Source organism: Amycolatopsis sp. NPDC001319, assembly GCF_042896185.1.
GTDB lineage: Bacteria > Actinomycetota > Actinomycetes > Mycobacteriales > Pseudonocardiaceae > Amycolatopsis.
This window is the reverse complement of sequence record NZ_JBIAWY010000007.1, coordinates 222,736-278,265: the sequence shown is the minus strand read 5'-3', so window position 1 is coordinate 278,265 and position 55,530 is coordinate 222,736. Positions and strand designations below refer to the sequence as shown.

Annotated in this window: 53 protein-coding genes and 2 pseudogenes (2 of these 55 cut by a window edge); 24 read left to right on the top strand and 31 right to left on the bottom strand. The window is 70.6% G+C overall.

The annotated features are described in order from the left end of the window. The 7 genes and pseudogenes from ACFY1H_RS27710 to ACFY1H_RS27680 form a co-directional block, all read right to left on the bottom strand. On the bottom strand, nucleotides 1-305 hold the beginning of the coding sequence (locus tag ACFY1H_RS27710; protein WP_386950977.1) for an alpha-ketoglutarate-dependent dioxygenase AlkB family protein. The gene continues 316 nt to the left of window position 1, outside the view; only the first 305 of its 621 coding nucleotides appear in the window; its start codon is at nucleotides 303-305; its stop codon lies beyond the left edge, outside the window. Between the two features lie 198 nt (nucleotides 306-503). After that, the gene (locus tag ACFY1H_RS27705) at nucleotides 504-1,574 is read right to left on the bottom strand and encodes an alcohol dehydrogenase catalytic domain-containing protein (protein ID WP_386950974.1); all 1,071 of its coding nucleotides are present in this window, start codon (nucleotides 1,572-1,574) and stop codon (nucleotides 504-506) included. 1,038 nt (nucleotides 1,575-2,612) lie between these two features. Next, a complete protein-coding gene (locus tag ACFY1H_RS27700) occupies nucleotides 2,613-2,942 on the bottom strand; it encodes a transcriptional regulator (RefSeq protein WP_354874815.1) in 330 nt (109 codons plus the stop codon). 74 nt (nucleotides 2,943-3,016) lie between these two features. Next, nucleotides 3,017-3,838 (bottom strand): LLM class flavin-dependent oxidoreductase, encoded by an 822-nt coding sequence (locus tag ACFY1H_RS27695; RefSeq protein ID WP_386950970.1) that lies wholly within the window; start codon nucleotides 3,836-3,838, stop codon nucleotides 3,017-3,019. 69 nt (nucleotides 3,839-3,907) lie between these two features. Further along, nucleotides 3,908-3,967, bottom strand: a pseudogene (locus tag ACFY1H_RS27690) (pentapeptide repeat-containing protein); the annotation flags it as partial. A gap of 255 nt (nucleotides 3,968-4,222) precedes the next feature. Further along, on the bottom strand, nucleotides 4,223-4,906 hold the full coding sequence (locus ACFY1H_RS27685; RefSeq protein ID WP_366584269.1) for a metal-dependent transcriptional regulator: 684 nt from the start codon (nucleotides 4,904-4,906) through the stop codon (nucleotides 4,223-4,225). Between the two features lie 111 nt (nucleotides 4,907-5,017). Next, entirely contained in the window at nucleotides 5,018-5,458 is a 441-nt protein-coding gene (locus tag ACFY1H_RS27680) for a GNAT family N-acetyltransferase (RefSeq protein WP_386950966.1), read from the bottom strand. Between the two features lie 55 nt (nucleotides 5,459-5,513). Between ACFY1H_RS27680 and ACFY1H_RS27675 the strand changes: the two genes are divergently transcribed. Continuing rightward, entirely contained in the window at nucleotides 5,514-5,843 is a 330-nt protein-coding gene (locus ACFY1H_RS27675; protein WP_366584267.1) for a hypothetical protein, read from the top strand. A gap of 1 nt (nucleotide 5,844) precedes the next feature. Here ACFY1H_RS27675 and ACFY1H_RS27670 read toward each other — a convergent pair whose 3' ends face one another. Further along, a complete protein-coding gene (locus ACFY1H_RS27670) occupies nucleotides 5,845-7,437 on the bottom strand; it encodes an amidohydrolase (protein ID WP_386950962.1) in 1,593 nt (530 codons plus the stop codon). Between the two features lie 47 nt (nucleotides 7,438-7,484). Between ACFY1H_RS27670 and ACFY1H_RS27665 the strand changes: the two genes are divergently transcribed. Genes ACFY1H_RS27665 through ACFY1H_RS27650 form a run of 4 tightly spaced genes read left to right on the top strand, consistent with a single transcriptional unit; the run spans nucleotide 7,485 to nucleotide 10,771 of the window. Continuing rightward, on the top strand, nucleotides 7,485-8,228 hold the full coding sequence (locus ACFY1H_RS27665) for an enoyl-CoA hydratase/isomerase family protein (RefSeq protein WP_386950959.1): 744 nt from the start codon (nucleotides 7,485-7,487) through the stop codon (nucleotides 8,226-8,228). Next, entirely contained in the window at nucleotides 8,225-9,757 is a 1,533-nt protein-coding gene (locus ACFY1H_RS27660) for an ATP-dependent acyl-CoA ligase (RefSeq protein WP_386950956.1), read from the top strand. Before ACFY1H_RS27665 ends, ACFY1H_RS27660 begins: the two co-directional genes overlap by 4 nt. Next, entirely contained in the window at nucleotides 9,754-10,401 is a 648-nt protein-coding gene (locus ACFY1H_RS27655; protein WP_366584354.1) for a TetR/AcrR family transcriptional regulator, read from the top strand. Before ACFY1H_RS27660 ends, ACFY1H_RS27655 begins: the two co-directional genes overlap by 4 nt. Nucleotides 10,402-10,447: 46 nt before the next feature. Next, nucleotides 10,448-10,771: a hypothetical protein gene (locus tag ACFY1H_RS27650; protein ID WP_220244539.1), complete on the top strand. Its 324-nt coding sequence runs from the start codon at nucleotides 10,448-10,450 to the stop codon at nucleotides 10,769-10,771. 100 nt (nucleotides 10,772-10,871) lie between these two features. On the opposite strand, the gene ACFY1H_RS27645 is transcribed toward ACFY1H_RS27650, so the two are convergent. Continuing rightward, nucleotides 10,872-12,041 (bottom strand): acyl-CoA dehydrogenase family protein, encoded by a 1,170-nt coding sequence (locus tag ACFY1H_RS27645; protein ID WP_366584263.1) that lies wholly within the window; start codon nucleotides 12,039-12,041, stop codon nucleotides 10,872-10,874. Nucleotides 12,042-12,188: 147 nt separating this feature from the next. Here ACFY1H_RS27645 and ACFY1H_RS27640 point away from each other — a divergent pair, with 147 nt between their 5' ends. Continuing rightward, on the top strand, nucleotides 12,189-12,878 hold the full coding sequence (locus tag ACFY1H_RS27640) for a 4'-phosphopantetheinyl transferase superfamily protein (protein ID WP_366584262.1): 690 nt from the start codon (nucleotides 12,189-12,191) through the stop codon (nucleotides 12,876-12,878). A 51-nt stretch (nucleotides 12,879-12,929) separates the two neighbouring features. Here the strand turns inward: ACFY1H_RS27640 and ACFY1H_RS27635 are convergent, their stop codons facing one another. Both ACFY1H_RS27635 and mihF read right to left on the bottom strand, forming a co-directional pair. After that, nucleotides 12,930-14,084, bottom strand: a complete 1,155-nt coding sequence (locus ACFY1H_RS27635; RefSeq protein ID WP_386950951.1) for an isochorismate synthase MenF — start codon at nucleotides 14,082-14,084, stop codon at nucleotides 12,930-12,932. Between the two features lie 92 nt (nucleotides 14,085-14,176). Continuing rightward, nucleotides 14,177-14,488: an integration host factor, actinobacterial type gene (gene mihF / locus ACFY1H_RS27630; RefSeq protein WP_204093133.1), complete on the bottom strand. Its 312-nt coding sequence runs from the start codon at nucleotides 14,486-14,488 to the stop codon at nucleotides 14,177-14,179. Between the two features lie 464 nt (nucleotides 14,489-14,952). On the opposite strand from mihF, the gene ACFY1H_RS27625 reads away from it, so the two are divergent. The 7 genes and pseudogenes from ACFY1H_RS27625 to ACFY1H_RS27595 all read left to right on the top strand — a co-directional run bounded on the left by ACFY1H_RS27625 (nucleotide 14,953) and on the right by ACFY1H_RS27595 (nucleotide 22,681). Then, a complete protein-coding gene (locus tag ACFY1H_RS27625) occupies nucleotides 14,953-16,581 on the top strand; it encodes a long-chain fatty acid--CoA ligase (protein WP_366584260.1) in 1,629 nt (542 codons plus the stop codon). 100 nt (nucleotides 16,582-16,681) lie between these two features. Continuing rightward, nucleotides 16,682-17,986, top strand: coding sequence for an ABC transporter substrate-binding protein (locus tag ACFY1H_RS27620; protein ID WP_386950947.1), 1,305 nt, complete (start codon nucleotides 16,682-16,684; stop codon nucleotides 17,984-17,986). Continuing rightward, nucleotides 17,983-18,897, top strand: coding sequence for a sugar ABC transporter permease (locus tag ACFY1H_RS27615; RefSeq protein ID WP_366584258.1), 915 nt, complete (start codon nucleotides 17,983-17,985; stop codon nucleotides 18,895-18,897). Before ACFY1H_RS27620 ends, ACFY1H_RS27615 begins: the two co-directional genes overlap by 4 nt. 44 nt (nucleotides 18,898-18,941) lie before the next feature. Continuing rightward, on the top strand, nucleotides 18,942-19,724 hold the full coding sequence (locus tag ACFY1H_RS27610; protein WP_366584353.1) for a carbohydrate ABC transporter permease: 783 nt from the start codon (nucleotides 18,942-18,944) through the stop codon (nucleotides 19,722-19,724). Nucleotides 19,725-19,864: 140 nt separating this feature from the next. Beyond that, nucleotides 19,865-20,365, top strand: coding sequence for a DUF4190 domain-containing protein (locus tag ACFY1H_RS27605; RefSeq protein ID WP_386950944.1), 501 nt, complete (start codon nucleotides 19,865-19,867; stop codon nucleotides 20,363-20,365). 150 nt (nucleotides 20,366-20,515) lie between these two features. Next, nucleotides 20,516-22,245: pseudogene (locus ACFY1H_RS27600) on the top strand (TIGR03767 family metallophosphoesterase). Between the two features lie 52 nt (nucleotides 22,246-22,297). Beyond that, nucleotides 22,298-22,681 (top strand): PaaI family thioesterase, encoded by a 384-nt coding sequence (locus ACFY1H_RS27595; protein ID WP_386950941.1) that lies wholly within the window; start codon nucleotides 22,298-22,300, stop codon nucleotides 22,679-22,681. Here ACFY1H_RS27595 and ACFY1H_RS27590 read toward each other — a convergent pair. After that, on the bottom strand, nucleotides 22,678-23,466 hold the full coding sequence (locus ACFY1H_RS27590) for a hypothetical protein (RefSeq protein WP_386950939.1): 789 nt from the start codon (nucleotides 23,464-23,466) through the stop codon (nucleotides 22,678-22,680). The genes ACFY1H_RS27595 and ACFY1H_RS27590 overlap by 4 nt on opposite strands. Nucleotides 23,467-23,588: 122 nt before the next feature. Here ACFY1H_RS27590 and ACFY1H_RS27585 point away from each other — a divergent pair, with 122 nt between their 5' ends. Beyond that, complete coding sequence (locus ACFY1H_RS27585; RefSeq protein WP_366584253.1) at nucleotides 23,589-24,851, top strand: peptidase C39 family protein; 1,263 nt, start codon at nucleotides 23,589-23,591, stop codon at nucleotides 24,849-24,851. 52 nt (nucleotides 24,852-24,903) lie between these two features. Here the strand turns inward: ACFY1H_RS27585 and ACFY1H_RS27580 are convergent, their stop codons facing one another. From ACFY1H_RS27580 to ACFY1H_RS27570, 3 genes are all read right to left on the bottom strand, one after another. After that, nucleotides 24,904-25,518 carry a gamma-glutamylcyclotransferase gene (locus ACFY1H_RS27580; protein ID WP_366584352.1) on the bottom strand — a complete coding sequence of 205 codons (615 nt, stop codon included), beginning with the start codon at nucleotides 25,516-25,518 and terminating at the stop codon, nucleotides 24,904-24,906. Between the two features lie 8 nt (nucleotides 25,519-25,526). Then, complete coding sequence (locus ACFY1H_RS27575) at nucleotides 25,527-26,624, bottom strand: S-(hydroxymethyl)mycothiol dehydrogenase (protein WP_386950936.1); 1,098 nt, start codon at nucleotides 26,622-26,624, stop codon at nucleotides 25,527-25,529. 289 nt (nucleotides 26,625-26,913) lie between these two features. Next, nucleotides 26,914-28,524 carry an FAD-binding oxidoreductase gene (locus ACFY1H_RS27570; RefSeq protein ID WP_366584252.1) on the bottom strand — a complete coding sequence of 537 codons (1,611 nt, stop codon included), beginning with the start codon at nucleotides 28,522-28,524 and terminating at the stop codon, nucleotides 26,914-26,916. Between the two features lie 16 nt (nucleotides 28,525-28,540). Between ACFY1H_RS27570 and ACFY1H_RS27565 the strand changes: the two genes are divergently transcribed. The 5 genes from ACFY1H_RS27565 (at nucleotide 28,541) to ACFY1H_RS27545 (ending at nucleotide 34,144) form a co-directional block, all read left to right on the top strand. Further along, on the top strand, nucleotides 28,541-29,185 hold the full coding sequence (locus ACFY1H_RS27565) for a TetR/AcrR family transcriptional regulator (protein WP_366584251.1): 645 nt from the start codon (nucleotides 28,541-28,543) through the stop codon (nucleotides 29,183-29,185). Then, entirely contained in the window at nucleotides 29,182-30,717 is a 1,536-nt protein-coding gene (locus ACFY1H_RS27560) for a glycerol-3-phosphate dehydrogenase/oxidase (RefSeq protein ID WP_366584250.1), read from the top strand. The genes ACFY1H_RS27565 and ACFY1H_RS27560 overlap by 4 nt, the downstream gene beginning before the upstream one ends. 87 nt (nucleotides 30,718-30,804) lie before the next feature. Then, a complete protein-coding gene (locus ACFY1H_RS27555) occupies nucleotides 30,805-31,716 on the top strand; it encodes an ATP-binding cassette domain-containing protein (protein WP_366584249.1) in 912 nt (303 codons plus the stop codon). Next, on the top strand, nucleotides 31,713-32,906 hold the full coding sequence (locus ACFY1H_RS27550; protein ID WP_386950932.1) for an ABC transporter permease: 1,194 nt from the start codon (nucleotides 31,713-31,715) through the stop codon (nucleotides 32,904-32,906). The genes ACFY1H_RS27555 and ACFY1H_RS27550 overlap by 4 nt, the downstream gene beginning before the upstream one ends. A gap of 68 nt (nucleotides 32,907-32,974) precedes the next feature. Next, the gene (locus ACFY1H_RS27545) at nucleotides 32,975-34,144 is read left to right on the top strand and encodes a serine hydrolase domain-containing protein (protein ID WP_366584247.1); all 1,170 of its coding nucleotides are present in this window, start codon (nucleotides 32,975-32,977) and stop codon (nucleotides 34,142-34,144) included. Between the two features lie 40 nt (nucleotides 34,145-34,184). Here ACFY1H_RS27545 and ACFY1H_RS27540 read toward each other — a convergent pair whose 3' ends face one another. The 4 genes from ACFY1H_RS27540 to ACFY1H_RS27525 all read right to left on the bottom strand — a co-directional run bounded on the left by ACFY1H_RS27540 (nucleotide 34,185) and on the right by ACFY1H_RS27525 (nucleotide 38,674). Continuing rightward, nucleotides 34,185-35,525 carry a deoxyribodipyrimidine photo-lyase gene (locus tag ACFY1H_RS27540; protein ID WP_366584246.1) on the bottom strand — a complete coding sequence of 447 codons (1,341 nt, stop codon included), beginning with the start codon at nucleotides 35,523-35,525 and terminating at the stop codon, nucleotides 34,185-34,187. 70 nt (nucleotides 35,526-35,595) lie between these two features. Next, nucleotides 35,596-36,912, bottom strand: coding sequence for a citrate synthase (locus tag ACFY1H_RS27535; protein ID WP_364180397.1), 1,317 nt, complete (start codon nucleotides 36,910-36,912; stop codon nucleotides 35,596-35,598). Between the two features lie 191 nt (nucleotides 36,913-37,103). Next, the gene (locus tag ACFY1H_RS27530) at nucleotides 37,104-38,045 is read right to left on the bottom strand and encodes a carbohydrate kinase (RefSeq protein ID WP_366584245.1); all 942 of its coding nucleotides are present in this window, start codon (nucleotides 38,043-38,045) and stop codon (nucleotides 37,104-37,106) included. A gap of 41 nt (nucleotides 38,046-38,086) precedes the next feature. After that, nucleotides 38,087-38,674: a TetR/AcrR family transcriptional regulator gene (locus ACFY1H_RS27525; protein ID WP_366584244.1), complete on the bottom strand. Its 588-nt coding sequence runs from the start codon at nucleotides 38,672-38,674 to the stop codon at nucleotides 38,087-38,089. A 126-nt stretch (nucleotides 38,675-38,800) separates the two neighbouring features. On the opposite strand from ACFY1H_RS27525, the gene ACFY1H_RS27520 reads away from it, so the two are divergent. Continuing rightward, nucleotides 38,801-39,946, top strand: coding sequence for an acyl-CoA dehydrogenase family protein (locus ACFY1H_RS27520; RefSeq protein WP_366584243.1), 1,146 nt, complete (start codon nucleotides 38,801-38,803; stop codon nucleotides 39,944-39,946). A 51-nt stretch (nucleotides 39,947-39,997) separates the two neighbouring features. Here ACFY1H_RS27520 and ACFY1H_RS27515 read toward each other — a convergent pair whose 3' ends face one another. From ACFY1H_RS27515 to ACFY1H_RS27505, 3 genes are read right to left on the bottom strand one after another with little or no spacing between them, the layout of a single operon-like run. After that, nucleotides 39,998-41,218: an amidohydrolase gene (locus ACFY1H_RS27515; RefSeq protein WP_366584242.1), complete on the bottom strand. Its 1,221-nt coding sequence runs from the start codon at nucleotides 41,216-41,218 to the stop codon at nucleotides 39,998-40,000. Between the two features lie 11 nt (nucleotides 41,219-41,229). Beyond that, nucleotides 41,230-41,748 carry a GNAT family N-acetyltransferase gene (locus tag ACFY1H_RS27510; RefSeq protein WP_386950925.1) on the bottom strand — a complete coding sequence of 173 codons (519 nt, stop codon included), beginning with the start codon at nucleotides 41,746-41,748 and terminating at the stop codon, nucleotides 41,230-41,232. Beyond that, the gene (locus tag ACFY1H_RS27505) at nucleotides 41,715-42,620 is read right to left on the bottom strand and encodes an aldose 1-epimerase family protein (protein WP_366584240.1); all 906 of its coding nucleotides are present in this window, start codon (nucleotides 42,618-42,620) and stop codon (nucleotides 41,715-41,717) included. Before ACFY1H_RS27505 ends, ACFY1H_RS27510 begins: the two co-directional genes overlap by 34 nt. Before the next feature lie 88 nt (nucleotides 42,621-42,708). Between ACFY1H_RS27505 and ACFY1H_RS27500 the strand changes: the two genes are divergently transcribed. The 3 genes from ACFY1H_RS27500 to ACFY1H_RS27490 are packed head-to-tail and all read left to right on the top strand — an operon-like array spanning nucleotide 42,709 to nucleotide 44,521. Then, entirely contained in the window at nucleotides 42,709-43,287 is a 579-nt protein-coding gene (locus ACFY1H_RS27500) for a TetR family transcriptional regulator (protein ID WP_366584239.1), read from the top strand. Beyond that, nucleotides 43,287-44,096 (top strand): MBL fold metallo-hydrolase, encoded by an 810-nt coding sequence (locus tag ACFY1H_RS27495; RefSeq protein WP_366584238.1) that lies wholly within the window; start codon nucleotides 43,287-43,289, stop codon nucleotides 44,094-44,096. The genes ACFY1H_RS27500 and ACFY1H_RS27495 overlap by 1 nt, the downstream gene beginning before the upstream one ends. Then, nucleotides 44,093-44,521, top strand: coding sequence for a DUF5958 family protein (locus tag ACFY1H_RS27490; protein ID WP_366584237.1), 429 nt, complete (start codon nucleotides 44,093-44,095; stop codon nucleotides 44,519-44,521). The genes ACFY1H_RS27495 and ACFY1H_RS27490 overlap by 4 nt, the downstream gene beginning before the upstream one ends. On the opposite strand, the gene ACFY1H_RS27485 is transcribed toward ACFY1H_RS27490, so the two are convergent. The 4 genes from ACFY1H_RS27485 to pdxH all read right to left on the bottom strand — a co-directional run bounded on the left by ACFY1H_RS27485 (nucleotide 44,481) and on the right by pdxH (nucleotide 48,738). Beyond that, entirely contained in the window at nucleotides 44,481-45,842 is a 1,362-nt protein-coding gene (locus ACFY1H_RS27485) for an APC family permease (protein ID WP_366584236.1), read from the bottom strand. The genes ACFY1H_RS27490 and ACFY1H_RS27485 overlap by 41 nt on opposite strands. Nucleotides 45,843-45,880: 38 nt before the next feature. Further along, nucleotides 45,881-46,411, bottom strand: a complete 531-nt coding sequence (locus ACFY1H_RS27480; protein WP_366584235.1) for a hypothetical protein — start codon at nucleotides 46,409-46,411, stop codon at nucleotides 45,881-45,883. A 24-nt stretch (nucleotides 46,412-46,435) separates the two neighbouring features. Continuing rightward, on the bottom strand, nucleotides 46,436-47,776 hold the full coding sequence (locus ACFY1H_RS27475; protein ID WP_366584234.1) for an MFS transporter: 1,341 nt from the start codon (nucleotides 47,774-47,776) through the stop codon (nucleotides 46,436-46,438). 278 nt (nucleotides 47,777-48,054) lie between these two features. After that, complete coding sequence (gene pdxH / locus ACFY1H_RS27470; protein WP_366584233.1) at nucleotides 48,055-48,738, bottom strand: pyridoxamine 5'-phosphate oxidase; 684 nt, start codon at nucleotides 48,736-48,738, stop codon at nucleotides 48,055-48,057. 232 nt (nucleotides 48,739-48,970) lie between these two features. Between pdxH and ACFY1H_RS27465 the strand changes: the two genes are divergently transcribed. Continuing rightward, nucleotides 48,971-50,647: a hypothetical protein gene (locus ACFY1H_RS27465; RefSeq protein ID WP_366584232.1), complete on the top strand. Its 1,677-nt coding sequence runs from the start codon at nucleotides 48,971-48,973 to the stop codon at nucleotides 50,645-50,647. Nucleotides 50,648-50,668: 21 nt separating this feature from the next. Here ACFY1H_RS27465 and ACFY1H_RS27460 read toward each other — a convergent pair whose 3' ends face one another. The 5 genes from ACFY1H_RS27460 to ACFY1H_RS27440 form a co-directional block, all read right to left on the bottom strand. After that, entirely contained in the window at nucleotides 50,669-51,286 is a 618-nt protein-coding gene (locus ACFY1H_RS27460) for a TetR/AcrR family transcriptional regulator (RefSeq protein WP_366584231.1), read from the bottom strand. Between the two features lie 497 nt (nucleotides 51,287-51,783). Beyond that, a complete protein-coding gene (locus ACFY1H_RS27455; protein WP_366584351.1) occupies nucleotides 51,784-52,482 on the bottom strand; it encodes an urease accessory protein UreD in 699 nt (232 codons plus the stop codon). Further along, a complete protein-coding gene (ureG, locus tag ACFY1H_RS27450) occupies nucleotides 52,479-53,198 on the bottom strand; it encodes an urease accessory protein UreG (RefSeq protein WP_366584230.1) in 720 nt (239 codons plus the stop codon). Before ureG ends, ACFY1H_RS27455 begins: the two co-directional genes overlap by 4 nt. After that, on the bottom strand, nucleotides 53,188-53,874 hold the full coding sequence (locus ACFY1H_RS27445; RefSeq protein ID WP_366584229.1) for an urease accessory UreF family protein: 687 nt from the start codon (nucleotides 53,872-53,874) through the stop codon (nucleotides 53,188-53,190). Before ACFY1H_RS27445 ends, ureG begins: the two co-directional genes overlap by 11 nt. Beyond that, nucleotides 53,874-55,530, bottom strand: partial view of an urease subunit alpha gene (locus ACFY1H_RS27440; RefSeq protein ID WP_366584228.1) — the 3' portion only. It continues 65 nt past the right edge of the window; 1,657 of the gene's 1,722 nt are visible here — the last part of the coding sequence; the start codon falls outside the window, past its right edge; it ends in the stop codon at nucleotides 53,874-53,876. The genes ACFY1H_RS27445 and ACFY1H_RS27440 overlap by 1 nt, the downstream gene beginning before the upstream one ends.

Below are 55,530 nucleotides of genomic sequence, written 5' to 3'. Positions count from 1 at the left end.
TAACCGGTGCCGTCGCCGTACGCCTCGGCCACCGCACGCCGGCCGAGTTCGCCGAGCCACGCCGGGAACGGTTCCACCGGCGAGCCGTCCTCGCGGGTGCGGGAGTAGCGGTACGGGAGCCAGTGCCAGCCGAGGCAGACCATGCGCACCGACATCACGCCGCCGCTGGGCAGGCGGGTCTGGCGGTAGCCGCGCCAGCCGCGGCAGGCCTCGACGAGCGAGCGCTGTTCGTCGAGGCCGAGCCAGTCGGGGACGTGGACCGCGCCAGGCGCGAGTTCGACACGGGTACGTGGCAGAAGTTCCATCGCAGGCGATTGTCGCACCGCACCGGTGGGGTTCGGCAGACCGCAGGACCACCCGAAGGGTCTGGCCGGGTGCTCCTGCGGCGGTACCCCTCGCCGTGACCGCCGTCTTGACACTCCCACACTCGAGTGTCACAGACCAGGTGTCGATCAGCTACAAGATGGACACATGACACGACGGCCGAGGCTCATCACGCTGCGTCACCCGAGCTCGACCTCGTTGATCTCGACCACGGTGACCCCGGCCCGCGCGGGCACAGGGTCGTTCATCGCGGCCAGGGCGGCCGGCACGTCGTCGAGGCCGATCCGCGTGCCGATCAGGCCCGCCAGGTCGATGCCCGACCGCTCGACCACGCTCAGCAGCTCCGGGTACTCGTGGGCCTGCAGGCCGTGGATGCCCACGATCTCCAGCTCGCCGCCGATCACGCGGTGCATCGGGATCGGCGCGACGCCCTGCGCGGGCGGCATCAGGCCCGCCTGCACGTGGCGGCCGCGTTTGCGCAGGCTGCCGACCGACGCGGCGCACGTGGCCGGCGAGCCCAGGCAGTCGAGCGACACGTGGGTGCCGCCGCCGGTCAGCGACCGGACGTGCTCCGCGACCGCTTCCGGCCCGTCGAACGCACCCGCGTCCACGCTCAGCACCGCGCCCGACCGCTCGGCGAGCGCGCGCGCGGCCGGCGAGACGTCCACCGCCACGACCTTCGCGCCCGCCGCCGCGGCCAGCAGCACCGCGGAGATCCCGACGCCGCCGCAGCCGTAGACCGAAACCCACTGGCCGGCACGCACGCCGCCCTGCCGCAGGACCGCGCGGAACGCCGTGCCGAAGCGGCAGCCGAGCGCCGCGGCCTCCGCCGCCGACATCGCGTCCGGCAGCGCCACGAGGTTGGCCTGCGCGTGCTCGATCGCCACGAGCTCCGCGAACGACCCCCAATGGGTGGCGCCCGGCTGGAACTCGTCGTCGCAGATCTGCTGGTCACCGCGCGCACACTGCGCACAACGCCCGCACGCGCACACGAACGGCACGGTCACCCGCGCGCCGACCTCCCAGCCGCGCACACCCGCCCCGACCGCCGCGATCCGCCCCGCCAGCTCATGGCCGGCCACGTGCGGCAGCTTCACCGCGTCGTCGTGGCCCTGCCACGTGTGCCAATCACTGCGGCACACCCCCGTGGCCTCCACCGCGATCACCACCCCACCGGGCAGCACCACCGGATCGGGCACCTCGACCACCTGGGGAACTACCCCGAACTCCTCGATCACCACGGCACGCATGGGACCGATCGTAGAGATCGGCGCCGCACACACTCACGGCGTTCCGGCTCGCCCCTCGGCCCGGGTCGGCTACACGCTCGCGCCTTGCCCACGCTGCTCGACCCGGGTGGGTAGCGCTTTCCCGCCCTGCCCGAGGCAAACAACATGGCCAAGCCGCGCACTCGCGCCCCGCTCAAGTCACTCGACCCGGATCGGCTACGAGCTCGCGCTCTGCCCAAGCTGTTCGAACCCAGGTGGGCCGCGCTTTCCCGCCCTGCCCGAGGCAAACAACATGGCCAAGCCGCGCACTCGCGCCCCGCTCAAGTCACTCAACCCGATCGGTTACGCGCTCGCGCCCTGCCCAAGCTGTTCGAACCCAGGTGGACCGCGCTTTCCCGCCCTGCCCGATGCAGACAACTTTGGCCAGACCGCACACTCGCAGCGTCCCGGCTCGCCCCTCGACCCGGATCGGCTACGCACTCGCACACTGCCCAGCCGCTCAACCCAGGTGGACCGCGGTTTTCCCGCCCTGCCCGAGACAAACAACCCGGCGAAGCCACACACTCGCGCCCCGCTCAGGCCACTCAACCCGGATCGGCCACGCACTCGCACACTGCCCAGCCGCTCAGCCCAGGTGGACCGCGCTTTCCCGCCCTGCCCGAGACAATCAACTTGGCCAAGCCGCGCACTCGCGGCGTTCCGGCTCGCCCCTCGACCCGGATCCGCTACCCACCCGCGCCTTGCCCAAGCAGCTCAACCAGGTGGACAGCGCTTTCCCGCCCTGCCCGAGGCAACCAACCTGGCCAAGCCGCGCACTCGCGCGCCGCCCAAGTCGCTCAACCCCGATCGGCTACGCGCTCGCGCCCTGCTCGGTAGCTCCAGCCGCGCGATTCCGCCCTGCCCAAGCCAGCAAAACCCAGCCCCGACGCGAGATCGCGCCGGTTTCCGGAGGGGGCGGCGCGATCGGCTGCCAGGCCGATCCGGCCGTTCGATCCAGGAGCCTGCTCCCAAAAGCGATCTCGCACGCCTCGGCGGAGCCGAGGCAAACAACACAGCGCGTTATCGGTGCTGAGCGCGTGAGCGCGAAGGACCGAGAAGGCGCCGCAAGGAATTCGGCGGGACACCCAAGATGTCTTCCAAATTCCTTAGGGCCTGCAACGATTCCGGCCGCTCCGGGCGGCACCTCCCCGACTGCCAGTGGCTCAATGTCGCGAGACTCAGGGAAGTTCCCCTGCCACGCAAGCGATATCTGATCCTGTCCAGTCCTAGCCCCCTCGCCCTGATTGCCGCCCGCAGGGCGTCCGCGAACGGGCCGGCCTCGAGCAAACGCCCGAGATCCCGTTCCGCCGTTTCCGCCCTGTCCATCGTCGACGTTCGCTGACCGGTCATCGCACACGCTCCGAACCATGTCGCTTCCCGAAACCTCGGAGCGTAGGCCGGAGTCCGCATGATCGGAAGGGCACTCACCCGCCTGCGGGGAGAGAACGAGCGATCTCCGCAAGGGTTTCCGCGTAGCCCGAATTGACGGTGACGTAGGAAATCCCCCACCGTTCGCGCCACCGGAGAAGAGTTTCCTGTGCTGCAGCCGGGTTTTCCGGCAGAACCGTGACTGCGCCGGCGGCGGCGAGGTCGGGAACATCCACACCGGTGTACTTCGCGATCTGCGGTGCCGGCGCATTTCCGACGGCAATCAAGTTCACGGAAAGTTCGATGTCGGCGAATCGCGTGCCCGCCATTTCGCGGAGGTTGTCCACAATAGAGTCGGCTTCGGATTCCGTCGTCCGGGGTGCCCACGACAGAGTGATCACATCCGCCTCGCGCGCGGCGAGCGCGAGCATCTTCGGGCCGCCGCCGGCGAGCAGCAGGCGCGGCCGCTCGGGCGTCTCCTTGAGGAACGCGATGGTGTCGGCCAGGCGCGCGATGCGCTCACCCGGCGCCGCGAACTCCCGGCCCAGGCGCCGGGCGAACGCATCGGCGCCGGGCCGGCCGACGCCCAGGCCGAGCTCGAAACGGCCGCCCGTCACGCGGTGCAACGTGGACACCTGCCAGCCGAGCTGGCGGACGTCGCGGAACGGGTCGGCGAGCACGAAGGTGCCCAGCGTGAGGCGGCTGGTGACGGCGGCGGCCGCGGGCACGAGAGTGAGCGGGTCGGCGTCGCCGACGGGGTCGGTGGCGAGCAGGGTGTCGAGGCCGAGCTCCTCGACCCGGCGGGCCTGGTCGGTCCAGGCCTTGAGGTCGGGGGCGTACCCGGCGACGATCCCGAAGCGGAACGGTTTGGTGGTCATGGCGCCCATCGTCGGCTCCGACGGGCGTAGCCCACATCCGCCGAGGAGCGACACCGCCACATACGCCCATCAGCGCACGGTCGCTCGGCGCAGGTCCGCACCGCGCAGGCTCGCACGGCGCAAGTTCGCTCAGCGCCGGATCGCACGGCGCTGGTTCGCACGGCGCAGGTTCGCTCAGCGCGGAAACGGCAATCCCAGTTGCCTGTGGACAACTCAGGTGAGCACCGGGTTTTGTCGGTGCACGCCGGTAGAATGGATCTTGGGCGGCCCCCTGGGAGGGTGGGCCCTGCCCTCGGCCCGGCGCTCGGCTCGGCTCGGCTCGGCTCGGCTCGGCTCGGCTCGGCTCGGCTCGGCTCGGCTCGGCTCGGCTCGGCTCGGAACAGCTCAGCGCACAGCGACAGACAGCGCTTGCGCGATCTCCTTGCCGATCGCGTGCGTCGCGGCGTCCGGTGGCTGGCCCACCTTCACGACCATGGGGCCGCCGAACGGCTGGCGCTCCACGACCTCGATGCGCTCGCCCAGGCCGATGGCGTGTTCGGTGAGGTAGCGCAGCAGCTCCGGGTCCGTGTCCCACACCCGCACGATCTCGCCGACGGCGCCGGGCGGCAGGTCGTCCAGAATGCGCATCGGCACCTCTTCGACGCTGCCGTCGGGGGCCGGGATGGGGTCGCCGTGCGGGTCGCGCAGGGGGTTGCCGAGCTTCGCGGCGATGCGCTCGACCAGCCGGTCGGACACGGCGTGCTCCAGTGCGTCGGCCTCCGAGTGGACCTCGTCCCAGGTGTAGCCCAGCTCGGAGACGAGGTAGGTCTCGATCAGCCGGTGCCGGCGCAGCACCGAGCGCGCCAGCAGCCGCCCCTCGGCGGTCAGCTCGATGCCCCGGTAGGGCACGTGGGCGACCAGCCCGAGCTGCGAAAGCTTCGTGACCATGCCCGACGCCGACGAAGGGCTCACCTCGAGCCGTCCCGCCAGAGTCGCGTTGGTCACGGACTCACCGCGTTCGACGAGCCCGTAGATCACGCGCACGTAGTCCTCGACCGACGACGACCTCCGGACGGAACCATCTTCCATACCGCATACGATACGGGCTCACCCCTCACCGTCCGGACGCCGTGGGGGCGCCCGAATGTGGTTCAACGCTGAACGACTCGGGCCGGGCCGGCGTGATCCGGGCAGCGGCGATCACGGCCGCCAGCGGTACCGGATCCAGCCCGGCACAGGCTCCGCACCCAGCTGCGCGTAGAACGCCTCGCCCTTCTCGTTGCCCGCCTGCATGTCCCACTCGACGCGGCCGGTGGTGCGCGACCGCAGCTCGTCGAGCAGCTCGCGACCCAGCCCGTGCCGGCGGTGTTCGGGGCGGATGAACAGGTCGTCGAGCCAGATCCCCGGCCGCGCTTCCCACGTGGAGAAGTTCCAGCTACAGAACGCGAAGCCCGCGACCACGTCCGGGCGGTCCGGCGGCGTCGCGAGCACGACCCACGCCTTGGGCTCGGGCCCGAACAGGTAGCCGCTCATCTCGGCGCGGTCGAGCTTCAGGTCGTGCTTCTCCTCGTACACGGCGTGCTCTTCGATGAGCGCGCAGATCTCTTCGGCGTCTTCGAAGACGGCGTCGCGGACGGGCATGCGGTGAGCCCCAATCTTGTCGGTTCTTGTCGGTGGTGGCGGTTACGGTGCGGACATGAGCCCCGAAGACCGGTTCGAGGACCTGATCGACGAGCTGCTGGGCGGCGAAGACGCCGAAGGCGTCGAGCCGCCGCGGCCCGGAAGCGGGTTCGGTTCGAGTGCCCTGCGCGTGGACAACCGCATCTTCGCCATGCTCGTCCGCGGGCACCTCGTGGTGAAGCTACCGAAGGCCCGCGTCGACGCGCTGGTCGCCGAGGGCCACGGCGTGCGGTTCGACGCGAACAAGGGCACGCCGATGAAGGAGTGGTTCGCGCTCGCCGAGGAGTCGTCGCTCGACTGGCCCGCGCTGGCGCGCGAAGCGTGTGCGTTCGTCGGCAAGCGATAGGTCACGATGCCTCGTAGCGCAGTTCGCCGCCCACGGCCGTGGCGAGCACGCGGAGATCATCCACAGTGGACAGTGGATCACCCGAAAGCACCACGAAGTCGGCCAGCTTGCCCGGCTCCAACGTGCCGAGGTCGTGTTCGGCGAAGGTCGCGTACGCCGAGCCGTAGGTGTACGCGCGCAGCGCCTCCTGCGGGGTGAGCGCTTCCTCGGGCGAGAACGGCGCGCCCGACGAAGTGCGCCGGTGCACCATGTCGGCCAGGCCGAGCAGCGGGGCACCGTCGACGACCGGGCGGTCGGAGCTCGCGGGCAGCACGCAGCCGGCGTCGAGGACGCTGCGCAGGCGGTAGCACCACGGCACCCGGGCCTCGCCGAGGGCCGCGCGCATGCCGTCACCCAGCTCGTTCACGAACCGGCCCTGCGGCGACGCGATCAGGCCCAGCCGAGCCAGCCGAGCCAGCTCCGCCGGCTGCAGCACGGCGCAGTGCTCGATGCGATGCCGGTGGTCTTCGCGCGGCGAAGCGGCCAACGCGGCTTCGTACGCGTCGAGCACCACGGTGATGGCCCGGTCGCCGATCGCGTGCGTCGCGATCTGCCAGCCGGCGTCGTGTGCGAGGCGGATGGTGCGGGCCAGCTCGTCCTCGGGCACCTGGAAGTAGCCGCGGTTGCCGGGCTCGCCCGCGAACGGCTCGTGCATCGCGCAGGTGCGCCCGACCAGCGAACCGTCGGCGAACAGCTTCATCGGGCCGACGCGCAGCCACTCGTCGCCGAAGCCCGTGCGCAGGCCCAGGTCGAGGCCGAACCCGGCGCCGTCGGGCAGGTCGTGGAGCACGCTCGCAGCCACCATCACCGTGCTCCGCACGCGCAGCACCCCGCGTTCGCGCGCCAGCTGGTAGGCCGCGAGCTCGGCCGGTGTCTCCCCGACGAGCCCACCGCCGATGCCGGCTTCCTGCACGCTCGTGATGCCCTCGGACAGGAACTGCTCACTCGCGCGGTCGAGGCCGCGGACCACGGACTCCATCGGCGTCGGGTAGGTCAGCGGCCGCAGCAGCAGCTGGGCCTGCTCGCGCAACAACCCGGTCGGCGACCCGGCGGCGTCGAGCACCACGTCGCCGCCCACCGGGACGTGCGCGAGGTCGAGCTGGTGCAGGACGGCGGAGTTGACCACGGTCATGTGCCCGGACGTGTGCTTGAGCCGCACGAGCATCCCGGGCGCGGCGCGGTCGAGGCCATGGCGGTCGGGGTGCGTGCCGCCGGCCAGCTTGTTCTGGTCGTAACCCCTCCCGATGACCCAGCTGCCGGCGGGCAGCTCGGCGGCCCGCCGCGCCACGGCGTCGTAGACCTCCTCGACGCTGCGGCAGTCACTCAGCGCAACGTCGTCCAGGCCCATGCCGAACCACGCCATGTGGTTGTGGGCGTCGTGGAACCCGGGCACGACGGACGCGCCGCCGAGGTCGATCCGGCGGCGCGCGGACAGCTCCGAGGCGTCTTCACCCAGCGCCACCACCCGGCCGTGCAGCACGGCGAGCGCACTGTCCTCGGTGGCGCTGGCCCCGGTGAGCAGCCGGGCGTTCTCGTACACCGCGTCGACCCGCATGAACGCGACCCTATCGATCGATCGATCGAACGTCTAGGCTCGCTGCCATGAGCACCGTGGACCTCGCCGTCGAGGGCGGCATCGCGCACATCCGGCTGAACCGCCCCGAGCGGCTCAACGCCGTGGCGCCCGTGCTGGTGGACGACTTCCTGACCGCGCTGGACGACGTCGCGCGCAGCACCGCGCGGGTGGTCGTGCTGTCCGGCAACGGCCGCGCCTTCTGCGCCGGCCACGACCTCAAGGAGCCGGCACCCGAAGGCGACTCCCGCGCGCGGCTCGACCGGCTGCAGGACGTGACCCGCAGGCTGCGCGCACTGCCGCAGCCGGTGATCGCCGCCGTGCACGGCTACGCGCTCGGCGCCGGCGCGGAGTTCGCGCTCGGGTGTGACCTGGTGCTGGCCGCCGACGACGCCGTGTTCGGCTTCCCCGAGGTCTCGCTCGGGCTGAGCGTGACGGGCGCGGCCTCGCGCCTCCTGCCGCTGCTCGTCGGACCGATGAAGGCGAAGGAGCTGCTGCTGCTCGGGGAGCGCTTCGACGGCCTGCGCGCCCACGACCTGGGCCTGGTCAACGCCGCCGTGCCCGCCGCGGAGCTCATGACGCTGGCGTTGGGCTGGGCCGAGAAGATCGCGCACCACCCCGCCGAGGCCGCCACCATGGCCAAGCGGGCGCTCGACTCCGGCATCGACCACGCGCTGGAATCCGCGCTGGAGCTGGAGGTCAGCCACGCGCTGATCACCGAGCACTCGGCCGCCGCGCGCGAGTCCACCGAGGCGTTCCGGAGCCGTGCGTGAAGCCCCTGCAGCAGGCCGACACCCTCGTGGCGCTGCTCGACCGAGCCGCGCAGCTGTGGCCGGAGCGCACGGCGTGGGTCTTCGACGCGACGGGCGAGCAGTTCACCTTCGCCGACGTCGACGCGCGCAGCGGCCGGTTCGCCACCGCGTTGCACGAGCTGGGTGTGCGGCCCGGCGACCGCGTGGCCGTGATGCTGCGCAACCAGCCGGAGTTCCCGCTGCTGTGGCTCGCACTGGCGAAGCTCGGCGCGGCGCTGGTGCCGGTGAACACGAACTACCGCGAGTTCGACGGTGCCCACGTGCTGAGGCACTCCGGCGCGCGGTTCGCCGTGGCGGCCGACGAGTTCGTGGAGCTGCTGGAGAAGATCGCGCCGGACACCGCCGTGGAGCGGGTGCTGACGCCGGCGGACCTGAGCGCAGCCGAAGCCAGGCCCGCCACGGACGTTGTCGCCGAGCAGCCCGTGAACATCCAGTACACCTCCGGCACCACCGGTGCCCCGAAGGGTTGCGTGCTGCCGCACCGATACTGGACCACGCTGGCGATCAGCCTCGCCACGGATTTCCCCGCCGTGGGCGAAGAAGACGTGCTCCTGACCGCTCAGCCGTTCCACTACATCGATCCACAGTGGAATGTCGCGTTGGGACTCGCGGGCGGCGCGACACTCGTCGTGCTCGACCGCTTCCACCCGTCCACGTTCTGGGCCAAGGTGCGCGAGCACGGCGTCACGTGGTTCTACTGCCTCGGCCTCATGCCCACGCTCCTGCTTCGCCAGCCGCCGCACGAAGACGACCGCAACCACCGCGTGCGCGCGATCTGCGCGTCGGCCATCCCGCGCGACCTGCACGCCGAGCTGGAACAGCGGTGGGGCGCGCCGTGGTACGAGGCGTTCGGCATGACCGAGACCGGCGGCGACATCCGTGTGCCGGAGGCCGACCACGACGTCGCCGTGGGCACCGGCTGCATCGGCCGGCCCAGCCGCGACCGCGAGGTGATGATCGCCGACGAGCACGGGAAACCCCTGCCGCGCGGCGAAACCGGCGAGCTGCTCATCCGCGGCATCGGCCTGATGCACGGCTACCACGACGACCCGGAAGCCACCGCGCGCGCGTTCGCCGGCGGCTGGTTCCACACGGGCGACCTCGCGCGCATGGACGCCGAGGGCCGCGTGTTCTTCGTGGGCCGCACGAAGGACATGATCCGGCGCAGCGGCGAGAACGTCTCGGCCGACGAGGTGGAACGCGCCCTGCTGCTGCACCCCGCCGTACGGCTGGCCGCCGTGCTCGCGGTGCCCGACGAGCTGCGCGGCGAAGAGGTGAAGGCCTACGTTGTCCGCGAAGGCGAGGTGACGCCCGAAGAGCTCGCCGAGTTCTGCGCCGGGAAGCTGGCGTACTTCAAGGTGCCGCGCTTCTGGACCTTCGCCGACGAGCTGCCACTCACGCCGTCCGAACGCGTCGCGAAGGGCGAGCTGCGGAAGGTGGCGGACCTGCGCGCCGGCTCGTGGGACCGGACCACGGGGGCGTGGCTGTGAGCAGCGGCGAACGCGTGCGCGCGGCGGCCGTGAAACTGTTCGCCGCCAAGGGTTTCCACGGCACGGGCATCCGCGACCTCGCGAGCGAGGCCGAGCTGTCGTCAGCGAGCCTGTACCACTACATGGGCACCAAGGAGGACCTGCTCGTCGAGATCATGACCACCGCGTTGCGGCGGCTGCTCGACGCGGCGGGCAAGGCCACCGCCGGTGCGGCCGATCCGGTGGCGCGCCTGCGTTCGCTCGTCGCGCTGCACGTGCTCGCGCACGCCGCGCGGCCCGCCGAAACCCGCGTGGTGGACAACGAAGTCGACGCGCTTTCGGATGCCGCGCGTACGCGAGTCGTCGCTCTGCGGGACGAATACGAGGACTTGTGGGCGCAGGCGATCTCCGACGGCGTCGCCGCGGGCGTGTTCCACACCGCACACCCGGCGGTGACGCGCCTGGCACTGCTGGAGATGTGCAGCGGGGTGGCGCGCTGGTACTCGCCGCTGGGGCCGTTGCCGCTCGAAGAGCTGGCCACGCACTACGCGGAGCTGGCGCTGGGTGCACTCGGTCACCCCGTCGCCGTAGCCGTTCCCGATCTGCGACAGTGCCTGGAAGTGGTCGCCCAGGTGTGGGACATGCCTGTTCAGCCGGGGTTTTAGCGTCCTACGCCTTGCTGATTGGGCGAACGTGGGGGACGCTCGAAGGGTGACTGAGCAAACGATCCAACTGGAACTGGACGACTCGGGTCTCGCACCTAGCCTGCCCGCTCCAACAAACCCCCGCGACCAGGTACAGGATGTGCCGTATCGCCCGGTCGAGTTCCGTGACGACGATCTGCCGACCGCACTCGAACGCTGTGCCGTGTGGCTGCGTCAAGCTCAGGAGTGGCTCGGTGAACCGCTCGACGTGCTGGCGATTCACCTCGACTACGACGACCGCCAGGGTTCTCCCTACTACGACGTGAAGGTGCTCTGCAACGAAGAGGACCTGGCCGGCGTCCCCATCGCCCTCCGCAACAGCAGCAAGTGATTCGCTGAGAACACCGTTCACCCACTGAAGGCCTCGTGGCCGGACACACGTCCCGCCACGAGGCCTTCACGGTTTTCTTACACCATCGTTTCTTACCGCGTCAGCCGAGCGCGCCGCCGACCTTCACGTGGCCCTTGAGGAGGTTGCGCGCGATGGTCCGGCGCTGGATCTCGTCGGTGCCCTCGTAGATGCGCAGCAGCCGCAGCTCGCGGTACCAGCGCTCCACCGGCAGCTCTCGCGTGTAGCCCATGCCGCCGTGGATCTGCAGCACGCGGTCGACGATCTCGTTGGCCTTCTGGCCGCCGTAGAGCTTCGCCATCGACTGCGCGTGGCGCGAGTCCATCTTCTGGTCCACCTGCCACGCGGCGTGCAGCACGAGCCAGCGCAAGGCTTCGAGCTCCACGCCGGAGTCGGCGATCATCCACTGGATCGCCTGGCGTTCGGCGATCTTCTGCCCGAACGTCTCGCGCGTGTTGGCGTGCTCGATGGCCATGGAGATCAGGCGCTCGCACGAACCGATCGCGCGGGCGGGCAGCAGGTAGCGGCCCTGGCCGATCCACTGCATCGCGAGCTCGAAGCCGCGGCCCTCTTCGCCGAGGATCTGCGTTTCGGGCACGCGCACGTCCTGGAACACCAGTGCCGCCGGGCCCCACTCGCCCATCGTGTCGATGTACTCGGACTTCCAGCCCATCTCCCGGTCGACGAGGAAGCAGGTGACGCCGCCGTTGGCGCCCTTCTCCGGGTCGGTGATGGCGAAGACCATCACGAAGTCGGCCTCGTTGCCGCCGGTGATGAAGGTCTTCTCGCCGTTGATGATCCAGTCGGAGCCGTCCTTGCGCGCGGTGGTGCGGATGGCCTTCGCGTCGGAGCCGGCGCCGGGTTCGGTGATGGCGAAGCACGACTTGCGTTCGCCGGAGATCGTCGGCAGCAGGTAGGTCTGCTTCTGCTCTTCGTTGGCGTGGAACAGGATGTTGTCCGCGGCGCCGCCGAAGCGGAACGGCACGAAGGTGCGGCCCAGCTCGGCCTCCAGCAGCGCGGCCATCACGGCCGACAGCCCCATGCCGCCGTACTCCTCCGGCGTGAGCACGCCCCAGAAGCCGGATTCCTTGGCCTTGAGCTGCAGCTCGGTCAGCTCCTCGGCCGTGACCCCGGGCTGGCCGGCGCGCTCGCGGCGGAGCACCTCCTGCTCACGCGGCACGAGCTCGCGCTGCACGAACGTGCGCACCCAGTCGCGCACTTCGCGTTCTTCGGTGCTCAGGGTGAAATCCATCGGGTCGTCCCTTTCCAAGCCGTCCGGCTAAGCGCTTGCTTACCCGAGGGTACCGCGTTGTCTCGGGGTCCCCCTAGTACCCGGCCGGTTACCGTGACAACGCGCCTCGGCGCCGGGAAGATCGAGGGTGGACGAGGAGGGTGCCAGGTGACGCAGATCGTGGTCCGGTGGTCGGAGCCGCTGGCAGCGGAAGACCGCTTCCTGCGGCTGCTCGACGAGCTCGAGCGCGGCCGCTTCGAGGCCTACCGGCTGGAGCTGGACAAGCGCCGTTTCCTGACCGGCCGCGTGCTGGCGAAAACGCTCACCGCGGCACGCCTGGGCGTGCCCGTGGAGTCCGTGGTCTTCGACGCCACCTGTGAGGACTGTGGCAAGCCCCACGGCCGACCCCGCGTGCCTGGCTCGGACCTGACGCTGTCCATCTCGCACTCGGGCCAGCTCATCGGCGTGGCGGCCACCGACGGCGTGCCGGTGGGCCTGGACGTCGAGACCTCTTCGCGCCGGGCCGACAAGTCGCTCATCGAGTACGCGTTGAGCCCGGCCGAGCAGCAGGCCGTGGCCGGGTTGGCGGAGACGGAGCGATCCGCCGCCTTCTTCGTCTACTGGACCCGCAAGGAGGCCGTCATGAAGGCCACCGGCAAGGGCCTGAAGATCCCGCTGCAGAGCATCACGTTCTCGCCCTACGACGCCCCGGCCGAGCTGGTCTCCTCCGGCGACCCGGCCCTGGACCCCGCCCGCACCCGCCTGGCGGACCTCAAGGCGACCGAGGGCCACCGCGCGGCCGTCGCGGCCCTCACCACGGAGACGCTGGAGGTCACCGAGGAGCACTGGCTCCCCTGACGGCCCGCGCACCCGCGCCAGGCGGCGCGAGGCGGGACAGCGGGCGGTCGGTTAGTCGAGGCCCATCGCGCCCAGCAGGGTGCGGAACTTCGCGATCGTCTCGTCGAACTCCGCCTGCGGGTCCGAGGCCGGCACGATGCCGCCGCCCGCGTACAGGCGCATCGACGTGTCCGCCACCTCCGCGCAGCGGATCGCCACGGCCCACTCGCCGTCGCCCGCCGCGTCGACCCAGCCGACGGTGCCGGCGTAGTAGCCGCGATCGAAGGGCTCCAGCTCCTGGACCAGGTCGCGCGCGGCGCCGGTCGGGGTGCCGCAGATGGCGGGCGTGGGGTGCAGGGCCGCGGCGAGGTCGAGAGCGGTGACGGAGCGGTCGACGAGCTCGCCGGTGATGGCCGTGCGCAGGTGCCAGATGGCGGGTGTCGACACGAGCTCCGGGGCCGGCGGCACGTCGAGCTTGCGGCAGAACGGCCGCAGCGCCTCCACGACGTAGTCGATCACCACGGCGTGCTCTTCCTGGTCCTTCGCGGACGCCAGGAGGGCCTCGCCGTTGGCGCGGTCCGCGACGGGGTCCGCCGAGCGCGGCATGGACCCGGCGTGCGGGGTCGTGTACACGGAGTCGCCGGCGCGGGAGAGCAGCAGCTCGGGCGTGGCGCCCACGAGCGTGCGCCCGCCGGGCAGCTCGGCGGCGTAGGTGAAGTGGCGCGGGTTGCCGCGGGCCAGGTTGCGCACGATCTTCTCGACCGGCACCGGCGCGGCGAACTCGAGCTCCAGCGCGCGGGCGAGCACGGCTTTGCGCAGGCCACGGTCGCGCAGGGCCGCCACGGCGGCCCGCACGTTGGCCTTGTGGCCCTCCTCGGACGGCACCTCACGGGTGACCGCCGGGGCGGGCAGGTCTTCGGACGCGGCGACAGCACTGCCTTCACCCTCGGCCTGTGCCCGGTGGACCGTGCGTGGCAGGACGAGGTGACCCGGCGTGGTCGTGCCCGGGCCGGTGTCGAAGGGCAGCACCCCGACCGCGAGCGGCACACCCGAGCTGGTCAGCTCTTCGGCCACGGTCCTGGCCAGCCGCCGTGGATCCGTGTCGGTCACGGCGGCGACCGAACCCTGGGCGAGGAGTGCTCGCCGGGCCGTCGCGAACAGGAAGTCGCCGCGCTGGTAGCGGACGGTTGTCTCGACCGGGGTCGCCGGTGCGGTACTGGTCGTCACCGCTCCAGCGTCCCAGGATCCGGGAGCTCCGCGGGGAAAGTGTTGCCAGAAGAACACCTTCGGCGCACTTTCCCCGCGGTCGTCCCGGAGTGCTACTTCAGCGCGTCGATCAGAGCTTCGCGCTGGCGCTCGCCGAGGCCCGCGGCCCGGCGGTCGGGGTCGATCCCCGCCTGCTCGAGCAGCGCGGCGACCTTGACCGCGCCCAGGCCGGGGACGGCCTTGAGCAGCTGGGTGACCTTCGTCTTCCCGATGGTCTTGTTCTCCTTGGCCTGCTTGAGCACCTTCTCGATGCTCGTGGTGCCGGACTTGATCGACGCGAGCAGCTCCGAACGCGCCTTACGAGCCTCTGCCGCCTTGGCGAGGGCCTCGGCGCGCTGCTCCGGAGTCAACGTGGGCAGAGCCAACGTAGTGTCCTTTCCTCTCAGGTCTCCGCTTGCGCGGCCGACGGCTTTTTTCCGATGCTTGCAAGCGCAAGCGCTGGCCAGCCGTCTCTTACCACGGCCCCAGTAAACGCCACACCCTCGAAGAGCGCGCAACCGACACGCACTTATCACCCTCCGACCACCCGGTGGACAAGTCACGAAGGGACCCCTCGCAGCCTGCGGAAACGTCAGACGTCCCTCGTTTTCGGCACCATTCCCTCACCCGAATGAGGCTCTATTTCAACACGGTTACGACGCCATTTTTTGTTGCCCTGCAAGGAAAATGCCGGTAGACAGTTGATCATGACCACGGGAGGCCGCCACCCGATACGGGGACGGCCGTGACCGAACGGTTGCCCGAGTTGACCATGCCCCGGCGCCCGGTCCGCCGTTAGAGTCGGCGGCACCCCAGTTCACCGGCGAACGAGCACCACGGGAGTTCACCCATGTTGAGCACGATGCAGGACGGGCAGCTTTCGCTGGCGAAGCTGCTGCGCCACGGCACCAAGGTCCACGCGCGGAGCGAAGTCATCACCTGGACCGGTTCAGAAGCCCGCCGGGAGACCTATGCCGAGCTCGGGCAGCACGCCGCCCGCCTGGCCAACGCGCTGCGCGGCCTCGGCGTGACGGGCGACCAGCGCGTCGGCACGTTCATGTGGAACAACGCGGAGCACCTGGCCGCTTACCTCGCCGTGCCGGCCATGGGCGCGGTGCTGCACACCCTGAACATCCGCCTGTTCCCCGAGCAGCTCACCTTCGTCGCGAACCACGCCGAGGACCACGTGGTGATCGTCGACGGCACCCTCGTGCCGCTGCTGGCCAAGCAGCTGCCGCACTTCACCACGGTCAAGCACGTGATCGTGGCGAACGGCGACGCCTCGACGCTGGAGGCGCCCGACGGCATCACCGTGCACTCCTACGACGAGCTGCTGGCCGCCCAGCCGAGCGAGTTCGACTGGCCCGAGATCGACGAGCGCTCGGCCGCCGCGATGTGCTACACGTCCGGCACGACGGGCGACCCGAAGGGCGTCGTTTACTCGCACCGCTCGATCTGGCTGCACTCGATGCAGGTCTGCATGACCGACAGCATGCGGCTGGCCCAGGAGGACACCGCGCTGGCGATCGTGCCGATGTTCCACGCGATGTCGTGGGGCCTGCCGTACGCGGCGATGATGGTCGGCGCGTCGCTGCTCATGCCCGACCGCTTCCTGCAGCCGGCGCCGATCTCGGCGATGCTGGCGGCCGAGAAGCCGACCTTCGCGGCGGCTGTGCCGACGATCTGGCAGGGCCTGCTCGCCCACCTCGACGCGAACCCGCAGGACATCTCCCACGTGCGCGAGGTCGTGGTCGGCGGGTCGGCGGCGCCGCCTTCGCTGATGCACGCGTTCGAGGAGCGCTACGACGTGCCGATCCTGCACGCGTGGGGCATGACCGAGACGTCGCCGCTGGGCAGCGTCGCGCGTCCGCCGGGCAGCGCGACCGGCGAGGAGCGCTGGGCCTACCGCTACACACAGGGCCGGTTCCCGGCGTCGGTGGCCGCGCGGCTCATCGGCGACGACGGCGAAGAGCTGCCGTGGGACAACGAGGCCGTGGGCGAGCTGGAGGTGCAGGGCCCGTGGATCGCCGGTGCCTACTACGGCGGCGACGCCATCGACCCGGAGAAGTTCCACGACGGCTGGCTGCGCACGGGTGACGTCGGCAAGATCAGCCCCGACGGCTACCTCACCCTCACCGACCGCGCCAAGGACGTGATCAAGTCCGGCGGCGAGTGGATCTCGTCGGTCGACCTGGAGAACCAGGTCATGGGGCACCCGGCCGTCGCCGAGGCGGCCGTGGTCGGCATCCCCGACGAGAAGTGGGACGAGCGCCCGCTGGTGGCCGTCGTGGTGAAGGAAGGCCAGAAGGTGACGGCGGAGGAGCTGCGCGACTACCTGACCGACAAGGTCGCGAAGTGGCAGCTGCCCGAGAACTGGACCTTCGTGGACGAAGTGCCCAAGACCAGCGTCGGCAAGTTCGACAAGAAGCGGATCCGCGCGTCCTACTCAGAGGGAAAGCTCGACATCTCACAGCTCTAACGGGTAATTCTCCGGCGAGTCGCGGATCATCCGGCGCCTGTCTTGAGGGAGTCTGACGCTCTCAAGACAGGCGTCGGAGCACGTCGGAGGAAGTACGGGGATGCAGTCACGCAGCAGGAGGTCGTTCCTCGCCCTGGCGGGAACGGCGGCAGTGGGCGCGGTCGCGGCCGCGTGCGGTTCGAACACCGGGCGCCCGGGCGACCCGCCGCCGTCCACGGCGATGTCGGCCGGACCACCGCCCTCGCAAGCACCCGCGAAGGTGACGCTGCAGCAGTGGTACCACGCGTACGGCGAAGACGGCGTGCAGGACGCCGTGCGCGGCTACGCGGCGTCGTACCCGGGCGCGACCGTCAAGGTGCAGTGGAACCCGGGTGACTACGACTCGAAGATCGTGACCGCGCTGCAGAACAGCGCCGTGCCCGACGTGTTCGAGGCCCAGGTGAAGATCGACTGGGTGCGCCAGAACCAGGTCGTGGCGCTCGACGACCTCATCGGCCCGGTGAAGAACGACTTCAGCCCCGCCGTGCTGGCCGCGCAGACCGTGGAGGGCAAGGTCTACGGCATCCCGCAGGCCACCGACACCCAGGTGCTCTTCTACCGCCCGAGCCTGCTGCAGGCCGCGGGCGTGCAGCCGCCGCAGACCGTCGACGAGCTGGTGGACGCCGCCGGCAAGCTCTCGCGCGACGGCGTGAAGGGCCTGTTCGCGGGCAACGACGGCGGCGTCGCCACGCTCACCGGCCCGCTGCTGTGGTCGGCCGGGCTCGACTACCTCAAGCCCGGCGGCCGCGAGGTCGGCTTCGACGACCCGCGCGCGGCCACCGCGTTGGGCAAGCTGCGCACGCTGAACGCCAACAGCTCCCTGCTGCTCGGCGCGCCCACCGACTGGTCCGACCCGGGCGCCTTCATCGACGGGCTGTGCGCGATGCAGTGGACCGGGCTGTGGAACATGCCGAAGATCCGCGACGCGTTCAACGACGACTTCGCCGTGCTGCCCTTCCCCAAGCTGGACAACAGCGGCGCACCTTCGGTGCCGGTGGGCGCGTACGGCGCGATGGTCAACGCGAAGAGCAAGCACGTGGCCGAGGCCAAGGCGTTCGTGAAGTGGCTCTGGATCGACCAGACGGCCGACCAGCTGGAGTTCGCCACGCGTTTCGGCTTCCACGTGCCCGCGCGCCAGAGCCTCATCGACAAGGCCGACACGCTGCGCTCGGGCCCGGCCGCCGACGTCGCGCGGTTCGTGAAGGAGAACAGCCACCTCGTCGGCGGTCCCGTGTGGACCCAGCAGGCGAACACGGCGTTGTCCGACGCCGTCGCGAAGATCGCCAAGGAGGGCGCCGACCCGGTGGCGCAGACCAAGGCGGCGGTGACGGTCGCGCAGTCCGAGCTGAAGCGCTTGTTCGGATGAAGCTGTCCCGGAGGACCCGGGACACGCTGGCGTTCTGGGGATTCGTCGGCCCGTTCCTGATCGGGCTGGCCGTTTTCGCGTACCTGCCGATCGGCTGGAGCGTGTACCTGTCCTTCTTCGACGCGCGCAACACCGTGACGCCGAGTGTGTTCGTGGGGCTGGACAACTACGCGCACATGCTCACCGACGGGCCGTTCCTGGCCAGCCTCGGCACGTTCAGTGTGTTCGCGGTCGTGATCGTGCCGCTCACGTTCGTGCTGTCGCTCGCGCTCGCCGTGGGCGTGCACCAGCTGAGGTTCGCGCGCGCGTTCTTCCGGTCGGTGTTCTTCCTGCCGTTCGCGTGCTCGTACGTGGTGGCTTCGCTGATCTGGAAGACGTCGCTGTTCTCCGGCGTGCGCTACGGGCTCGCGAACACCGTGCTCGGCCTGTTCGGCGCCGACCCGGTGGCGTGGACGGGCACGGTCGACCCGCCGCTGTACTGGATCGTGCTGGTGACCGCTCGGCTGTGGCTGCAGCTGGGCTTCTACCTGATCCTGTTCCTCGCCGCGCTGCAACGGATTCCAGGCCAGCTCTACGAAGCGGCCTGGCTCGACGGCGCGAAGCCGGGCTGGCAGGTGTTCCGCCACATCACGCTGCCGCAGCTGCGAGCGACGTCCGTGGCCGTGCTGCTGCTGAACCTGATCAACGCGTACCAGGCGTTCGACGAGTTCTACAACATCATGGGCGACTCCCGCGGTTATCCGCCGTTCGCGCGGCCGCCGCTGGTGTACCTCTACTACACGTCGCTGGGTTCGGGCGGCCAGGACCTGGGCCGCGGCAGCGCGGGCGCGGTGCTGCTGGCGTTGCTCATCGCGCTCGTGACGTTGCTGCAGGGTCGGCTGTTCCGCTTCGATCGCGGTGCCCTCTCGTGAACGGCGCTGTGGTGCGGGCCGTGCTGCGCTGGACCGCGCTGATCGTGGCGGCGGTGCTGTTCCTGCTGCCGTTCTACCTGCTGCTGCGCAACGGGCTCGCCTCACGCGCGGAGATCACCGCGCCGAACTGGACGCTGTGGCCCCGGCAGGTGCACTGGGAGAACTTCTCGCGGTTGTTCTCGCTGGAGGACGTGCCGTTCGCGCGGAGCCTGCTGAACTCGGCGGTCGTGGCGACGCTGCAGACGGTGGGGCTGCTGGTGATCTGCTCGCTCGCCGGCTACGGGTTCGCGCGGATCCCTTACCGGCACTCGAAAACCGTGTTCTACGCGGTGCTCGCGACGCTGATGATCCCGACGTCGGTCACGTTCGTGCCGAGCTTCGTCGTGGTGTCCACGCTGGGCTGGCTCTCGGACCTGCGGGGCCTGGTGATCCCGGGGTTGTTCAGCGCGTTCAGCGTGTTCCTGTTCCGCCAGTACTTCCTGGACTTCCCGCGTGAGCTGGAGGAAGCCGGCCGCGTCGACGGGCTCACGCGCTGGGGTGTGTTCCGGCGCATCGTGGTGCCGAACTCGCGCGGCTTCTTCGCCGCGATCGCCGTGATCTCGGTGATCGGCAGCTGGAACGCGTTCCTGTGGCCGCTGATCATCGCGCAGTCGCCGGACTCCTGGACGGTCCAGGTGGCGCTCTCCGGGCTGCTGACGTCGCAGAACCCGCAGCTGAACCTGCTCTTCCTCGCCGCGGCGGTGTCGATCCTGCCGATCGTGCTGCTGTTCGCGTTCCTGCAGCGTTACCTCGTGCGCGGGGTCACGGAGTCGGGGCTGAAGGGCTGAGCCGCGCGGCCGAGCACCGGGTCGGGCCACCCGATCCGGGACAACCCGATCGCGGTGGTCAATCCGCCGATTCCGCCCCCGACGACCACCCCATCCCCCATAAGCTCTTTGTACCCGACGTCCGGAACCTGGAGCGCCCGATGACCGATCCGTACCAGCAGCAGCCCCACCAAGAGGGCCAGTTCTACGGCGCCGACGGTTACCCGACGCCCCAGCAGCCCCAGCAGCCCCAGCAGCAGCCCTCGGCGCCGCTGCCCGTGCCGTACTCCGCGCCGGTTTCGGGGCCGTATCCCGCGCCGTATTCAGGGCCGTACTCGGGACCGCAGCAAATGCCGTACGGGCCGTTCCCCGGCTACGTGCCGCTGCGGACGAGTGGCATGGCGATCGCGGGGATGATCATCGGGATCCTCGCGCTGATCACATTCTGGGTGCCGTTCTGGGACGTCGTGGCGGCGTTCACGGCGATCGGGCTGTCGTGGGCCGGCATGGTGCAGGCGCAGAAGCCCGGTTACACGGGTCAGGGCATGGGGATCGCCGGGCTCGTGTGCGGGATCATCGCCGCGATCCCGGCGGTGATCTTCCTGGTGCTGTTCTTCGTGGCGATCGCGGCGACGAGCACGTCGTGCGCGTTCTACTGCTGAAGCCACACCTTCGTCGGGTAGCCGAACCGCGGTGGATGTGACAGTGTCAGCCGCACTGTCACGGTGAATGTGAGCGAGATTCATATTGCGTTCACCGGAGTTCCACCGCCGTCCGGCAGCGTGCTGGGCAGCCGACACCGGGGAGCGAAGATGGCCCAGCTGACCAGGCGGACGTTCACCGCGGCAGGTGCCGCAGGCGTGGGGTTGCTGCTGTGCACCCCGACCGCCAACGCGCTGGACCGGGCGCTCAAGCGCACGGCCTCGCGCACCGTCAGCACCGCCGGCACCACCCTGGAGCAGGTCGCCACCGCCGTCTCCCCCGGCACGGCCACGTACTCGCGCCTCACCGGCGGCCCCGGCTGGCCGCTCGTCGTCCGCGGCGAACTCGCCGCCCCGAAGGACGGCCGCGACGACCGCCGGACGGCGCTGGGCGCGTTCGTGCAGTTCACCGACCTGCACATCACCGACACCGAGTCGCCGGCGCGGTTCGAGTACCTGCACCCGTACGTCAGCTCGGCGCACCGGCCGCAGGAAGCCCTCGGCGCGGCCGCGACGAGCGCGCTGGTGCAGCGGGTGAACAGCGTCGCGAAGGGACCGTTCACCGGCCGGCCGTTCGACTTCCTCGTGACCACCGGCGACAACACCGACAACCACGAACTGCTGGAGCTCGACTGGTTCCTGACCAGCCTCAACGGCGGCGCGATCACCCCGAACTCCGGTGACCCCAGCCGGTACGAGGGGGTGCAGGCGTCGGGCAACGCGACGCGTTCTGGAACCCGTCGACCCCGCTCGACGACGACTACTCGAAGAAGGGCTTCCCACAGCTGCCGGGCCTGCTCGAAGCGGGGATCGCGCCGTTCACCGCGCCCGGGCTGGACGTGCCGTGGTTCTGCACGTTCGGCAACCACGACGACAGCGTGGTCGGCACCCTGCCGGAAGGCATCCCGGGCATCGAGGCCTGGTACACGAGCCGGTACAAGGTGATCGGCAAGGACGAGAGCACCGCGAAGAAGCTCGGGGCGGCCATCAACGGCGGCAAGAGCGTGCCGCTGACCGAGCTGTTCGGCGGCACCGGCACGATCCGCGAGGTCACACCCGACGCGCGCCGGCGGCCGTTCACCACGGCGGAGTTCGTGACCGCGCACCTGGAGTCCGGCAACACCGGCCCCGGCCCGGTGGGCCACGGCTTTTCGGAGAACAACGCCGACGGCCGCGACGTCTACTACACGTTCCGCATCGCCCCGGGCGTCACCGGCATCAGCCTCGACACCACGACGCTGGGCGGTTTCGCCGACGGCTCGATCGGGCTCGGCCAGTTCAACTGGGTGGAGTCGACGCTCAAGCGCAACTGTTCGACGTACTACGACTTCTTCGGCCGCAAGGTCAAGCAGTCGGTGACCGACGAGCTGTTCGTGCTGTTCAGCCACCACACGAGCGACACCATGGGCAACCTCCTGCCCGACTCGCGCCACCTGCTGGAGCCGCGCCTGAACGGCGACGCGTTCGTGGGGCTGCTCAACCGCTTCCCGAACGTGGTGGCGTGGGTCAACGGCCACACGCACCTCAACAAGATCACCCCGCACGTCGGCAAGACGCCCGCGCAGAGCTTCTGGGAGATCAACACCGCCTCCCACGTCGACTTCCCGCAGCACGCGCGCATCCTCGAGCTGGCCGACAACGGCGACGGCACCCTGTCGATCTTCACCACGCTCATCGAAGCTGCCGCGCCCTACTCCGTGGACTACTCCGCGCGCACGCCTTCCGCCCTGGCTTCGCTCTACCGCGAGCTTTCGTACAACGACATCCACGTGGACCTGGGCCGCGTCGGCTCGGACGGCGACCACAACACGGAGCTGCTGCTCACCAACCCGCTCGGCTGATTACCTCGCGGGTAATCGACGCTGTGCGCCCGGCTGCGGTTAGGTGTTCGGCATGACCGAGCTGTTCCAGACCATGCCGTTCGCCGAGCGGCTGGGCATCGAGGCACTCTCGCAGGCCCCGGACCTCGTCCGCGCCCGCCTCGCGTGGGACGCCGCCCTGTGCACCCTCGGCGGCTCCCTCCACGGCGGCGTCCTCATGTCCCTGGCCGACTCGACGGGCGCGGTGTGCGCGTTCCTCAACCTGCCACCGGGCGCTTCGGGCACCACCACGCTGGAGTCAAAAACCAACTTCCTGCGCGGGGTGCGCGCGGGGCACGCGGTCGCGTCGTCCCGCCCGCTGCACGCGGGCCGCCGCGTGGTCGTCGTGGAAACCGAAATCCACGACGACGAGGGGAAACTGGTCGCGAAGGTGACCCAGACGCAGGCGGTGCTCTAGGCCGCCCACGGGAGCCGGACGGCTTCGAGCTCGGTGTTGTTGAGGAGTGTCCCGATCAGCTCCGGCGAGCCGGCGACCTTGGTGCCCCAGAGGTCGTAGTCGGTGCAGAAGCACCACGAGTGGTCCGCGGCCCAGACGTTGGACGGGCTGAAACAGGTCTCGGGGTCGTCGTAGAGGACCGCGGCGTCGCCGAGACGTCCGGTGAGGACCCGGACGGTTTCGTAGTCCTCGAACCGCCGAGTTGCCGGGCCGAAGAAGGCAACGCACGGGGTGTCGGGACCACTGTGTTCGGCGAGGAAGCCAATCAGCCGGGTCCAGGTCTCGCGATCCAGGGCACCCTCGGTGGGCGGAATGATGCCGAGGGGCCAGCTGTCCTCCTTCGTGGCCGAGGGGAAGCACCGGAAACAGGGCAGCAGCCCGTCCGGCACGATCGGATCACCGACACGTTCGGCGAGTTCCGCCCAGCGCAGCCGCCGCCGGCCGGGCCCCGGGTGCTCCGAGCGGCCCAGCCCACCGCCCATGGTCACCGAGACGGCGTCGAGGTCGAAGTCGCCGATCATGTGCGGTTCGACGACACCTTCGGCGATCTGCGCCTGGTGGTGTTCGTGGTAGGTGAGGTCCACCGGGCCTCGCTCGTGCTCGTAGAGGGCGTTGAGCACCCAGGCGGCGTCCGGCATCGAGGGCGGCATGAATCCGGTCAGGCCGTCTTCGCCGGAAAGCTCGCGCAGCCAGTCGACGGCGGTGGCCGGCGCGGGTGACCACAGCTCGGTGAACGGGTTCAGCACGCGCTCATCGTCCCAGCGACCACCACCGATTTCGCCGCCTTGCTCTGGTCGGCTCTTTACGAACCCGCCTCGACCGGCGAAAATCTCTCGCTACGACTGGGGTCTCGGGGACGGAGCACGGCATGCGGGTGCGGAGCTTGATCACGCTATTGTCCATCGCCATGGTGACGGCAGGAGCGACGCAGGTCGCCGACGCGGCGCCGGTGCGTCCGGCGAACGACGAGGCGATCAACTACCACGAGTGGTCCGGCGGGGCGTTCGCCGCGGGCCGCCTCGACGGGCTGGGGCTGGGGCGCGACGGGCTGCGCATCACGCGGCCCGCGGGCACCGTCGAGCACTCCGAGCCGGGGCTGGGCACGACGAAGACCTACGAGTACGGCTCGTGGACGTCGCCGCTGTTCCGGCAGGGGTTCGACGCGACGCAGCTCATCGCGTCGTGGAACGCGCTGACGCCGGCGAAGACGTGGCTGGAGGTCGAGGCGAAGGGCCGCACGTCGGCGGGCGTGGAGACGACCTGGTACGTGATGGGCCGCTGGGCCAGCGGCGACGCCGACATCCAGCGCACGAGCGTCGACGGCCAGAGTGACGACAACGCGTCGGTGGACGTCGACACGCTGGCCACGAAGACGGGGGTCACGCTGCGCTCGTACCAGCTGCGCGTGAGCCTCTACCGCGAGGCGGGCACGCGCGTGACCCCGACGGTGTCCACGCTCGGCGCCGTGACCTCGAACGTCCCGGACCGCTTCGACGTGGCGACCACCAAGCCGGGCCGCGCGCGGGGCATCGAGCTGAAGGTGCCGGCGTACGCGCAAAACATCCACAAAGGACAGTTCCCGCAGTACGGTGGCGGCGGCGAGGCCTGGTGCAGCCCGACGTCCACCGAAATGGTCGCCGAGTACTGGGGCAAGAAGCCGACCGCGCAGCAGATGAGCTGGATCCCGTCGGACTACCTCGACCCGTCCGTCGTCTACGCCGCGCGAAACACCTACGACTACGCCTACGACGGCACCGGCAACTGGCCGTTCAACACCGCGTACGCCGCTTCACTCGGCCTGCGCGGTCACATCACGCGCCTGCACGACCTCAACGAGCTCGAGGACTACATCGCCCGCGGCATCCCCGTGATCACCTCGCAGTCGTTCCTCTCCGACGAGCTCGACGGCGCCGGCTACGGCACGTCCGGCCACATCATGGTCGTCGTCGGCTTCACCCAGGCCGGCGACGTGATCGTCAACGACCCAGCCTCCAGCACCGACGCCCGCGTGCGCAACGTGTACAAGCGCGACCAGTTCGAGAAGATCTGGCAGCGCACGAAGCGCTACACGGCGGACGGCAGCGTGGCCGGTGGGCCGGGCGGAGTGGTCTACATCGTGACGCCGGCCTGAGCCGCGCAGACACCGACGGCGGGACCCGGGCGGATCGAACGGCGCAAGCTGCTCAGCTGAAGATCTGCTCCGGTTCCACCACCGTGCACTTCAGGCCGTGCTCGCCCGCGGGCTCGCCGAGGAGCAGGGCGGCCTCGGCCTGGGGGACGTCGGCGACGCGGACCGGGTGGCCGTCGACGAGGAGCGGGTAGCGGACGGCCGACGCGCCGACGTAGGCGTGGACACCCTCGACGCGCGCGCCGTCGGAGGTCTCGACGGAGTAGCCGTCCAGGTGGGCGAGGTGGTAGCGGGTGCCGCGGCCTTCGCAGACGTCGAGGACCGCGCGTTGCTCCGGCGTGACGAACCACAGGAAGTGGTGCTCGGCGCCCGGCAGTGCGGTGAGGGTGGCGGGGCGCTGGTCGTCGACCTTGCGTAGCCCGGAGGCCCACACCGCGGCCAGCCCGGTGCACCGCACACGGACGGCCACGACAGGACCGGTCAGGCCGAGCTCGTCACGCAGCCAGGTGATCTTCGACGGGCACGCGTTGGAGCCGTACGCCAAGACGGGCAGGCGGTCGCGCCAGCCGGCCGGCGCGGACGAAAGGGGATAACCGGCGCCGTCGACGTGGACGAACGACGTACCCGGCCGTGCCCCGGGGTAGGGGACGGCCGGGTAGTCGGCGTCGATGAAAAGCCTCAGAACTCCACCACGCTGCGGAGGACGTCGCCGTGGTGCATGCGCTCGAAGGCCTGCTCCACGTCGCCGACGCCGATGCGCTCGGTCACGAACTTGTCCAGCGGCAGCCGGCCCTGCAGGTACAGGTCGACGAGCATGGGGAAGTCGCGCGAGGGCAGGCAGTCGCCGTACCAGGAGGACTTCAGCGAGCCGCCGCGGCCGAAGAAGTCGATGAGGGGCAGGTCGTTGAGGCGCATGTCCGGCGTCGGCACGCCGACCAGCACGACGGTGCCCGCGAGGTCACGGCCGTAGAACGCCTGCTTCCACGTCTCGGGCCGGCCGACGGCGTCGATGACCACGCCGGGGCCGAACGAGTGCGTGGCGTCCTGCATGGCCGCCACCACCGCGTCCTGGCTGAGGCCCTTGCTGTTCACGGTGTGCGTGGCGCCGAAGCCCTTGGCCCATTCGAGCTTCCGGTCGTCGGTGTCGATGGCGATGATCGTGGTCGCGCCGGCCAGCTGAGCGCCCGCGATGGCCGCGTCGCCCACGCCGCCGCAGCCGATCACGGCCACGGAGTCACCGCGCGTCACCGCGCCGGTGTTGATGGCCGCGCCGAGGCCCGCCATCACGCCGCAGCCGAGCAGGCCCGCCACCGCGGGTTCGGCCCGTTCGTCCACCTTCGTGCACTGTCCACTGTGGACGAGCGTCTTCTCGAGGAACGCCCCGATGCCCAGCGCGGGCGACAGCTTCGTGCCGTCGGTGAGCGTCATCGGCTGCTCGGCGTTGAACGTGGAGAAGCAGTACCACGGCTTGCCGCGCTTGCACGCCCGGCACGTGCCGCAGACGGCGCGCCAGTTGAGGATCACGTAGTCGCCGGGCGCGATGTCCGTGACCCCGGCGCCGACCTTGTCGACCCGGCCCGCGGCCTCGTGGCCGAGCAGGAACGGGAAGTCGTCGTTGATCCCGCCCTCGCGGTAGTGCAGGTCGGTGTGGCAGACCCCGCAGGCCTGCACCGACACGACCGCCTCGCCCGGACCCGGGTCCGGCACCACCACGGTCTCGAGCGCCACCGGCTCGCCCTTCGCGCGGGACACGATCCCCTGGACCTCGTACGGCATGCGCTCATCCTTCCCTGCACCATTGCTTTGCCGGGGCAGCTAATCACGGAACATGCACACGTGGCCATACCACGATGCGTGGGTGTCGCATCTCGGCGACGAAGTGCACGGGATTGTTTTCACTCTCGGCAAACGGGGGTTGTGCTCCAGCCGAGCCGCGGGTCGGGATCGCCCGGACGGTGCGGAACCCCGTCGGCTCGCGGGAAAGCCGCTCGTCCCGTGCCGGGTCCGCCAGGCGGGGGCTCACGGCGACGCCGGCCACGCGAGCTCCATGGCCGGTCGAGCCGGCTCAGCCGAGCAGTTTTCCCGGGTTCAGGATCCCCGTCGGGTCGACCGCGGATTTCGCGGCGCACAGCACGGACAGCCCCAGCGCGCCGATCTCCGGCTCCAGGTAGGGCGCGTGGTCGACGCCCACGGCGTGGTGGTGCGTGATCGTGCCGAGACCGACGATCGCCTCCGAGGCCGCATGCTTGGCGCGCTGCCACTGGCCGACCGGGTCGGTGTCGTCGCGGGAGGTCAGGACGGTGAAGTAGAGAGAGGCGCCGGTCTCGTAGACGTGCGAGACGTGGCACATCACGATGGCGCGGCCGAGCGAGGCGACCAAGGCCGCGCGGACGGCGTCGTGCAGGTCGTCGAGCCGGGACCAGTACGCGGCGGTCTCCAGGGTCTCGACGCACACCCCCAGGTCCATCAACGCGTCACGCTGGCGCGGGCCCGAGAAGCGGCCGTGGCGCCACGACTCGCCGAGCGCCGTGCCGATCCGCACGGCGCCCGCGCGGCGCAGGAACCGTGCCGTGCGGCGCCGGCGGGCCTGGACATCGCGTTCCCAGCCGACGATCAGCAGACACGGGTGCTTCACACCCCGAGCGGCCAGGTACGCCCGCAGTGCGGAAGTCTTCAGGCCGGCGTTCAGCGCGAACGACACCGCCGTCTCGTCCACATCGGACAGACGCGTGACGTCGGCGGTCGCGTGGTTCTGGGCGAGGGCGCGCATGGCCTCGGAACCACGCTCCCAGCCGTCGACCACCCAGCCCTCGTACCGGCGCGAGTCGGGCACCGGCCGCACGCGCAGCGCAACCTCGGTGATCACGCCGAGTGCGCCCTCGCTGCCCACTGCGAGCTGCCGCAGGTCCGGCCCCGCCGCCGACGCGGGCGCGACCCCGAGCCGCCACTCGCCCTGCGGCGTCGCCACGCGGACGCCGGCGACCATGTCCTCGAAGCGGCCGTAGCCCGCCGACGCCTGCCCGGCCGAGCGCGTCGCCGCGAAGCCGCCGATGGTCGCGCGCTCGAACGACTGCGGCACGTGGCCCAGCGTGAACCCGTGCTCACCCAGCAGCCGCTCGGCCTCGGGCCCGCGCACGCCGGCCTGCAGCACGGCGAGGTGCGACTGCTCGTCCACCGACACCAGCGCGTCGAGCCGCACCAGGTCGAGCGCGATCACCGCCGCCTTGTCGCCGCGCAGCGCCGCGACGCCGCCGACCACCGACGTGCCCCCGCCGAACGGCACGACCCCCACGTCGTGGCGCACACAGACCTCGAGCACGGCCTGCACCTGCTCGGGCGAAGCGGGCAGCACCACGGCGTCGGGCGCGGGCACCGAGTCGCCAAGTCGACGGTGCAGCAGGTCCAGATAGGACAGACCACCCGCGCGCTCGAGCCGCGAGCCGGCGTCGACCAGCACGTTCTCCGCACCGACCACGGCCGCGAGGTCCTCGCGGGCCTGGCCGGGAAGGACCGAACCGGTCAGGTTCGGGACGGAATCCGGCTTTCGCCCTCGATCAGCACCCACCGGGCCGATACGCTGGCCGAGCCACCGGACCGCCCGATCGGGCAGCGAGGCGGCGCCAGCGCCGTCGCCGGTCCACGACTGCCGGATGCGGTGGTTTATGAGATCACTCACGACTACAGTGTGACATATGGACGTCAAACGTCACTCCCCACCGGGAGAGACTCCCTCGGCCCTCGCGGGGGCCCGCAGCCGGCAGACTTCGGCGCGCGTTGCCGACGACGTGCTGCTCGACGCCGCGCGCGAGTGCGTGCTCGCGGTCGGCGTCCGGCGCACCACGCTCGCCGAGATCGCGCGCACCGCGCGCGTGAGCCGCATGACCGTGTACCGCCGGTTCCCCGACGTGCGCAGTGTGCTCGCCGCGCTGATGACGCGCGAGTTCAGCGGCCTGCTCAAACACGCCAGCCACGCGGGCGACGACGCGACCAGCACCCGTGAGCGCCTCGTGCTCATCGCGGCGGCCGGCGTCAGCGCTTTGGCGGCCGACCCGCTGTTCCGCACGCTGCTGGACGTCGACCCGGAGCTCGTGCTGCCCTACATCGTGGAGCGGCTCGGGGCCACGCAGATCTTCGCCGAACAGGTGCTGCGCTCGCTGCTGGAGGCCGGGCACCGCGACGGTTCCGTGCGCAAGGCCGAGGTCACCGCGCAGGCGCGCTCGATCCTGCTGGTCGTGCAGTCCTTCGCGTTCTCCCTGCGGCCCGCCACCGCGGACCTCGACGAGCAGGCGTTGCTCGACGAGTTCCGGTACCTCGTCGACGCAGCGCTCAAGCCATGAGTACAGGTTCACTGAACGCACGCCGCCGCGAACGTGAGCTCGACCGGCTCACGAACGGTGAGCGAGTCGACGTCATAGTCGTCGGCGGCGGCGTCACCGGCGCGGGCATCGCGCTCGACGCGGCGGCTCGCGGGCTGTCGGTCGCGCTGATCGAGGCCCACGACCTGGCGTTCGGCACCTCCCGCTGGTCGAGCAAGCTCGTGCACGGCGGCCTGCGCTACCTCGCGAAGGGCGAGTTCGGGCTCGCGCACGAGAGCGCCGTCGAGCGCGGGATCCTGATGACGCGGACCGCGCCGCACCTCACGCGCGCCATGCCGCAGCTGTTCCCCTTGTACCCCAGCACTTCCCGCGCGCAGCAGACCGTGATCGCCACCGGTCTGCGCGCGGGTGACGCGCTGCGGCGGGCCGCGCGCACGCCGTCGTCGGTGCTGCCGCGACCCCGGCAGATCCCGGTGGCCGAGGCCGTCGCGCTGGCCCCGGGCCTCGCGCCCGCCGGCCTGCGCGGTGCCCTGCTCGCCTACGACGGCGCCCTGGTCGACGACGCGCGCCTGGTCGTGAACCTCGCCCGCACGGCCGCACTGCTGGGCGCCCGGATCCTCACGCACCTGGAGGCCGTGTCGCTTTCGGGCACCGGCGTGCGCGTGCGCGAAGGCTCGGCGGAGTACGACCTCCACGCACGCCAGGTCGTCAACGCGACCGGCGTCTGGGCGGGCACGCTCACCGACGCCGTGCGGCTGCGGCCGTCGCGCGGTTCGCACCTGGTCCTCGCCTCGGGCACCGCCTCGGTGGGCGGGACGTCGGTGAACGTCGCCGTGCCCGGGGAAAGCAACCGGTTCGTCTTCCTGCTGCCGCAGGTCGACGCCCGCGTCTACTTGGGACTCACCGACGAGCCCATCGAGGGTGAGATCCCGCCGGTGCCCGAGGTTCCGGAGTCCGATGTGGACTTCCTGCTGTCCGTGGCGTCCTCGGTGCTCGCCCGGCCGCTGACCCGCGCCGACGTGATCGGCTCCTACGCCGGCCTGCGTCCCCTGGTCGCCGGTTCCGCAGGCAGCAGCGCCGACCTCTCGCGCAAACACGCCGTGGTCACCGGCACCGACGGCGTGCTCACCGTGGTCGGCGGCAAGCTCACCACCTACCGCCGCATGGCCGAGGACGCCGTCGACGCGGCACTGGCGCACTCGGGCCTGCACGCCGGTCCGTCGCGCACCGCGCGGCTGCCGTTGCTCGGCGCGGCCCCGCGCGCAAGACTGTCCCTTGTGGACGCCCCGGCCCGCCTGGTCGCCAAGTACGGCACGGAAGCTCCCCGCGTCGCCGCCCTGGGCGAGGTCGACCGGGCGTTCGCCGCTCCGCTTTTCGACGGCACGCAGATCACCGCGGCGGAGGTCGTCTGGGCCGTCCGTCACGAAGGCGCCTTGGACGTCGAAGACGTGCTCGAACGCCGCACCCGCCTGTCGCTCGTGCCCGCCGAGGCCGAGGCCGCCCGCGCCCGCGTGGCGGAGCTCGTGGAGAAGGCCCTGGCCGGACTGTCCTGAACAGCGGGAGAGGGCCCGCGCCGTTCGCTAGAGTTGGCGGCGCGGGACTCACCACTGTCCACACAGGTGCTCGGAGAGGGGGCGGTTTTGCCCGGAGGAGCACTCGAGATCGACGCGATCTCCAAGCGCTACGGCCGCAAGGTCGCCCTCGACGGCGTGACGTTCGACGTGCGGCCGGGTGAGCTGTTCGGCTTCGTCGGCAGCAACGGCGCCGGCAAGACCACCACCATGCGCATCGCGCTCGGTGTGCTCGCCGCCGACTCCGGCCAGGTCCGCTTCGCGGGCGAGCCGGTGACCCACGAAACCCGCACGCGCATCGGGTACATGCCCGAGGAGCGCGGGTTGTACCCGAAGATGAAGGTGCTCGACCAGCTCGTGTTCCTCGCGGAGCTCCACGGCCTGAGCACCAACGACGCCCACCGCGCCACCGAGCTGTGGCTCGCGCGGCTGGGGCTGGGCGAGCGCCGCAAGGACGAGGTGCAGAAGCTCAGCCTCGGCAACCAGCAGCGCGTGCAGCTCGCGGCCGCGCTCGTGCACGATCCCGACGTGCTGGTGCTCGACGAGCCGTTCTCCGGCCTCGACCCGATCGCCGTCGACGTGATGAGCGTGGTGCTGCGCGAGAAGGCGGCCACCGGCGTGCCCGTGGTGTTCTCCAGCCACCAGCTCGACCTGGTCGAGCGCCTGTGCGACCGCGTCGGCATCATCCGCGACGGGCACATGGTCGCCGTCGGCACGGTCGAGGACCTCACACGCGGGGCCGGCAGCCGGCTCGTCGTCACGGCGCCGGGCGCGCGGCCCGACTGGGCGTCGACGGTGCCCGGCGCGCGCGTGGTCGAGTCTTCCGGCGCCACGACGGTGCTGGAGCTGGCTTCGAGCGCCGACGACCAGGCCGTGCTCGCCGCCGCGCTGGCCACCGGGCCGGTCACGGAGTTCAGCCGGCAGCGGCGTTCGCTCACGGAGCTGTTCCGCGACGCCGTCGCCCAGCGGGGCCCGGCGTGAGCCGCATCAGCGCCGCGCGGGCCGTGCGGCTCGTGGCGAAACGCGAGGTCAACACCCGGCTGCGCACCCGCGCGTTCGTGATCAGCACGGCGGTGTTGTTGCTGCTGCTTGTCGGATATGTGGCGCTGCAGGCGTTTCTCATCGGGTCCGGCACCACGACGAAGGTCGCGCTCACGGGTCAAGCGCAAGGGATCGCCCAGCAGCTGCAGCTCGCCGGCAAGGCCGGTGGGGAGACGATCGAGGTGGTCACTGTCGCGTCCGAAGCGGACGGACTCGCGCAGGTGCGCAGCGGTGACGTCGACGCGCTCGTGTCCGGCAGCGCCTCGCGGCTTCGAGTCACCGTGAAGTCCACTGTGGACCCGACTTTGCAGCACACGCTCGACGGGATCGTGCAGCAGCAAGTGCTCGACGCGCAGCTCTCGGCCGCGCACCTCGACCCGGTCGCGGTGCACCAGGCCGTGTCCGCGGCCCACGTCGACGTGCTGCCGCTGGAGAACCGCGATCCGCGGGCCGGGCAGAAGCTCGTGGTCGGCGTCGTCGTGGCGGTGTTGCTGTACCTGAGCATCATCACCTACGGAATGCTCGTGGCGCAGGGCGTCGTCGAGGAGAAGTCGAGCCGGGTCGTGGAGATCCTGCTGTCCGCTGTGCGGCCGTGGCACCTGTTGCTGGGCAAGGTGATCGGGCTCGGGCTCGTCGGGCTGGCGCAGCTCGGGATCCTCGCCGTGGTCGGGCTCCTCGCCGCGCTGGGCACCGGCGTGCTGGGGTCGATCTCGGGCATCGCCGTCGGCGCCGTGGTGTGGGGTGTCGTCTGGTACCTGCTCGGTTTCCTGCTCTACGCCATGATCTACGGCGCGGCCGGCTCGCTCGTCTCGCGCCAGGAGGACACGCAGTCGGTGGTGGCGCCGGTGAACATCGCGCTGGTCATCGGATTCGTCGCGGGCATCAACCTCCTCACGCAGTCGCCCGACGGCGCGGCGACCAAGATCCTCTCGCTCATCCCGCTGCTGTCACCGGTGCTGATGCCGGCGCGCATCGCCACGGGTTCGGCCGCGCCGTGGGAGATCGTGCTGTCGCTGGTGCTGACCGCGGCACTGATCGCGCTCGTGACGTGGGTCGGGGCGCGGATCTACCGCAACGGCGTGCTGCGAGTCGGCAGCCGGGTGAAGCTTCTCCAAGCTCTGCGGGGCTGACCCTTAGGTAGCCGAGCCCGGGTTTCTCCCCGATGGCAGGTCGTTCGCAAGTCGAAAGACTCGCTGTCATGAAGAGAAACCCGCTGATCCGCATCGCCGCGGCCGCGAGCGCCGCCCTCCTGCTCACCGCCGCCGTGACCCCCGCCGCGCTCGCCGAGCCCACGTCGTACTCGGGCTCCGCTGTGCCCTCGAAGAACACGCTGCCGCCGATGAACCCGGCCTCGCTGGCGGGCGCCATCGCGGGCCTGCCCAACGCCCAGGCCACCGGCGCGCTCGTGCAGGTCCGCGGCTCGGCCGGTGCGTGGAGCGGCGTGTCCGGGACAGCCGACCTGACCACCGGGGCACCCGTCCCGGCGAACGCGCACTTCCGCATCGGCAGCATCACCAAGACGTTCACCGCCGTCGTCGTGCTCCAGCTCGCGGCCGAGCACCGCCTCGACCTCGACGCGCCGGTGCAGCGCTACCTGCCGGGCCTGCTGCCCGCGAACTACCCGCGGATCACCGTCGCGCAGCTGCTCAACCACACCAGCGGCCTGCCCGGCGTCGACCTGCCCGAGGATCCACAGTGGATCGTCGACCACCGCTACACCGTTTTCACCCCGCAGCAGGTGCTGGCCACGGCGTTCCAGCACGACCTGGTGTTCGCACCCGGCACGAGCCAGCAGTACACGAACACCAACTACCTCGTCGCCGGGCTGCTGATCGAGAAGCTCACCCACCGGTCGTACGGCGACGAGGTGCGCGACCGCGTCCTGCGCCCGCTCGGCCTGCGCGACACGTCCGTGCCCGGCAACGACCCGAACCTGCCCGCGCCGTACGCCCACGGCTACCAGGTCGTGAACGGGCAGCTCGTGGACCTGACCCGCATGAACCAGTCGATCCCGTGGGCCGCGGGCGAGATGATCTCCACCACCGCCGACCTCGACAAGTTCCTGGTCGCCCTCTTCCAGGGCCGGCTCGTGCCGAAACCGGTGCTGCAGCGCATGTTCACGGTGCCGAACGTGAGCACCTTCGGCACCGACGACCCCGCGATCTACAGCCAGGGCCTGATGACCTCGACCGTCAACGGCGTCACCGTGTGGGGCAAGACCGGCAGCCGCTACGGCTACACCAACGGCATCTGGGCCACCCGCGACCTGCAGCGCCGTGCGGTCTACTCGATCAACACCACGGACAAGGACTTCGACGGCCAGCCCGAGATCGTGCAGAAGCTCGCGCTCGCCATCGGCGGTCTCTGAGGCCACGGACGGCCCGGCCCCGGGGGTTCGGGCCGTCCACTCAGGACCCGGTGATCGCTCCGTATCGTTGCAACGCGACCTGGCGTTCGTGCGCGTGATCCACCAACGGCGCCGGATAACCCGACGGCCGCTCCTTGAGCTTGTGCACCGCTTTCCCCGCCACGTCACGGAGTTCCGGCACATAACGGCGCACGTAGTCGCCGTCCGGATCGAACTTCTCCCCCTGCGTGGTCGGGTTGAAGACACGGAAGTAGGGCGCGGCATCGGTACCCGAGCCCGCGACCCACTGCCAGTTCAGCTGGTTGGAGGCGAGGTCACCGTCCACGAGGTGCCGCATGAAATGCCGGGCGCCCCACCACCACGGCAGGTGCAGGTCCTTCACGAGGAAACTCGCCACGACCATCCGGACGCGGTTGTGCATCCAGCCTTCCGCGAGGAGCTGACGCATGCCGGCGTCGACGATCGGGTAGCCGGTGCGGCCGGCGCACCACGCATCGAACGCGGCCGAATCGGAGTCGTGGTCCATGCGGTCGAAACGCGAGTCGTAGTTCTCCCGGGCGGTTTCCGGCCGGTGCCACAGAACGTCCGCGTGGAACTCGCGCCAGCACAGCTCCGAGCGCAACGCCTGGGCGCCGTCGCTGGAGTCACCCGACAAGTCGGCGAGCATCGTGCGCGGGTGGATGGCACCCCAGCGCAGGTACGGCGACATTCGCGTGGTGCCGGCCCGGTCGGGACGGTCGCGGTCGGTGGCGTAGGACCGCACACCCGAGTCCAGGAAATCGTGCCAAGCCGAGAGTGCCGCCGTTTCACCCGGCGCAGGCAACGCCATGTCGCCGAGGTCCGGAAGCGCGGGGAGCTTCCGCGACCCGGAAGGCGAAATCCAGTCCACAAGGGACGCACCCGTGTCCGCCGGCCGCCGCCAGCCGTGTCGCGTCCACGCGCGGTGGAACGGCGTGAACACCCGGTACGGATCGCCGTCCGGTTTGGTCACCCGCCCCGGCGCCACCGCGTACGGCGACCCGGTGACGACCCACGAAATGTCGTGCTCTGCCAAGGCTTTCGCCACGGCGTCATCACGACGGCGGCCATACGGCCCGAAGTCGGCGCTCACGTGCACCGCCGACGCGTCCACCGACCGCGCCACCCGCACGACTTCGGTCACCGGATCGCCGTGGACCACCATCAGCCGGCCGTCCAGTGCGGCGTCCAGCGATTCCAGACACCCCAACAGAAACGCCCGCCGCGGCGCGCCCGAAGGCTTCAGCAGCTTCTCGTCGAGCACGTACAACGCCAGCACCGGCTCGCCGGCCTCCGCGGCCGCCAGCAGCGCCGCGTGGTCGCCGAGCCGCAGGTCTCGCCGGAACCACAGCACGCTCGTCATACCCACCAACGCTAAACGCCCCGCCGTGCGGCTGCACGGCGGGGCGTTCAGAACAATTCAGAGCGGGAACTCAGCGCTCCGAGATCGACTTGTAGTCGCGCGACGCGTGACCGGTGTAGATCTGGCGCGGGCGCCCGATCTTGGTCTGCGGGTCGTTGATCATCTCGCGCCAGTGCGCGATCCAGCCGGGGAGCCGGCCGAGCGCGAACAGCACGGTGAAGAACTTCGTCGGGAACCCGAGCGCCCGGTAGATCAGGCCGGTGTAGAAGTCCACGTTCGGGTACAGCTTGCGCTCGACGAAGTAGTCGTCGGAAAGCGCCGTCTCCTCGAGCTTCTTGGCGATGTCGAGCAGCTGGTCGCCGCCCGCGATCTTGCCGAGGATCTCGTCGGCGGTGTTCTTGATGATCTTCGCGCGCGGGTCGTAGTTCTTGTAGACCCGGTGCCCGAAGCCCATGAGCTTGACACCCTTTTCCTTGTTCTTCACGCGGTTCACGAACGAGGCGACGTCGCCGCCCTCGTCGCGAATGCCCTCGAGCATGTCGAGAACGGCCGCGTTGGCACCGCCGTGGAGCGGGCCGAACAGGGCGTTGATGCCCGCCGAGATGCTGGCGAACAGGTTCGCCTCCGACGAGCCGACCAGACGCACCGTCGACGTCGAGCAGTTCTGCTCGTGGTCGGCGTGCAGGATGAACAGCAGGTCGAGCGCCTTGGCGACGGCCGGGTCCACCTCGTACGGCTCCGCGGGGAAGCCGAAGGTCATCCGCAGGAAGTTCTCCACCAGGCCCAGCGAGTTGTCCGGGTACAGCAGCGGCTGGCCCACGGACTTCTTGTACGCGTAGGCAGCCAGGGTCGGCACCTTCGCGAGCAGGCGGATGGTGGACAGCTCCACGTTGGGCTCGTCGAACGGGTTCAGCGAGTCCTGGTAGAAGGTCGACAGCGCCGAGACCGCGCTCGACAGCACGGGCATCGGGTGCGCGTCGCGCGGGAAGCCCGAGAAGAAGGCCTTCAGGTCTTCGTGCAGCAGCGTGTGCCGCTGGATCTTCTCGGTGAAGTCGGCGAGCTGGGCCTCGGTGGGCAGCTCACCGTAGATGAGCAGGTAGGACACCTCGATGAAGCTGGACTTCTCGGCGAGCTGCTCGATCGGGTATCCGCGGTAGCGCAGGATGCCCGCATCACCGTCGATGTAGGTGATGGCCGACGACGCGGCACCGGTGTTCACGAACCCGGGGTCGTAAGTGATGTACCCCGTCTGCGCGAGCAGCTTCCCCAGCTCGATCCCGGGTGCGCCCTCCACCGGCTGGACGACCTTGAATTCGTGCTCGCCACTCGGCAGGCGCAGCGTCGCGGTTTCGCCGCCGGACTGCCCCGCATTCGTCGCGTCGGACATGCAGGTCCCTCTCACGTTGGCACGGGCCGGCGGCGCCTGTACGTTCCACAGGTAGCCACGTGTTCACGCGAGGAAACACGCGCCTCGCTGCACACCGCCCCGCTGGGGTATGAATTCCCCCCTACGCTAGTCGAAATAAGGGTGTGCGCGCAGCCGCTGCGTTGCCCTCAATAGCCCCTTTGGGACCAGGTTCACACGGTGGAAGCCATTTCCCGCGCCGTCGGCGGCTCCGCGCCGCTGCGCGAGACGGTGATCGAGGCCGCTTTCGCGGCGTAGCCGAGCGCCTCGCGCCACGCGTCGGCGTCGAGTGCGGCCAGGTCACGGACCTCGCGGGTGTGCAACCACGCCAGCAACGCACCCTGAACGGTGTCGCCTGCCCCGATCGTGTCGACCACCGGTACCCGCCGCGAAGGCACGTGGGCCAGCTCACCTGCGGCGGTGATCACGGACAGGCCTTCGGCGCCGCGGGTCAGGACAACCGCGTCCACACCGGACTCGACCCAGGTCTTCGCGGCCGCCACCGGATCGGCGCCTTCCGTGAGCCACGCCGCATCGTCGTCGGAGATCTTCAGCAACCGGACATCGGGAAGCCACGACGCGAACCGTGCGCGGTAGGCGGCCGGGTCGGCGATGAGCGCCTCGCGGATGTTCGGGTCGAGCGCGGTGAGCGTGCCGCGTGCGGCCTCGCGGCGCAGCATCGCTTCATAGGCGCTGGCGCCGGGCTCCAGCACCAGGCCGAGCGTGCCGAGCGAAAGGGCGGTGGCGTCGTCGGGCAGCGTGCCCGGGTCGCGCACGAGCCGGTCGGCTGTGCCCTCGACGTAGAAGGTGTAACGAGCGGCACCCGTTTGGTCCAGTGCCACCACGGCGAGCGTGGTCGGCTCGTCGCCGCGCTGCAGCAGCGAGGTGTCCACGCCGGAGTCGACGAGCCGGTCGACGAGCGCGACGCCGAAGCGGTCGGTGGACACGCGGGACAGGAACGACGAAGGCACCCCGAGCCGCGCAGCGGCCAGCGCGACGTTGTAGGGCCCGCCACCCAGCCGGGGCAGCAGGGCGCGCAGCCCACCGTCCACATTGGAGTCCAACGGTTCACCCGGAACGAGGTCGACCAGCGCCTCTCCACCCACCACGATCACGAGCGCGAGTGTAGAGGACCTGTTCTTGACAAATCCTGTCCTCAGTCCTTGTTCAACCCACCGAGGAGCAGCTCCCCGAGGGCGGTGAACGCCTCGGCGTCGGACACGTCGGTGCGGCGCCCGAGCACGCCGGTCTGGATGCCCTCGACGATCAGGCCCGTCATCTCGGCGACGAGGCGCGCGTGCACGTCGCGGAACACGCCGTCGGCCACGCCCTTGTCGATGAACGCGCGGATGCGGCGGGCGGCGGCGCGGCTGTTGAGCTGGTAGGTGTCGCGGGCCGGCTCGAACTGCGCGATGTCGGTCATGAACGCGGGCGACGCGCGGTTCAGGTGCTCCGAGACGCCGGCGAGGTACTCCCCGATCAGCTTGCGCGCGTCGTCGATGCCCTCGATGCGGGTCTCGATGCGCTTCGCGGCGCCCCGGAAGAAGTGGGCGACGACCTTGACGGCGAGCTGCTCCTTGCTGGGGGCGAGCGCGTAGAGGGTCGACTTCGAGCAGCGCAGGCGGGCGGCCAGGTCGTCGAGCGTGAAGCCGGCGAAACCCTCCGCGAGGAACAGTGCCTCGAGCTCGGCGAGCAGCGCCTGCTGCCGCGCCGTCGGGCGACGACGGGCTTCGGGTTCGGTCATTTCTGGGCCACCAGCTTTCGTGATCCAGTCACTATCCCCTATTCGTGCGGGACAGCTCCGACCTCTATACGGTACTCTCAAACGGCCCCCAGTACTGTTTTCAGTACTCCTGCCACTGGAGGAGCCATGCCGGCGGAACGTTTGCTGCCCACGCCCGAGGCCGAGGACCTGCTCGCGCTGGTCAGGGAGATCGCGCGCGACGAGCTGAAACCGCGCGCTTCGGCGGCCGAGGAGGCCGAGGAGTTCCCGCGCGACGCGTTCACCCTGCTGGGCAAGTCCGGGCTGCTGGGGCTGCCGTACGCGGAGCGCTGGGGTGGCGCCGACCTGCCGTACGAGGTGTACCTGCAGGCGCTGGAGGAGATCGCCGCCGCGTGGATGACCGTCGGCGTGGGGCTGTCGGTGCACACGATGTCCTGCTACGCGCTGGCCCACTACGGCACCGACGAGCAGCGCGAACAGTGGCTGCCGGACATGCTCGGCGGCTCGCTGCTGGGCGCGTACGCCCTGTCCGAGACCCAGGCCGGCTCCGACGCGGCCGCTTTGTCGACCCGGGCCCGCCGCGACGGCGACGACTACGTGGTCAACGGCACCAAGGCCTGGATCACCCACGCGGGCGCCGCCGACTTCTACACCACCATGGTCCGCACGAGCGACGACGGCGGCCACGGCATCTCGTGCCTGCTCGTCGACGGCGCCACCCCTGGCCTGTCGGCGGCGCCTCGCGAACGCAAGATGGGCCTGACCGGCTCCCCGACGGCCCAGATGATCTTCGACAACGCCCGGGTTTCGTCGTCGCGCTTGATCGGCGACGAGGGGTCGGGCCTGAAGATCGCCCTGTCGTCCCTGAGCTCGGGCCGCCTCGGCATCGCCGCCTGCGCCGTGGGCCTGGCCCAGGCCGCCCTGGACGAGGCCGTCGCCTACGCGAAGGGCCGCACCCAGTTCGGCAAGCCCATCATCGAGTTCCAGGGCCTGGAGTTCCTGCTCGCCGACATGGCCGCCAGCGTCGAATCCGCCCGCGCGACCTACCTCGACGCCGCCCGCCGCCGCGACCGCGGCCTCGACTTCCAGCGCCAGTCGTCCATCGCGAAGCTCGTCGCCACCGACGGCGCCATGAAGGTGACCACCGACGCCGTCCAGGTCCTCGGCGGCGCCGGCTACACGCGCGACTTCCCGGTCGAGCGCTACATGCGGGAGGCGAAGGTCCCCCAGATCTTCGAGGGGACGAACCAGATCCAGCGCGTGGTGATCGCGAGGGCGCTGAAGGCTTCCTAGGCCGCGCTTCGTGGGTACTGCCGGCCGAAGCGGGCAGCACCCACGCGCAGGTCAGCGGGTTTCGCGGTACCGGCGGTCCGCCGCGACGCCTTCGCCCGTGGACTCGTCGTAGTGGTAGACCTCGCGGCCCCGGACGAAGACGCGCAGGGCGCGGTTCATGACGTCCAGCGGGTCGCCGGACCAGAGGACGACGTCGGCGTCCAGGCCGGGGGCCAGGGAGCCGATGCGGTCGTCCAGGCCGAGCATCTCGGCCGGGTGCACGGTGAGCGAGCGCAGCGCCGTCTCGGGGTCCAGGCCGTCCTTCACGGCGAGGGCCGCCTGGTAGACGAGGAAGTTGATCGGCACCACGGGGTGGTCGGTGGTGATGGCGATCTTCACGCCCGCGCGCGCCAGGATGCCGGCCGAGCGCAGGGAGCGGTTGCGCAGCTCGACCTTGGACTTCGTGGTGAACAGGGGGCCCAGGATGACGGGCACGCCGCGCTCGGCGAGCAGGTCGGCGATGAGGTGGCCCTCGGTGCCGTGGTTGATCACGAGCTTGTAGCCGAACTCGTCGGCCAGGCGGATGGCCGTGACCATGTCGTCGGCGCGGTGCACGTGCTGGTCCCAGTACAGCTCGCCGTCGAGGACCTTCGACAGCGTCTCGTTCGTCAGGTCGACCTCGTGCGGCTTGCCTTCGGTGAGGGCGTGCTCGCGTTTGGCCTGGTAGTTGCGGGCCTTCGTGAACGCCTCGCGCAGGATCGCGGCCACGCCCAAGCGGGTCGACGGCGTCTGCTTCTTGTCGCCGTACACGCGCTTCGGGTTCTCGCCCAGGGCGCTCTTCACGCTCACCTGCTCGGCGAACGTCATGTCCAGGATGCTGCGGCCCCACGTCTTCACGCCGATGGTCTGGCCGCCGATCGGGTTGCCCGACCCCGGCTTGATCACCACGCTCGTGACGCCGCCGGCGAGCGCGTCGTCGAAGCCCGGCTCGTACGGGTCGATGCCGTCGACCGCGCGGAAGCGGGCGCCGTTCGGGTCGGTCATCTCGTTGGTGTCGTTGCCGGCCCAGCCTTCACCGTCTTCGTGGACACCGAGGTGCGCGTGCGCGTCGATGAAGCCCGGCAGGACCCAGCTGCCGGACGCGTCGACGAGCTCGGCGTCCTCCGGCACGTCCACGTCGGCGGCGGCGCCGACCTGGACGATCCGGCCGTCTTCGATGAGCACGGTGCCGTCTTCGATGGGAGCCGCACCGACGGGGACGACGTAGCCCCCCACAATCGCCTTAGAAGCCATAGTTTGACACGCTAACGAATTGCCGCGGGTGCTCGCTCGCGGGGTTTCTCCAGGTGGATGAGCTGGTAGTCCGCCTCCGGGCTGCGGTGGGTCTCGCGGTAGCCCAGCTTCGCGTACAGCCGCAGCGGCCCGGCGGAACGTTCGCCGGTGAACAGCCGGAACCGCGTCACCTCCGAGGGGGCCAGCTCCTCCGCCGCGAGCAGCAACGCCGTGCCGAGCCCCTCGCCCTGCCGGTCCGGGACCACGGCCAGCCGCCCGATCTCGCCGACGTCACCGTTCACCCGCACCCGCACCGTCGCGATCAGCCGCGAGCCGGCGCGTACGCCCCACACCGGCAGCGCCGGGTCGGCGAGCGCCGCGCGCACGCTCTCCAACGGCTCCACCAGCGGCGGGAGCGCGAAGTTGTCGTGGGCGCGGGCCTCACTGAGGTACGCGGCGCGCTGCAGCGTGAGCAGCTCACCGGCGTCGGCCTCGGTCAGCAGCTCGGGCGGCCCGCTCACAGGACGCGGATGCCCCAGCTGCCCGACCACGACGTCGCGGGCTCCAGCTCGATCAGGTCGGTGCCGGTGTTGAGCGCGTCGGCCGGGCAGGTCATCGGCTCGAGCGCGACGGCGCGGCCGCGGCCGGTCAGGTCGTCGGGCGTGAACACCTGCACCCAGCGGAAGTCGGGGCCGGTCCAGACCACCAGGCGCTGGTCTTCGTGGGAGAGCACGTGGTGGTGGGTGCCGTCGTCGGCCAGGGAAAGCGAGCCGAACGCCGTGTCGAGGTCGACGCCGGCGAGCACCCGCCCGCCGCGGAAGTCGTACTCCGTGCCCTCGACATCCTGCTCGTCCGCGTACGGCATCTGCTGGTCGCCGACGTACGGGCGCACGCGCGAAGCCGGCAGCGTGAGCGTGAGCTCGTCCGTCGGGACGTCGCCGATGCGGAAGTACGGGTGCGTGCCTACGCCGACTCCGATGGGCTGCTCACCCTCGTTGCGGATCTCGTGCGTGATCGTGAGCTCGCGCGGCTGCAGGTCGTAGGTGATGGTGGCGCGCAACGGCACCGGCCAGCCGGGCTGCACCTCGACGTCGACCGCGAGCGTGATCGACGATTCCGCGTGTTCCAGCAGCTCCCACTCCTTGTGGCGGGTGAGGCCGTGGATCGCGTTGCCGCGCGCGGCTTCCGTGATCTCCAGCTGCTGCTCCTCGCCCTGGAACTCCCACCGGCCGCCCTTCGTGCGGTTCGGCCACGGGAGCAGCACCTGGCCAAGGCCCTTCGGCGGCTTCTCGTCGGCCGCGAACTCCTCGACGTAGGGCACGCCGCCGACCTCGAACGCACGCAGGCCGGCACCGATCTCGGTGACGATGGCGCGCGCGTTGCCGCGGGTGATTTCGAACTGCTCTCCGGTGGGGTTGGCCATGCCGCAGACATTACCGGCGGGCGAGGCTCTGTTGCGCACGGTTAAACTAACTAGACCGGTCGTCTTAGTTTGGGCTACGGTGAGCCGCATGGTCCGCCGCACCGACTCCCGCCGCCGCATGCTCGACTCCGCCGCCGAGCTGTTCCAGGCGCAGGGCTACCACGCCACCGGCCTCACGCAGCTCGTCGCCGCGGGGGGCGCCCCGAAGGGCTCGCTGTACTTCCACTTCCCCGGCGGCAAAGAACAGCTGGCGGCCGAGGCCGTGCGGCTGTCGAGCGAACGGGTGGCCGACGTGCTGACCGCCGTGGTCACCGCCGCGCCGGACCCGGCGTCGGCGATCGACGCGGTGGTCGACGCCCTCGCCGCTTCGCTCACCGAATCCGGCTTCCGCCGTGGGTGTCCACTTGCGACAGTCGCGCTGGAGGCCGCCGCCGAGAGCGAGCCGATCCGCGAGGCCTGCCAGGACGGTTACGCCGGCTGGCACTCACGGCTGGCCGAGTACTTCACCCGCTCCGGCCTGGCGGCGGACCGCGCGTCTTCCCTGGCGACGGTGGTGCTCGCGTCGATCGAGGGCGCGCTGCTGTTCGCCAAGACCCGCCGCGACGTCACGCCCCTGCGTGACATCGCCGCCCACCTGCACACCACCGTCGAGAGGGAGTTCGCCTGATGCGCGTGCACCACCTGAACTGCGGCACCATGACCCCGATCGGTGGCCGGCTCGTCGACGGCCGACCCGGCCTGTTCCGGCACGCCACGCTCGTGTGCCACTGCCTGCTGCTCGAAACCGACACCGGGCTGGCGCTGATCGAGACCGGCATGGGCACCCCCGCCGTCGCCGACCCGCAACGCTGGCTGGGCCGCCGGTTCCTCACCCTGTCGAAGCCCGTGTCGCGCACCGAGGAAACCGCCGTGGCCCAGATCCGCGCCCTCGGCTTCGACCCGGCGGACGTGCGCGACATCGTGCTGACCCACCTCGACCTCGACCACGCCGGCGGTCTCGTCGACTTCCCGCAGGCCCGCGTGCACGTCTACGCGGCCGAACTGGCGGCCTACCACGCGGGCAACCCGCGTTACCGGCGCGTGCAGTTCGCCCACGGTCCACAGTGGACGCCATACGAAGACGCCGGCGACAACTGGTTCGGCTTCTCCGCCGTCCGCGAACTCGACGGCCTGCCCGACGTCGCCCTGATCCCCCTGCACGGCCACACCGCCGGCCACGCCGGCATCGCCGTCCACACGGCCACCGGCTGGCTCCTCAACGCCGGCGACGCCTACTTCTTCCACTCCGAGATCGACGAACCCGCCTCCATCCCCCCGGGCCTGGCGATGTTCGAACGTTTCGTGCAGACACTGCCCGAACAGCGCCGCGCGAACCAGCACCGCCTACGCGAACTGCGGCAGACGACCGACGTGGAGATCTTCGCCGCCCACGACCTCACCGACTTCGAACGCCTCAGCCGGCGGACCCGGGCATGATCGCCGCATTGCTGAACGAGCTCGCCCAGGGCTTGCGCACGCTGGACGAAGGCATGGCCTGGTTCGAATCCCTCGACCAGGATGGCCGCCGCGCCGCATTGACCCGGCCGCAGGAATACTGCGTTCAAGCCCGTGCGGTCTCCGACGACGTGGCGGAGGCCGCCACTCAGGTGGGGCTGAAGCCAGGCAACACCGCGGTTGTGGTCGCCTCAACCGGACGGAGCCCCGAACCGATGGCGGTCCAGCTACGCAAGCTCACCGAGCTGCACCCGCCCGACCAGCAGCGCAGTGCGTTCCGCCTTCTGGTCGGCCTCCTCAGCGTCGCGGACGAGCGCCGTCGACGACACTGCGATGGTTACTGCACCCACTGGTGGCACCACCCGCCTACCCCACACGCTCGGACCGACGGTCCAAACCCCGCTTGACCAGCCAGTTCACGAACCACAGCACCACACCCACGCCCAGCAGGACGGCGCCCACGGTGTAGTCGCTCGCCGGGCGGCCCGACAGCGGGCTCACGAGGTAGAGGCAGAAGATCGCGGCCAGCACGGGGATCGCGGTGGGTGCGCGGAAGTGTTTGTGCGCCACCTTGTCCTTGCGCAGCACGAGCAGGGCGACGTTGACGATGGCGAACACCACGAGCAGCAGCAGCGCCGTGGTGCCGCCGAGTGCGCTGATGTCCACAAAGGACACCAGAAGGATCGCGATGGCGCTGGTGAAGATGATCGACACCCACGGCGTGCGGCGCGTGGGGTGGACGCGGCCGAAGACCGACGGCAGGACGCGCTCGTTGGCCAGGCCGTAGAGCAGGCGGCTGGCCATGAGCATGTTGATCAGCGCCGAGTTGATGACCGCGAACAGGCCGATGGCCGAGAAGACTTCGCGCGGGAAGCCGGGGGCGCCGACGTCGAGCACGGTGAGCAGTGCGCTGCTCTTGGCCGCGGCCAGGTCGTCGGCCGGGACGAGCAGGGAGGACGTGATGGAGACCAGCACGTAGATCGTCGCGGCGACGACCATGCCCCAGAGCATGGCCTTCGGGAAGATACGCACCGGGTCGTGGCATTCCTCGGCCATGTTCACGGAGTCCTCGAAGCCGACCATGGCGAAGAACGCCAGCGAGGTGGCCGACGTGATCGCCACCAGCCACGTCTTGTCGGCCGTGTTGATCTCGACCAGCCGCGACGGTTCGCCGTTGCCGTTGATCACGGCCCACACCCCGACGCCGATGATGATCAGCAGGCCGGACAGTTCGATGCAGGTGAGCACCGCGTTGGCCTTCACCGATTCGCCCACGCCGCGGAAGTTGATCAGTCCCAGCGCGATCACGAACACGATGCCGACCAGCACCATCGGCAGCTTCACGAACGCCGCCAGGTACGTCGCGCCGAACGCGACCGCGGCCGACGACGCCGACGTGATCCCCGAGCACATCACCGCGAACGCGACCATGAACGTCAGGAACGGCACCCCGAACGCCTTGTTCGTGTACAGCGCGGCACCCGCCGCCCGCGGGTACTTGCCGACCAGCTCCAGGTAGCTGAACGCGGTCATGAACGCGACCACGAACGCCAGCAGGAACGGCAGCCACAGCGCCCCGCCGACGCGGCCGGCGACCTGGCCGGTCAGCGCGTAGATCCCCGTACCGATGATGTCGCCGACCACGAAGAACAACAGGAGCTTCGGCCCCATCACGCGCCGGAGACCCGGTCCACCCACCTGCGGACCGTCCGCCCTAACGTCCGTCATGGGCGAATAGTCTGCCTTGTCCGGCTGCCTCGCGAAAGTCAGACGGCGGTGACAGCCGTTTTGACCAGCGGAATCATCATCTGCTGCGTCATCTTCACCGGGCCGGTGTAGTTGACGAGCACGGGCACGCCCTTGACGATCTTGGCCGTGGCGAGCGTCGCGGTCTTCTGCTCGTCGGTGTAGTACACGGCGCCGTTGGGGAAGCCCGGCACGTCGACGGCGCCCGGCTTGGCCTTCTTGATGGCCGCGACCATTTCGGCCGGATCGGCCTGGCGGCCCTCGTAGCGGGTCACGGCCAGCGCGCCGGCCTGCTTGTCGCCGACGAGGTATTCGCAGCTCGTGGCCTTGCCGCCGTTGCTGGCGTTCTCCTGGTTCGGGCCGACCTTCGACGTGACTCCGGGGATCTTGATGGCGTTGCCGACCTCGCTGGCCGAGAGCAGCGAGCACGTCGACCCCGGCGGCGCGGGCTTCGTGGAGGACGGTTTCGGCGGGGCGGCCTGCTGCTCACCCGAGGAGCAGGCGGTGAGCGCGGCGGCGGTGAGCAACAGGGCGACCGGGTAAACACGCATGCCCGGCATGTTAGGCCGTTTGGACTATTCTCCCGCGACCGGTTCGACACCCTTCGCCGCGACCGGCTCCGGCTCGGCCTTTCCCGTGGGCGCGCGGTAGCGCCAGAACGCGGGCAGCACCAGCATCGCCGCGAGCACCAGCACGATCACCAGCAGCCCACCGCCCGTCGCGGCGGCCTCGGTGCCCCACGCGGCGCCGGCCCAGCCGTGCGTGAGGTCGGCCAGCCGCGGACCGCCCGCGACGACGACCGTGAACACGCCCTGGAGGCGGCCGCGCATCTCGTCGGTGGTGGCGGTCTGCAGGATGGCCTGGCGGTAGACGGAGCTGACCATGTCGGCGGCGCCGGCCAGCGCCATGAAGATCACCGCGAGCCACAGTGAGTGCGCGAGCCCGAACGCCGCGACGGCCGCGCCCCACAGGCAGATCGAGACCACGACGGCCACACCCTGGCGCGAAACGCGGTGCAGCCAGCCGGAGAACAGGCCGATCAGCATCGCGCCGGCCGGGAGCGCCGCGTAGAGCAGACCCAGCGCGGGACCACCGCCCGGCGGGTCGCCGAAGGTGCGCTCGGCCATCTCCGGGATCAGCGCGCGCGGCATACCCGCGACCATCGCGATGATGTCCGCGACGAACGACGCCAGCAGCACCTTCTGCGTGGCCAGGTAGCGGAACCCGTCGACCACATCGCCGAACCCCGCCCGCCGCGACGGCCCGTTCAGCGGCGGAATCGACGGCAACCGCCACACGGCGATGAGCGTGATCATCAACGCGCACACGTCGACGAGATACAGCGTCGACAGCCCGATCACGGGAATCAGCGCCCCACCGAACAGCGGCCCGAACACCGCACCGAACGTCGACATCGTCGTGTTCAGCGCATTGGCCGACGGCAGCAGCTCCGGCGGCACCAGCCGCGCGACGACCGCACCACGCGTCGGCATGTTGATCGCGAAGAACGCCTGGTTGGCCGCCAGCAACACCAGCACCAGCGTCACGGAGTGGAAGTCCGCGAAGGCCTGCAGCCACAGCAGCGCCGAGGAGGCCGCCACCCCGACGTTCGTGACCAGCAGCAGCTTCCGCCGGTCGACCGCATCGGCGATCGCCCCGCCCCACAACCCGAACACCAGCAGCGGCACCAACGCGACGGCCCCGGTCAGCCCCACGTACCCGGACGACCCCGTCAGGTCGAACACCTGCTTCGGCACCGCCACAGCCGTCAGCTGCGACCCCACCGCGGTCACCGCCGTCGACACCCACAACCGCCGAAACGCCGGAATCTTCAACGGCCGCGTATCGACCACAATGCGCCCGAGGACTCCACGCGCCCCCCGACGAGGGCGCGACGACCCCGGATCAGAACTCACGACTCACTACCTTAGCCGCGCTAACTAACTCACCGCGGGTGATTTTGATCGCCGCCGCGCCCCAACCACCCGTTTTGTCTTTTTCCCACCACGCAACGGCCGGCCGACAACGCACCCCACAGCGCACCCAGACCCGGCCCTGCACCTCGATCCTCGCGCCCTTCACAGAAACAATCAAAGATCGGGGTGCGCCCCCACCAAGCTCAAACCGCGAGCAAACCGCAAACAGCAACCAGCGGACACGCACTCAGCAGCCACGCCCCCAACCGGACCAGGGATCAGGGAGCCAACCGCTCCACAACCCACCCATCATCCGTCCGCTTGAACCTCAACCGGTCATGCATCCGGTCTTCCCGCCCCTGCCAGAACTCCACGAAATCAGGCCGGATCCGCCACCCACCCCAGTGCGGCGGCGCCGGAATCTCCTCCACGTCCCCGAACCGCCGCTCGATCCCCCGCAACGCGTTCTCCAACGCCCGCCGCCCGTCGACGATCCGCGACTGCGGCGAAGCCCAAGCCCCCAACTGCGAACCCCTCGGCCGCTGCGCCCAATACGCAGCCGTCTCCGCGGAGCCCACCTTCTCCACTTCACCCCGCACCGTCACCTGCCGCTGCAGGGCGTACCAGGGGAACGTCGCCGACGCGTACCGCGTGGCGGTGAGGTCGTGGCTCTTCGCCGAGGTGTAGTTCGTGTAGAACACCACGCCCCGCTCGTCCAGCCCCTTGCACAGGACCGTGCGCGACGACGGGTGACCCTCTTGGTCCGCCGTGGCGAGGACCATCGCGTTGGGTTCGGCGACGCCTTCGGAGATCGCCTGGCCCAGCCAGTTCTGCAGCTGCTCGGTCCAGGTGGCCGCGAGCGCCGTCTCGTCGAACGGGGCGCCGTCGTAGGCCACCCGCATCCCGGGCAGCCGGACCACCGCGTCGGCTACCTCGGTCACCTCGTCGGTCTCCGGCATCATGGGCCCCAACCTCCGTACCCCCTGGTGAGGGTGTCGACTCATCGGTATCCGGAGACGGTATTGGGTCCCCAGCTGCGGCGAAACCCACCGAACGGTGACTCCTGCCACCCTCTGGTGCTCACCGAGCTGTAACCGCAGGACCCCGAACCGTAACCCCCGGGTTACCTCGCGGACCCTGATCGATAAAGGCGCGGCCTAGCGTCTGGCCTCCCCACCGTCTGGAGGCAGGCCCTTGACCGACACCCTGTCCGAAACCGGCGAAGACACCACGAAGCCGCAGCGGACGTACGCCGCTCTCGCCGCCAACGAGAACCGCGAGGACTACTCGCTCCGGTTCGCCGCCCACTCGTTCCGCCGCTGGTCCCCGCTCGTGGTCGCCACCACCGCGCTCGGCGGCATCGCCTACCTCGCCGACTTCGCGATCGGTGCCAGCATCGTGCTCTCCTACGGCTTCACGTCCGGTGTGCTGGCGATCCTCGCGGCGGCCGTCGTGATCTTCGTGACGGGCGTCCCGATCGCGCGTGCCTGCGCGACGTACGGCGTGGACATGGACCTGCTCACCCGCGGAGCGGGCTTCGGCTACTTCGGGTCGACGCTCACGTCGCTGGTCTACGCCAGCTTCACCGTCATCTTCTTCTCGCTCGAAGGCTCGATCATGGGCCAGGCGTTCGAGCTCGCGCTCGGGATTCCGTTGCCGATCGGCTACCTGCTCGCGACGCTGATCGTGCTGCCCTTCGCCCTGTACGGCATGGGCGCGGTCGCGAAGATGCAGACGTGGACGCAGCCGTTGTGGATCGCGGGCCTGGTGCTGCCGTTCGTGGTGGTGCTGGTGCGCGAGCCGGGCCGCTTCGCCGACTTCGCGTCCTTCGGCGGCACCGAAGGCGCGGGCGCCGGTTTCTCGGCCGTCGGGTTCGGCTTCGGCATGGGCGTGGCGCTGTCGTTGATCGGGCAGATTGGCGAGCAGGCCGACTACCTGCGGTTCATGCCGGAGAAGACGGTGGAGAACAAGCGTTCCTGGTGGGCCGCCGTGCTCGCCGCCGGCCCCGGCTGGGTCGTCCTCGGTGCGGCGAAGCAGATCGGCGGCGCGCTGCTCGCGTTCCTCGCGCTCGGCGCGGTGGGCAAGGCGGCCGCACTCGAGCCGATCGCGCCGTACCTGGCGGCGGTGAAACCCGCGCTCGGGCCGGTGGCGCTGACGTTCGCGGCGCTGTTCGTGGTCGTGTCGCAGATCAAGATCAACACCACCAACGCCTACTCGGGCTCGCTGTCGTTCGCCAACTTCTTCTCGCGCGTGCTGCACAAGCACCCCGGCCGCGCCTGGTACGTGCTGGTCAACTGCGGGATCGCGCTGGCGCTCATGGAGTTCGGCGCGTTCGCGTTCCTCAACAAGATCCTGGGCTTCTACTCGAACGTCGCCATCGCGTGGATCGGCGCGGTGTGCGCGGACCTGGTGATCGCGAAACCGCTGGGCCTCTCGCCGCGCTACATCGAGTTCAAGCGCGCGTACCTGCACAAGGTCAACCCCGTGGGCTTCGGTTCGATGCTCGTCGCCTCGGCCGCGTCGATCGTGGCCTACTTCGGCGCGTTCGGTCCGGTGCTCGCGGCCTTCAGCCCGCTGCTGGCGCTGGTGATCGCCGTGGTGCTGGTGCCGACGCTGGCCTTGGCGACGAAGGGGAAGTACTACCTGGCGCGGCCCAACACCGTGTCCGGCCCCGGCGTCGAGGCCGACCTGCGCGCCACGCACACGTGCTCGGTGTGCGGCGACGCCTACGAGCTGCCCGACATCGCCGACTGCGCCAAGCAGGACGGGGCGATCTGCTCGCTGTGCTGCACGCTCGACAGCACCTGCCACGACCTGTGCCGCACCGCGGGCCCGGTCGACCTGCCGCTGCCCACTCCCAGGCCGGCCTGAACCACGCGGTGACCGAGGACGTCAGGACCGGGTGATCGCCGCCAGCATCAGGCCGCGCAGCTCGGCCCCGACGTCCTCCACCGGCAACGGCGGCTCGTGCGCCTGCCATTCGCGCAGCAAGCCCGTGGCGGCACCGACAAGCGCGATCGCGGTGAGCCGGTAGTCGCGGTCCGGCGCCACGCCGGCTTCGGCCGCGCGGCGCGCCTCCGTCTCGATGAACGTGGCCCAGCGGTCCACCCACACCTGGTGCTGCTCCTCGAGCTCCGGGCTCACGCCCACGGCCTCGACGTAGTTCAGCCGCGGCATGCGCGGGTCGATGGTCACCGTGGCGACGAAGACGTCGAGCAGCTTCGCGATGCGCGTCATCGCGTCGGCGTCCTTGACCTCCTCCAGCGCGGCCGAGACGTGCGTGAGCGCGAGCGAGTTGATCCGGTCGTGCAGCGTCCGCAGCACCTCTTCCTTGCTGCCGAACTCCTCGTAGAAGTTCCGGGTGGACACCCCGGCACGAGTACACAACTGGGTGATCTTCGCCTGCCGGAAGCCCGTCGAGGTGAACAGCTCCAGTGCGGCCGTCAGCAGCCGCTCCCGGCGCTCGGCGCGTCTCTGCTCCGGCGGGACGCCACCGTAGGTACGGGCCACCGGCCCTCCTTCCCGCCGCGCGCCGCCCAGGGCGGCACCGGCGTCCATCTTGTGAAAATCCCAATTACCGATCAAACGGACGCGGGAGCGCTCGAAAATTGATTCCGGTAATCGCGGTGGCCACTCCGTCGAGCACTCACCAAACATGGCCCACGCGCACGGTCCGATGGCCTTTCACACCGTCGAACCCGCGGCGATCACGGTATCGAGCAGCGGAACACCGGCTCGCGCAGGCCCCATCACAGGCGATCACCGAACGCTAAGTCGTTGCCACGCCTGGGAATCGTCCCTGCACCTCGCGCTTGAACGCTGTTCTGCCCGGATGCGTCACGGCGGCACGCGCCGATCCGCGGTCCGGCGTGCGCGACACCGCGCGGCCCTCGCCGCGCGTTCGGTACCGACGTGGACTGGCAGGGCTTCCCCTCGCTGGAACACCGTTTCGGCGTTCCCGGTCGACGTGCGCTGGCTGGGCACGAAGTTTTAGCAGCCCCAGCGGTTCAAGGCAACAACCCCAAGGCAACCACGGCGTCTTCGGCCAGCGCCGTGGTGAGCGTGACCCCGGCGGCCGGCGAGGTGCGCGCCCACCAGTCGCCCGAAGCCGTGGGGCGCGCGGGAAAACCCACGTCGAGGTCCGTCGCGAGCACTCGTTTGCCCGCCAGCACGGCCAGTCCGGCGTCCAGTGCGGGGTCGCCGATCGTCTGTGTCTGGCGCAGCAGGGGAACTCCGCCGCGCAGCACGTGCGTGGACGTGGTGAGCCGGCCGGGCCGTTCGCCCGCGCGACCCAGTACCAGGACTTCCCGGGTGTGGAAACGGGAATTTTCCCCCAGCCTCGCACGCAGCACGGCCACGTGGTCCGCGCGGGCGGTGACGACCGTCGGCTCGGGCAGGTAGGCCAGCGAACCGCCGTCGGCCACCTCGATGTCCACAGTGGACGAACTGCCGCCACCGGAGGGCCCCGGCAACGCGAGCGTCGCCGCCACCCCGGACAGCCGCAGCGCTGCACCGGGCCCGACGCGGACGTCGAGGAGCAGCTCGTCGCCACCCAGCGGCGCGGTGGCGGAGCTGACGAGGTGCACCACGGCTTCGGCCCCGGTGCGCCGGCGCGGGAACAACGTCAGCGGCGCCATCGAGCGCAGCTCACGCAGCACCGTCCGGCCGTCCTCGAAGCACGCGACCACCCGCGCGTGGGCCTTCACCCCGCGCGCACCGGCAGCACCGACCGCACCCACTTCGCGACATCAGGCGCGTCCGGCGTATCCACGAGCGACTGCGCGATGACCGGCAGCTCGCCACGCATGCGGTGCGCGTCGGACGTCATCACGCCGAGGTCCGCGCCGACGAGGTGGGCGATGTCGATCTTGTTGATCACCAGCAGGTCGGCCGTCGTCACGCCGGGGCCGCCCTTGCGCGGCACCTTGTCGCCGCCCGCGACGTCGACCACGAACACCTGGCTGTCGGCGAGGCCCCGGCTGAACACCGCGGTGAGGTTGTCGCCGCCGCTTTCGATGATGACCAGGTCCAGACCGGGGAACCGCTCCTCGAGCTGCTCGACGGCGTCGAGGTTGGCGGTGATGTCGTCGCGGATCGCCGTGTGCGGGCAGGCGCCGGTCTGCACCGCCTCGATGCGCTCGGGCGCGAGCACGCCGGCCTTGCGCAGGAAGTCGGCGTCTTCGGTGGTGTAGATGTCGTTGGTGACCACGGCGAGGTTCAGCTCACCGCCGAGCGCGCGGCACAGGGCCGCGGTGAGCGCCGTCTTCCCACTGCCGACGGGACCGCCGATGCCGATGCGGTAGGCGCGCCCGGCCGTCGGGGCCGGCTCGTGGTGGTCGGGTTCGGTTTCCGTGGGGTCGAAGCTGATCGCGTGAAAGTGACCGTGGCCGTGGCCGTGTTCATGGCCGTGTTCAGCTGGCAAAGAGACGCACCTCTTCCTCGTGGTGCCGGGCGTGGGCCTCGGCGAACAGGTCCAGCGCCGGTGAGCCCGGCGCGGGCAGGTCCGCCGGGTCCAGCCCGGCGACGTCGGCGGCGGCCCCGGCCACGACGCGCACCTCGGCGCCGAGCCGGGCCACCACGGCGTTGACGGCGAACGGGTCGAGCCCCAGCAGCCGCACGGCCGCGCTCGCGGGCCCGCTCACAGCCAGGTAGGCCACGGCCGCCGCGGCCTCGGCCGGCTCGCCGCCGGCGATGCCCACCAGCGCGCCGCAGACGATCGGGTGGTGCGGCCGCGGCGTCTCGGCCAGCAGCGCGGTCAGCACCGGCGACGGCCACGCGACCGCCCCGGCCCGCGCGGTGCCCCGGCCTTGGGCGCGCGACGCCACGCGTTGGGCCGGCGAGGGCGTGCGCGCGTCGAGTTCCTCGTCGAGCCGCCGCCAGTGTCCACTATGGACGCGACGGCCGGCGGCATGAGCCGAGGCCGCGGCGAACGCGGCCGACAGCGCGCCGGCCGTGCGCAGGCGGCTGAGCAGGAAGCCGGGCAGGTCGGCCTCGGTCGTCACGAGCCGGCGGCTCACGGCCTCTTCCAGGCCGCCGGAGTGCACGTGGCCGCCCCCGGGGAAGCGGGAGTCGGCGAGGATCAGCGCGGCGAGGTCCATCAGAACAAGAAGTACCGCTGGGCCATCGGCAGCTCCGTCACCGGCATCGGCTCGATGAGCTCACCGTCCACGCGCACCGCGAAGCTGTCGGGCTCCACGCGCACGTCCGGGGTCGCGTCGTTCAGCACCATGTCCGCCTTGGTCCGCGCCCGCGTGTTCGCGACGGCGACCAGCGGCCGGTTGATACCGAACGTCTCCGCCAGCCCCGATTCGAGGGCCTCCGGAGCCACGAAGTGCAGGCTCGACGCGGCGGCCACCCGCGGCGCGGCGCCGAACATCGGCCGGGCCAGCACCGGCTGCGGCGTCGGGATCGACGCGTTCGCGTCCCCCATCGCCGCCCACGCGGGGAAGCCGCCCTTGAGCACCACGTGCGGTCGCACGCCGAAGAACTTCGGTTCCCACAGCACGAGGTCCGCGAGCTTGCCGACCTCCACCGAGCCGATCTCGGCGTCCATGCCGTGGGCGATGGCGGGGTTGATCGTGTACTTGGCGACATAACGACGCGCGCGCAAGTTGTCGGCCGCGCCGTCGCCGGGCAGGGCGCCGCGGCGGCGTTTCATCACGTGCGCGGTCTGCCAGGTGCGGATGATCACCTCGCCGATGCGGCCCATGGCCTGCGAGTCGGAGCTCATCATCGAGATGGCGCCGAGGTCGTGCAGCACGTCCTCGGCGGCAATGGTGCTCGGCCGGATCCGGCTCTCGGCGAAGGCCAGATCCTCGGGCACCGACGGATTGAGGTGGTGGCAGACCACCAGCATGTCGAGGTGCTCGTCGAGCGTGTTGACGGTGTGCGGACGCGTCGGATTGGTCGAGGACGGCAGGATGTGCGGCAGCCCGACGACCTGGATGATGTCCGGCGCGTGGCCACCGCCGGCGCCCTCGGTGTGGTACGCGTTGATCGAGCGGCCGCGGATCGCCTCCACAGTGGACTCGAGGAAGCCGGCCTCGTTGAGCGTGTCGGTGTGGATGGCCACCTGCACGCCGGACTCGTCGGCCACGGTGAGGCATGCGTCGATGGCGGCCGGCGTGGTGCCCCAGTCCTCGTGGAGCTTGAACCCGCCGGCTCCGGCGGCCAGCTGCTCGCGCAGGGCCTCGTGCCGCACGGTGTTCCCCTTGCCCAGCAGCAGGACGTTGACCGGGTAACCGTCCATTGCGGACAGCATGCGGCCGAGGTTCCACGCGCCGGGCGTGACGGTGGTGGCCTTGGTGCCCTCGTTCGGCCCGGTGCCGCCGCCGACGAGCGTGGTCAGGCCCGCGGCGAGCGCGGTGTCCACGAGCTGGGGGCAGACGAAGTGCACGTGGCAGTCGATGCCGCCCGCGGTGAGGATCTTCCCGTTGCCCGACAGGACTTCCGTGGCCGGGCCGATCACGAGCGCCGGGTCGACGCCGTCCATCGTGTCGGGGTTGCCGGCCTTGCCGATGCCGACGATCCGCCCGTCGCGCACGCCGACGTCGGCCTTCACCACACCCCAGTGGTCGAGGATCACGACACCGGTGATGACCAGGTCGGGGGCGCCTTCCGCACGCGTGGCCATACCCTGGCCCATCGACTCGCGGATGACCTTGCCGCCGCCGAAGAGCACCTCGTCGCCGGAACCCGACGGGCCCATCGACCGGTCTTCGGTCACCTCGATGAGCAGGTCCGTGTCGGCCAGC

Excerpts from the sequence above, each read along its gene's own strand:
- ACFY1H_RS27705 (WP_386950974.1), bottom strand. The coding sequence starts at position 1,574 with ATGCGTGCCGTGGTGATCGAGGAGTTCGGGGTAGTTCCCCAGGTGGTC.
- ACFY1H_RS27700 (WP_354874815.1), bottom strand. The coding sequence starts at position 2,942 with ATGACCGGTCAGCGAACGTCGACGATGGACAGGGCGGAAACGGCGGAA.
- ACFY1H_RS27695 (WP_386950970.1), bottom strand. The coding sequence starts at position 3,838 with ATGACCACCAAACCGTTCCGCTTCGGGATCGTCGCCGGGTACGCCCCC.
- ACFY1H_RS27685 (WP_366584269.1), bottom strand. The coding sequence starts at position 4,906 with ATGGAAGATGGTTCCGTCCGGAGGTCGTCGTCGGTCGAGGACTACGTG.
- ACFY1H_RS27680 (WP_386950966.1), bottom strand. The coding sequence starts at position 5,458 with ATGCCCGTCCGCGACGCCGTCTTCGAAGACGCCGAAGAGATCTGCGCG.
- ACFY1H_RS27675 (WP_366584267.1), top strand. The coding sequence starts at position 5,514 with ATGAGCCCCGAAGACCGGTTCGAGGACCTGATCGACGAGCTGCTGGGC.
- ACFY1H_RS27670 (WP_386950962.1), bottom strand. The coding sequence starts at position 7,437 with ATGCGGGTCGACGCGGTGTACGAGAACGCCCGGCTGCTCACCGGGGCC.
- ACFY1H_RS27665 (WP_386950959.1), top strand. The coding sequence starts at position 7,485 with ATGAGCACCGTGGACCTCGCCGTCGAGGGCGGCATCGCGCACATCCGG.
- ACFY1H_RS27645 (WP_366584263.1), bottom strand. The coding sequence starts at position 12,041 with ATGGATTTCACCCTGAGCACCGAAGAACGCGAAGTGCGCGACTGGGTG.
- ACFY1H_RS27625 (WP_366584260.1), top strand. The coding sequence starts at position 14,953 with ATGTTGAGCACGATGCAGGACGGGCAGCTTTCGCTGGCGAAGCTGCTG.
- ACFY1H_RS27620 (WP_386950947.1), top strand. The coding sequence starts at position 16,682 with ATGCAGTCACGCAGCAGGAGGTCGTTCCTCGCCCTGGCGGGAACGGCG.
- ACFY1H_RS27615 (WP_366584258.1), top strand. The coding sequence starts at position 17,983 with ATGAAGCTGTCCCGGAGGACCCGGGACACGCTGGCGTTCTGGGGATTC.
- ACFY1H_RS27605 (WP_386950944.1), top strand. The coding sequence starts at position 19,865 with ATGACCGATCCGTACCAGCAGCAGCCCCACCAAGAGGGCCAGTTCTAC.
- ACFY1H_RS27595 (WP_386950941.1), top strand. The coding sequence starts at position 22,298 with ATGACCGAGCTGTTCCAGACCATGCCGTTCGCCGAGCGGCTGGGCATC.
- ACFY1H_RS27585 (WP_366584253.1), top strand. The coding sequence starts at position 23,589 with ATGCGGGTGCGGAGCTTGATCACGCTATTGTCCATCGCCATGGTGACG.
- ACFY1H_RS27575 (WP_386950936.1), bottom strand. The coding sequence starts at position 26,624 with ATGCCGTACGAGGTCCAGGGGATCGTGTCCCGCGCGAAGGGCGAGCCG.
- ACFY1H_RS27565 (WP_366584251.1), top strand. The coding sequence starts at position 28,541 with ATGGACGTCAAACGTCACTCCCCACCGGGAGAGACTCCCTCGGCCCTC.
- ACFY1H_RS27560 (WP_366584250.1), top strand. The coding sequence starts at position 29,182 with ATGAGTACAGGTTCACTGAACGCACGCCGCCGCGAACGTGAGCTCGAC.
- ACFY1H_RS27545 (WP_366584247.1), top strand. The coding sequence starts at position 32,975 with ATGAAGAGAAACCCGCTGATCCGCATCGCCGCGGCCGCGAGCGCCGCC.
- ACFY1H_RS27540 (WP_366584246.1), bottom strand. The coding sequence starts at position 35,525 with ATGACGAGCGTGCTGTGGTTCCGGCGAGACCTGCGGCTCGGCGACCAC.
- ACFY1H_RS27535 (WP_364180397.1), bottom strand. The coding sequence starts at position 36,912 with ATGTCCGACGCGACGAATGCGGGGCAGTCCGGCGGCGAAACCGCGACG.
- ACFY1H_RS27525 (WP_366584244.1), bottom strand. The coding sequence starts at position 38,674 with ATGACCGAACCCGAAGCCCGTCGTCGCCCGACGGCGCGGCAGCAGGCG.
- ACFY1H_RS27520 (WP_366584243.1), top strand. The coding sequence starts at position 38,801 with ATGCCGGCGGAACGTTTGCTGCCCACGCCCGAGGCCGAGGACCTGCTC.
- ACFY1H_RS27515 (WP_366584242.1), bottom strand. The coding sequence starts at position 41,218 with ATGGCTTCTAAGGCGATTGTGGGGGGCTACGTCGTCCCCGTCGGTGCG.
- ACFY1H_RS27505 (WP_366584240.1), bottom strand. The coding sequence starts at position 42,620 with ATGGCCAACCCCACCGGAGAGCAGTTCGAAATCACCCGCGGCAACGCG.
- ACFY1H_RS27500 (WP_366584239.1), top strand. The coding sequence starts at position 42,709 with ATGGTCCGCCGCACCGACTCCCGCCGCCGCATGCTCGACTCCGCCGCC.
- ACFY1H_RS27495 (WP_366584238.1), top strand. The coding sequence starts at position 43,287 with ATGCGCGTGCACCACCTGAACTGCGGCACCATGACCCCGATCGGTGGC.
- ACFY1H_RS27490 (WP_366584237.1), top strand. The coding sequence starts at position 44,093 with ATGATCGCCGCATTGCTGAACGAGCTCGCCCAGGGCTTGCGCACGCTG.
- ACFY1H_RS27485 (WP_366584236.1), bottom strand. The coding sequence starts at position 45,842 with ATGACGGACGTTAGGGCGGACGGTCCGCAGGTGGGTGGACCGGGTCTC.
- ACFY1H_RS27480 (WP_366584235.1), bottom strand. The coding sequence starts at position 46,411 with ATGCGTGTTTACCCGGTCGCCCTGTTGCTCACCGCCGCCGCGCTCACC.
- pdxH (WP_366584233.1), bottom strand. The coding sequence starts at position 48,738 with ATGATGCCGGAGACCGACGAGGTGACCGAGGTAGCCGACGCGGTGGTC.
- ACFY1H_RS27445 (WP_366584229.1), bottom strand. The coding sequence starts at position 53,874 with ATGGACCTCGCCGCGCTGATCCTCGCCGACTCCCGCTTCCCCGGGGGC.